Annotated in this window: 56 protein-coding genes and 2 pseudogenes (2 of these 58 running past the window's edge); 11 read left to right on the forward strand and 47 right to left on the reverse strand. The window is 38.3% G+C overall.

Going from position 1 to position 57,671, the window contains the following annotated elements; translation table 11 throughout:
* Window positions 1–808 carry the 5' portion of a galactokinase gene (locus tag AC6CHV_RS06780; RefSeq protein ID WP_498078411.1) on the reverse strand. The gene continues 356 nt to the left of window position 1, outside the view, so the window shows 808 of its 1,164 coding nt (coding positions 1–808); it begins with the start codon at window positions 806–808; its stop codon lies beyond the left edge, outside the window.
* 153 nt (window positions 809–961) lie between these two features.
* On the reverse strand, window positions 962–1,786 hold the full coding sequence (locus AC6CHV_RS06785) for a TSUP family transporter (RefSeq protein ID WP_498078523.1): 825 nt from the start codon (window positions 1,784–1,786) through the stop codon (window positions 962–964).
* Window positions 1,787–1,968: 182 nt separating this feature from the next.
* Between AC6CHV_RS06785 and AC6CHV_RS06790 the strand changes: the two genes are divergently transcribed.
* Window positions 1,969–2,853, forward strand: a complete 885-nt coding sequence (locus tag AC6CHV_RS06790; RefSeq protein WP_498078412.1) for a LysR substrate-binding domain-containing protein — start codon at window positions 1,969–1,971, stop codon at window positions 2,851–2,853.
* Window positions 2,854–2,964: 111 nt separating this feature from the next.
* Here AC6CHV_RS06790 and mgrA read toward each other — a convergent pair.
* The 3 genes and pseudogenes from mgrA to AC6CHV_RS06805 all read right to left on the reverse strand — a co-directional run bounded on the left by mgrA (window position 2,965) and on the right by AC6CHV_RS06805 (window position 6,400).
* Window positions 2,965–3,961, reverse strand: a pseudogene (gene mgrA, locus AC6CHV_RS06795) (L-glyceraldehyde 3-phosphate reductase).
* Between the two features lie 85 nt (window positions 3,962–4,046).
* Window positions 4,047–5,543, reverse strand: coding sequence for a methyl-accepting chemotaxis protein (locus AC6CHV_RS06800; RefSeq protein ID WP_498078413.1), 1,497 nt, complete (start codon window positions 5,541–5,543; stop codon window positions 4,047–4,049).
* 113 nt (window positions 5,544–5,656) lie between these two features.
* A complete protein-coding gene (locus AC6CHV_RS06805; RefSeq protein WP_498078414.1) occupies window positions 5,657–6,400 on the reverse strand; it encodes a DUF4230 domain-containing protein in 744 nt (247 codons plus the stop codon).
* 454 nt (window positions 6,401–6,854) lie between these two features.
* On the opposite strand from AC6CHV_RS06805, the gene AC6CHV_RS06810 reads away from it, so the two are divergent.
* Both AC6CHV_RS06810 and AC6CHV_RS06815 read left to right on the forward strand, forming a co-directional pair.
* Window positions 6,855–6,986: a hypothetical protein gene (locus tag AC6CHV_RS06810; RefSeq protein WP_440272722.1), complete on the forward strand. Its 132-nt coding sequence runs from the start codon at window positions 6,855–6,857 to the stop codon at window positions 6,984–6,986.
* Between the two features lie 33 nt (window positions 6,987–7,019).
* Entirely contained in the window at window positions 7,020–7,178 is a 159-nt protein-coding gene (locus AC6CHV_RS06815) for a Fur-regulated basic protein FbpA (RefSeq protein WP_121445792.1), read from the forward strand.
* A 187-nt stretch (window positions 7,179–7,365) separates the two neighbouring features.
* On the opposite strand, the gene prfB is transcribed toward AC6CHV_RS06815, so the two are convergent.
* From prfB to AC6CHV_RS06840, 5 genes are all read right to left on the reverse strand, one after another.
* A protein-coding gene (gene prfB, locus AC6CHV_RS06820) for a peptide chain release factor 2 (RefSeq protein WP_498078415.1) occupies window positions 7,366–8,467 on the reverse strand; the annotation gives its coding sequence in 2 pieces (ribosomal slippage) (window positions 7,366–8,394 and window positions 8,396–8,467; 1,101 coding nt in all).
* A 321-nt stretch (window positions 8,468–8,788) separates the two neighbouring features.
* Window positions 8,789–11,299, reverse strand: coding sequence for a preprotein translocase subunit SecA (secA, locus tag AC6CHV_RS06825; RefSeq protein WP_341333590.1), 2,511 nt, complete (start codon window positions 11,297–11,299; stop codon window positions 8,789–8,791).
* Window positions 11,300–11,485: 186 nt separating this feature from the next.
* Window positions 11,486–12,553, reverse strand: coding sequence for a diguanylate cyclase (locus AC6CHV_RS06830; protein ID WP_498078416.1), 1,068 nt, complete (start codon window positions 12,551–12,553; stop codon window positions 11,486–11,488).
* A gap of 543 nt (window positions 12,554–13,096) precedes the next feature.
* The gene (gene hpf, locus AC6CHV_RS06835) at window positions 13,097–13,654 is read right to left on the reverse strand and encodes a ribosome hibernation-promoting factor, HPF/YfiA family (protein WP_121445788.1); all 558 of its coding nucleotides are present in this window, start codon (window positions 13,652–13,654) and stop codon (window positions 13,097–13,099) included.
* A gap of 461 nt (window positions 13,655–14,115) precedes the next feature.
* The gene (locus AC6CHV_RS06840; RefSeq protein WP_341332952.1) at window positions 14,116–14,475 is read right to left on the reverse strand and encodes a winged helix-turn-helix transcriptional regulator; all 360 of its coding nucleotides are present in this window, start codon (window positions 14,473–14,475) and stop codon (window positions 14,116–14,118) included.
* 167 nt (window positions 14,476–14,642) lie between these two features.
* On the opposite strand from AC6CHV_RS06840, the gene fdhA reads away from it, so the two are divergent.
* Complete coding sequence (gene fdhA, locus AC6CHV_RS06845) at window positions 14,643–15,860, forward strand: formaldehyde dehydrogenase, glutathione-independent (RefSeq protein WP_498078417.1); 1,218 nt, start codon at window positions 14,643–14,645, stop codon at window positions 15,858–15,860.
* Between the two features lie 27 nt (window positions 15,861–15,887).
* A complete protein-coding gene (locus tag AC6CHV_RS06850) occupies window positions 15,888–16,307 on the forward strand; it encodes a heme-binding protein (RefSeq protein ID WP_498078418.1) in 420 nt (139 codons plus the stop codon).
* Between the two features lie 105 nt (window positions 16,308–16,412).
* Here the strand turns inward: AC6CHV_RS06850 and fliT are convergent, their stop codons facing one another.
* From fliT to flaG, 4 genes are all read right to left on the reverse strand, one after another.
* The gene (fliT, locus tag AC6CHV_RS06855; protein ID WP_498078419.1) at window positions 16,413–16,763 is read right to left on the reverse strand and encodes a flagellar protein FliT; all 351 of its coding nucleotides are present in this window, start codon (window positions 16,761–16,763) and stop codon (window positions 16,413–16,415) included.
* Complete coding sequence (gene fliS, locus AC6CHV_RS06860; protein ID WP_440272716.1) at window positions 16,763–17,164, reverse strand: flagellar export chaperone FliS; 402 nt, start codon at window positions 17,162–17,164, stop codon at window positions 16,763–16,765. Before fliS ends, fliT begins: the two co-directional genes overlap by 1 nt.
* A gap of 172 nt (window positions 17,165–17,336) precedes the next feature.
* A complete protein-coding gene (locus AC6CHV_RS06865) occupies window positions 17,337–18,911 on the reverse strand; it encodes a flagellar hook-associated protein 2 (RefSeq protein WP_498078420.1) in 1,575 nt (524 codons plus the stop codon).
* Between the two features lie 15 nt (window positions 18,912–18,926).
* Complete coding sequence (flaG, locus tag AC6CHV_RS06870) at window positions 18,927–19,289, reverse strand: flagellar protein FlaG (RefSeq protein WP_498078421.1); 363 nt, start codon at window positions 19,287–19,289, stop codon at window positions 18,927–18,929.
* Window positions 19,290–19,440: 151 nt separating this feature from the next.
* Between flaG and AC6CHV_RS06875 the strand changes: the two genes are divergently transcribed.
* Window positions 19,441–20,295 (forward strand): DNA endonuclease, encoded by an 855-nt coding sequence (locus tag AC6CHV_RS06875; RefSeq protein ID WP_498078422.1) that lies wholly within the window; start codon window positions 19,441–19,443, stop codon window positions 20,293–20,295.
* Between the two features lie 190 nt (window positions 20,296–20,485).
* Here the strand turns inward: AC6CHV_RS06875 and AC6CHV_RS06880 are convergent, their stop codons facing one another.
* From AC6CHV_RS06880 to AC6CHV_RS07005, 26 genes and pseudogenes are all read right to left on the reverse strand, one after another.
* The gene (locus AC6CHV_RS06880) at window positions 20,486–20,647 is read right to left on the reverse strand and encodes a hypothetical protein (RefSeq protein ID WP_498078423.1); all 162 of its coding nucleotides are present in this window, start codon (window positions 20,645–20,647) and stop codon (window positions 20,486–20,488) included.
* 45 nt (window positions 20,648–20,692) lie between these two features.
* Window positions 20,693–20,806, reverse strand: a pseudogene (locus tag AC6CHV_RS06885) (flagellin); the annotation flags it as partial.
* Window positions 20,807–21,148: 342 nt separating this feature from the next.
* Complete coding sequence (locus AC6CHV_RS06890; protein WP_498078424.1) at window positions 21,149–22,462, reverse strand: flagellin N-terminal helical domain-containing protein; 1,314 nt, start codon at window positions 22,460–22,462, stop codon at window positions 21,149–21,151.
* Window positions 22,463–22,661: 199 nt separating this feature from the next.
* A complete protein-coding gene (gene csrA / locus AC6CHV_RS06895; protein ID WP_498078425.1) occupies window positions 22,662–22,895 on the reverse strand; it encodes a carbon storage regulator CsrA in 234 nt (77 codons plus the stop codon).
* Window positions 22,896–22,906: 11 nt separating this feature from the next.
* Window positions 22,907–23,350, reverse strand: a complete 444-nt coding sequence (gene fliW, locus AC6CHV_RS06900; RefSeq protein WP_498078426.1) for a flagellar assembly protein FliW — start codon at window positions 23,348–23,350, stop codon at window positions 22,907–22,909.
* A 17-nt stretch (window positions 23,351–23,367) separates the two neighbouring features.
* A complete protein-coding gene (locus AC6CHV_RS06905; RefSeq protein WP_498078427.1) occupies window positions 23,368–23,958 on the reverse strand; it encodes a DUF6470 family protein in 591 nt (196 codons plus the stop codon).
* Between the two features lie 42 nt (window positions 23,959–24,000).
* Entirely contained in the window at window positions 24,001–24,879 is an 879-nt protein-coding gene (flgL, locus tag AC6CHV_RS06910; protein WP_498078428.1) for a flagellar hook-associated protein FlgL, read from the reverse strand.
* Window positions 24,880–24,888: 9 nt separating this feature from the next.
* Window positions 24,889–26,439: a flagellar hook-associated protein FlgK gene (gene flgK, locus AC6CHV_RS06915; protein WP_498078429.1), complete on the reverse strand. Its 1,551-nt coding sequence runs from the start codon at window positions 26,437–26,439 to the stop codon at window positions 24,889–24,891.
* 142 nt (window positions 26,440–26,581) lie between these two features.
* A complete protein-coding gene (locus tag AC6CHV_RS06920) occupies window positions 26,582–27,064 on the reverse strand; it encodes a flagellar export chaperone FlgN (RefSeq protein WP_498078430.1) in 483 nt (160 codons plus the stop codon).
* Window positions 27,065–27,084: 20 nt separating this feature from the next.
* On the reverse strand, window positions 27,085–27,345 hold the full coding sequence (gene flgM / locus AC6CHV_RS06925; RefSeq protein ID WP_498078431.1) for a flagellar biosynthesis anti-sigma factor FlgM: 261 nt from the start codon (window positions 27,343–27,345) through the stop codon (window positions 27,085–27,087).
* A gap of 72 nt (window positions 27,346–27,417) precedes the next feature.
* On the reverse strand, window positions 27,418–27,825 hold the full coding sequence (locus tag AC6CHV_RS06930; protein ID WP_341332967.1) for a TIGR03826 family flagellar region protein: 408 nt from the start codon (window positions 27,823–27,825) through the stop codon (window positions 27,418–27,420).
* 139 nt (window positions 27,826–27,964) lie between these two features.
* Window positions 27,965–28,270, reverse strand: a complete 306-nt coding sequence (locus AC6CHV_RS06935; RefSeq protein ID WP_498078432.1) for a hypothetical protein — start codon at window positions 28,268–28,270, stop codon at window positions 27,965–27,967.
* Window positions 28,267–28,503 carry a hypothetical protein gene (locus AC6CHV_RS06940; RefSeq protein ID WP_498078433.1) on the reverse strand — a complete coding sequence of 79 codons (237 nt, stop codon included), beginning with the start codon at window positions 28,501–28,503 and terminating at the stop codon, window positions 28,267–28,269. Before AC6CHV_RS06940 ends, AC6CHV_RS06935 begins: the two co-directional genes overlap by 4 nt.
* Before the next feature lie 63 nt (window positions 28,504–28,566).
* Window positions 28,567–29,271 (reverse strand): phosphoribosyltransferase family protein, encoded by a 705-nt coding sequence (locus tag AC6CHV_RS06945; RefSeq protein WP_498078434.1) that lies wholly within the window; start codon window positions 29,269–29,271, stop codon window positions 28,567–28,569.
* 3 nt (window positions 29,272–29,274) lie between these two features.
* The gene (locus tag AC6CHV_RS06950; RefSeq protein ID WP_341332969.1) at window positions 29,275–29,556 is read right to left on the reverse strand and encodes a late competence development ComFB family protein; all 282 of its coding nucleotides are present in this window, start codon (window positions 29,554–29,556) and stop codon (window positions 29,275–29,277) included.
* Between the two features lie 187 nt (window positions 29,557–29,743).
* The gene (srtD, locus tag AC6CHV_RS06955; RefSeq protein WP_498078435.1) at window positions 29,744–30,331 is read right to left on the reverse strand and encodes a class D sortase, LPxTATN-specific; all 588 of its coding nucleotides are present in this window, start codon (window positions 30,329–30,331) and stop codon (window positions 29,744–29,746) included.
* 66 nt (window positions 30,332–30,397) lie between these two features.
* The gene (locus AC6CHV_RS06960; protein WP_498078436.1) at window positions 30,398–31,888 is read right to left on the reverse strand and encodes a helicase-related protein; all 1,491 of its coding nucleotides are present in this window, start codon (window positions 31,886–31,888) and stop codon (window positions 30,398–30,400) included.
* Window positions 31,889–31,941: 53 nt separating this feature from the next.
* Window positions 31,942–32,784, reverse strand: a complete 843-nt coding sequence (locus AC6CHV_RS06965; protein WP_498078437.1) for a DegV family protein — start codon at window positions 32,782–32,784, stop codon at window positions 31,942–31,944.
* Window positions 32,785–32,932: 148 nt separating this feature from the next.
* A complete protein-coding gene (locus AC6CHV_RS06970) occupies window positions 32,933–33,775 on the reverse strand; it encodes a hypothetical protein (protein ID WP_498078438.1) in 843 nt (280 codons plus the stop codon).
* Between the two features lie 69 nt (window positions 33,776–33,844).
* The gene (locus AC6CHV_RS06975) at window positions 33,845–34,747 is read right to left on the reverse strand and encodes a hypothetical protein (RefSeq protein ID WP_498078439.1); all 903 of its coding nucleotides are present in this window, start codon (window positions 34,745–34,747) and stop codon (window positions 33,845–33,847) included.
* A gap of 88 nt (window positions 34,748–34,835) precedes the next feature.
* On the reverse strand, window positions 34,836–35,912 hold the full coding sequence (locus AC6CHV_RS06980; protein WP_498078440.1) for a hypothetical protein: 1,077 nt from the start codon (window positions 35,910–35,912) through the stop codon (window positions 34,836–34,838).
* A 97-nt stretch (window positions 35,913–36,009) separates the two neighbouring features.
* The gene (locus AC6CHV_RS06985) at window positions 36,010–36,552 is read right to left on the reverse strand and encodes a signal peptidase I (RefSeq protein WP_498078441.1); all 543 of its coding nucleotides are present in this window, start codon (window positions 36,550–36,552) and stop codon (window positions 36,010–36,012) included.
* A 218-nt stretch (window positions 36,553–36,770) separates the two neighbouring features.
* Window positions 36,771–37,721, reverse strand: coding sequence for a hypothetical protein (locus AC6CHV_RS06990; RefSeq protein ID WP_498078442.1), 951 nt, complete (start codon window positions 37,719–37,721; stop codon window positions 36,771–36,773).
* 122 nt (window positions 37,722–37,843) lie between these two features.
* Entirely contained in the window at window positions 37,844–38,533 is a 690-nt protein-coding gene (locus AC6CHV_RS06995; protein WP_121445764.1) for a response regulator transcription factor, read from the reverse strand.
* A gap of 191 nt (window positions 38,534–38,724) precedes the next feature.
* Complete coding sequence (locus tag AC6CHV_RS07000) at window positions 38,725–39,864, reverse strand: histidine kinase (protein WP_121445763.1); 1,140 nt, start codon at window positions 39,862–39,864, stop codon at window positions 38,725–38,727.
* 442 nt (window positions 39,865–40,306) lie between these two features.
* The gene (locus tag AC6CHV_RS07005) at window positions 40,307–42,190 is read right to left on the reverse strand and encodes a sulfatase-like hydrolase/transferase (RefSeq protein WP_498078443.1); all 1,884 of its coding nucleotides are present in this window, start codon (window positions 42,188–42,190) and stop codon (window positions 40,307–40,309) included.
* 338 nt (window positions 42,191–42,528) lie between these two features.
* On the opposite strand from AC6CHV_RS07005, the gene AC6CHV_RS07010 reads away from it, so the two are divergent.
* From AC6CHV_RS07010 to AC6CHV_RS07030, 5 genes are all read left to right on the forward strand, one after another.
* A complete protein-coding gene (locus tag AC6CHV_RS07010) occupies window positions 42,529–43,161 on the forward strand; it encodes a YigZ family protein (protein ID WP_121445761.1) in 633 nt (210 codons plus the stop codon).
* A gap of 13 nt (window positions 43,162–43,174) precedes the next feature.
* Complete coding sequence (locus AC6CHV_RS07015; RefSeq protein ID WP_121445760.1) at window positions 43,175–44,194, forward strand: LCP family glycopolymer transferase; 1,020 nt, start codon at window positions 43,175–43,177, stop codon at window positions 44,192–44,194.
* Window positions 44,195–44,408: 214 nt separating this feature from the next.
* Window positions 44,409–47,126 carry an SH3 domain-containing protein gene (locus AC6CHV_RS07020; RefSeq protein WP_498078444.1) on the forward strand — a complete coding sequence of 906 codons (2,718 nt, stop codon included), beginning with the start codon at window positions 44,409–44,411 and terminating at the stop codon, window positions 47,124–47,126.
* A gap of 135 nt (window positions 47,127–47,261) precedes the next feature.
* Window positions 47,262–47,951, forward strand: a complete 690-nt coding sequence (locus AC6CHV_RS07025; protein WP_498078445.1) for an SH3 domain-containing protein — start codon at window positions 47,262–47,264, stop codon at window positions 47,949–47,951.
* Window positions 47,952–49,478, forward strand: a complete 1,527-nt coding sequence (locus AC6CHV_RS07030; protein WP_498078446.1) for a SpoIID/LytB domain-containing protein — start codon at window positions 47,952–47,954, stop codon at window positions 49,476–49,478.
* Window positions 49,479–49,514: 36 nt separating this feature from the next.
* Here AC6CHV_RS07030 and AC6CHV_RS07035 read toward each other — a convergent pair whose 3' ends face one another.
* The 7 genes in view from AC6CHV_RS07035 to AC6CHV_RS07065 are tightly spaced (at most 12 nt apart) and all read right to left on the reverse strand, a layout consistent with a single transcriptional unit that may run on beyond the window.
* The gene (locus AC6CHV_RS07035) at window positions 49,515–50,732 is read right to left on the reverse strand and encodes a glycosyltransferase (RefSeq protein ID WP_498078447.1); all 1,218 of its coding nucleotides are present in this window, start codon (window positions 50,730–50,732) and stop codon (window positions 49,515–49,517) included.
* Window positions 50,733–50,738: 6 nt separating this feature from the next.
* The gene (gene galU / locus AC6CHV_RS07040; protein ID WP_498078448.1) at window positions 50,739–51,608 is read right to left on the reverse strand and encodes a UTP--glucose-1-phosphate uridylyltransferase GalU; all 870 of its coding nucleotides are present in this window, start codon (window positions 51,606–51,608) and stop codon (window positions 50,739–50,741) included.
* Window positions 51,609–51,614: 6 nt separating this feature from the next.
* Window positions 51,615–52,682 (reverse strand): glycosyltransferase, encoded by a 1,068-nt coding sequence (locus tag AC6CHV_RS07045; RefSeq protein WP_498078449.1) that lies wholly within the window; start codon window positions 52,680–52,682, stop codon window positions 51,615–51,617.
* Window positions 52,679–53,788: a glycosyltransferase gene (locus AC6CHV_RS07050; protein ID WP_498078450.1), complete on the reverse strand. Its 1,110-nt coding sequence runs from the start codon at window positions 53,786–53,788 to the stop codon at window positions 52,679–52,681. The genes AC6CHV_RS07045 and AC6CHV_RS07050 overlap by 4 nt, the downstream gene beginning before the upstream one ends.
* A 1-nt stretch (window position 53,789) precedes the next feature.
* Entirely contained in the window at window positions 53,790–55,163 is a 1,374-nt protein-coding gene (locus AC6CHV_RS07055; RefSeq protein WP_498078451.1) for an oligosaccharide repeat unit polymerase, read from the reverse strand.
* 12 nt (window positions 55,164–55,175) lie between these two features.
* The gene (gene wecB / locus AC6CHV_RS07060) at window positions 55,176–56,231 is read right to left on the reverse strand and encodes a non-hydrolyzing UDP-N-acetylglucosamine 2-epimerase (RefSeq protein ID WP_498078452.1); all 1,056 of its coding nucleotides are present in this window, start codon (window positions 56,229–56,231) and stop codon (window positions 55,176–55,178) included.
* A 5-nt stretch (window positions 56,232–56,236) separates the two neighbouring features.
* Window positions 56,237–57,671: the 3' portion of an asparagine synthase-related protein gene (locus AC6CHV_RS07065; protein WP_498078453.1), read on the reverse strand. Its footprint extends 149 nt past the window's final position; the window shows 1,435 of its 1,584 coding nt (coding positions 150–1,584); its start codon lies off the right edge, out of view — the gene reads right to left on this strand; its stop codon occupies window positions 56,237–56,239.

A 57,671-nucleotide genomic window follows, 5' to 3' on the forward strand; every position in this document is an offset into this window, starting at 1 on the left:
GCTTTTGTAAGGTTTCGTTTTCGATTAGATACTTATACTGTTCAAATTTTTCGCTTGTGATATTACCAAGCGCTTGAACATCCAGCTCCTTTTGAAGTTGAGAAAGTGCCTGTTCACACTCACTGCGACGCTCATTGTATTTAGAATCCGCTAGCTCACGGCGCTTGTTTGTGTTCATAATTAAAATGAGATGATCATCCAACTCAATTGGTGCGTATTCATACCTTAATGTATCACAATCTAGTAAAATTCCTGCATTCTTTTTACCCATTCCGATTGCAAATTGATCCATGATCCCACTGTTCACACCAATAAACTTATTTTCTACAAGTTGACCGATTTTTACAAGTTCAACACGATCAATTTCAAGATTAAATAATTTTTCGAACATCACACCTGACACAAGCTCGATAGATGCCGATGAGGATAAACCGGCACCATTTGGGATATTGCCATAAAAAAGCACGTCAACACCAGTTGCTATGTCATAGCCTTTTTCACGTAAGTAACGGAGCATTCCCTTCGGATAATTCGCCCAATCATGGGCTATAGTATAGTCAAGGTCGCTTAAGTCAAACTCGATTACCCCGAGGTCTTCAAAGTTCATCGAGTACATTCTGATTTTGTCATCGTCACGTTTTCTAGCAAGCGCATACGTTCCTTTTGTGATTGAAGCCGGAAAAACATGGCCGCCATTGTAGTCGGTATGCTCACCAATGAGATTAATACGCCCAGGCGCGAAGAAGCTTCTGTAATCGGTTTCGTTAAATACTTCTATAAATCTATTTGAAAGTTGTTCGTGATCCATAGTGGATTTGCCTCCAATACTTTGGTTTCTATCTACATTGTAGAGCCATTAGTAAAAAAGGTCAATGAATTTTAGTTAAAGTTTTACTAAACATTAATTGCAGTTTTCTGGGTCCATAAAAAAAAGAACCAAAGAGATCTCCCCCTTTGGTTCTTAATGAAAATACATTCGAAATCCTATGATTATTAATAGAAAAGATAGCATTTGCATGATGACTCGACTTGGAATTTTTTGCGAGAGCAAGACGCCTAGCTGCGAACCAATGATAATCCCGGCTCCACCAAATGCAACGATCAGCCAATCGATATTCCCATGCCAGACCTGAAGAAAAACACCCACAGAAGAATATAAACATAAAGAAAAGATTGAGGTTGCGGTTGCGATATGGGTTGGAACACGAAAGATGTATACCAAAATTGGGACAAGCATCCAGCCTCCACCAATCCCCAGATAGCTTGAGAGAATTCCCATGAAAAAACCGAGTGGAATGAGCCATTTACCCTGTAATCTAGTATTATCTTGAAGATTAGAGGTGACTTTATCTTCTGTTTCCCCCGCTGCTGCGGTTTCTTTTTTTGCTTCCTTCGTCATATTCTTCTTTTTTAGCAAATTTGTATTTTTCACGACTAAAAAGAAGCCCAAAAAGACAAGTACACTAGCAAAGAAAAAATAAAAATACGTAGAAGAATAGGCTTGAAGAAGTTGCACACCGATAAAAGTCCCTGGGAACGCCCCTATACCTAACATGATTCCAGTTCGGTAATCAATCCGTTTCTGTTTTGCAAATCCAAAAACACCAGACAATGAGTTAATGAGTACAATGACTAGTCCTGTTCCTGCAGCAAGAACGGGATCAACATGAAAGAGAAGCAAGAGTGCCGGTACAAATAGAAAACCTCCACCTGCCCCAACAATCGCCCCATAACCACCAGCAAATATCCCGATTGCCACAAGTAAAACACCTGTTACGATATCCATCATTACGTTCCCCCTATGTATGACTCTCTATTAACCTATCAAACCTTTAAGTTGTAGTAAAATAACAATGTATAATAGGTCATAACAAAACGTAATACTGCTCACGATATAGAATAATACGAACTCATTCTTATATAATGAAAGTAATGAATATGGAAATTACGTATGAAAGGAGGGATACCATGAACATTGAAAATCTTAAACTCTTTTGCCTCGTGGTAGAAGAGGGAAGTATTACAAACGCTGCACGGATAAGTTATATCTCTCAACCAGCTGTCACGAAAAAGATTAGCCAGCTTGAAAATGAATATGGCACTTTGCTGTTTGAGAGAAATGGCGGGAGACTTGAACTAACAAAGGCTGGGGAAGTCCTTTATCCTTATGCGAAAGAAGTTATTGAAAATATCAAAAGGTCTTTCGATGCTGTTCAAAAAATGACTGGCAATGAGGAAGTCAATTTACATATAGGCGCAAGCTTAACGATTGGTGAATATCTATTACCTCAAATACTTGGCATGATCAAAAAAGGATATCCGCATATCACATTCAGTCTTACAATCGGGAATACCCCAAATATGATTGCAATGCTTGAAAACAATGAAATTGATATCGCTCTTGTGGAAAGTCAAATAGAAAATCCAAACCTAAAAATTGAAAAATTCGCTGAAGATGAGCTTATTTTAGTCACTTCGAATGACCATCATTGGAAGAATCGAAAAACAATTACGATAGATGAATTAGTAGAGGAAAAAATGATTTGGCGGGAGCCTGAATCTGGTTCACGTCTAATCGTTGAAAATTACCTTCGTGATTATGGGATCCTTGAGGAAATTGAGAGCGAAATGGAGCTAGGGAGTATTCAATCTATCAAAAGCGCCGTAGAAGCAGACCTAGGAATCAGCATTCTCCCAAGGATTACTGTTTTAAAAGAATTAGAACTAGGAACATTATGTCAGATTAACGTGGCCAATTTTTCTCTCACACGTTCACTATGGATGGTTCAAAAACCACATCGTTTTCCCAAAATAGGATTGCAACATTTTGTAGACTTTATCCGGAATTACTAAATATACTTGTTTGGGGTTACCTTGGTAACCAAAGGGACGGTTCAATATAAAAGAGGAGTAACCTATCACTCACAGGCTACTCCCCTTTTATTATGCGCTGTACTAGTATAACTAGTTTTGCGTCAAAATATCCTCAATTTTGGTTAATTCCTCTTGAGTGAAGGAAAGATTTCGTAAAGCCGAAACATTGTCCTCGAGTTGACTCACTTTACTTGCACCAACCAGCGCTGATGTGACACGACCTTCACGGAGAACCCATGCCAATGCCATTTGCGCAAGACTTTGTCCTCTTTCTATAGCAAGAGCGTTTAACTGTTGGATTTTCCCTAAAACATTCTCTGTGATTTGATCTTTTTTAAGGAATGTATTTTGCTTAGCAGCCCTTGAATCAGTTGGAATGCCGCCAAGATATTTATTCGTTAATAATCCTTGTGCCATCGGGGAGAACACAATCGATCCCACACCATTTTCGGCCAACACATCCTGCAAGCCGTCCTCAATCCAGCGGTCAAACATCGAATATCTTGGTTGATGAATAAGGAGTGGTGTACCTAACTCTTTCAGTATACGAATGGCTTCTTGTGTTTGAGTCGGGTTATAATTTGAAATTCCCACATATAGCGCTTTTCCTTGTCGTACGATCTGATCAAGAGCACCCATCGTTTCTTCAAGTGGTGTATGAGGGTCAGGGCGGTGTGAGTAAAAAAACATCAACATACTCAAGGCCCATCCGTTTTAGACTTTGATCAAGGCTTGAAATCAAATACTTTCTTGAACCCCAGTCCCCATATGGACCTTCCCACATCTGGTAGCCAGCCTTTGTGGAAATAACCAATTCATCACGATACGGGGCAAAATCTACCTTCATCATTTTTCCAAACATTTCTTCAGCACTGCCTGGTGGTGGACCATAATTATTCGCTAAATCAAAATGAGTAATCCCAAGGTCAAATGCCTTTCTTAAGATGTTTCGTCCATTCTCATAAGAATCGACTCCCCCGAAGTTGTGCCATAACCCTAATGAAATCGCTGGCAAAAGTAAACCTGACTTGCCAACCCGATTATACTTCATCCCATCATAACGCCCTTCACTTGCCACATAAACCATTTGTATCCTCCTTTGGGACAGAGGGACAGGTCCCTCGTCCCACTTATTAATGATTGTGGGACAGTGGACCTGTCCCCTTGACCCACTATTTTTCTTTAAAAATCTCCATCAATTCGGCTGTTGCGTCGTCTGTGTTTTGGACATAGGAGACGAGGTGTTGCATTTGGCCGTTCTGGTTTTCGATGGATGCGGTAATTTCCTCTAGTGATGCTGTTGTTTCTTCAATGATTGCAGCGAATTCACTGACTGAAGTTTCAATGGAAACCGATGACTGGCTGATTTGGTTTGAGATTTTTTCGAAATGCTTAACAGCATCGTTCAGTTCGGACACTGTATCATCGATAACTGTGAAAACGCCTTTTGCATCCTTTGTAAGTTGAACACTTTCGTCCATTTTTATCGCATTTTCTGCCATATGCTTCTGCGTTAATGTTGTGCTCTCGTTTACTTCTTTTAAATTCTCAGAAATGAGGTTTGCCGTATTTGATGTCACCTCTGAAAGCTTCCGTATTTCAGATGCAACTACCGCAAAACCTCTACCACTATCACCTGCTCTGGCCGCTTCAATCGAAGCGTTAAGCGCTAATAAATTCGTTTGTGACGCAATTTCCTGAATTCGATCCGTAAACCCGTTTGTTTCATTGATTTTTTCAACTAATAAATTCATTGTTTCAGACATTGAATGGACAGATACTTGAAAGTCTGTAATTTTTGAGAGTAAAAGATCAATGGATTTATTTCCATTGTCAGCTGCTAAATTCGTATTCTCGGTCTGATTACTAAGGTGGTTCGAACCTTTTACAAGTTCCTGGACAATTCGATTCAGATCTTCAATGGATTCAGTAATGGTTGTCGCTGCCTCATTTTGCGTGTTCATTCCGGATGAGATTTCTGTAACTGCGATTGTCATCTCGTTAAAGGAGTGCATTTGCTCCTCACCTTGGCGACGGATGTTTGTGATGTTCTCGCTGATCACCTGTGAGTTTTCCTCAAGCTGAGCCGCATGGTGCCGTCTCATCTCAAGTAGGTGCTCGGTGTGCTTATGCGTTGTCTGAATATCCTGAGTCAACCTTCCAGTAACAATACTCTGGAAAATCAGAGTCGCAATAATCACAGCAAAAATCAAATAATAAATCACAATTTCCTTTGAGGTGTAGTTGAACTCATGTCCACTTGTAAGAAAAAATAAAACCGTTAATGCAATGGCACAAACCACGCCAAAGATTAGCGTTTTCCGTTTATTATAGATTGCAACCGTTGTTAATAGGTATAACGGTAAAAGGACAATTGGCGCCGATTGTGAGCTAGACATAATCACAAAGATAACCACCGAAATCCCTACGACCGAAATATAAGGTGTTTGTGTTAATAGGAGTTTCTTGTAAATCAGTAAGCATAAGATAGCAAGAAAGATCGCACCGCCAATTCCGATTGTGAGAATCATTTGAAGTGGCTGCCGAATCGAAACCTCAACAATAATTGCTAGAATGATAGAAATAAGTGAAACAATGCCGACCAATTTGTTTTTTCGGATAAGATCCTCTCGTTTTAACTCCTCAATAGATAAAACCGTTTCGTTCATAAGGTTGTCCCCCATTATTGATATCACCCTCTATTTTACCGTTTTTTAGGAGGTTTGAATATAGTAATTATGGGAAAGTGGGATTCAAACCAACTTGTATTGAGAGTGACATATTATTTAAAGGTTAGGTTCACTGTATAGTCTAGATTGTTAAAAAAGCTAGTCAAAACGTTTTCTGCGTTTCTTTCGGCGGTTTCTAATAGTCCCATCTCGATTGCCTCTTTCCGAATATCATCCTGGGCTTCAGCCACTAAATCAAAGCCTTCATCCCATTTCACCTCACCACGGAATATTCCTTCGTCTGAATATGTGATTAACTTTTCCATCTGTATTGCTGGATCTTGGATTAGCTCAGCATGTGGGAGAACAATATCTAGCACTTTTTCTTTTTCATTTACTTTTAAATCATCCTTAGTAATTCCTTTTAAATCAACACCAGCAATCACGGTGCCCGGAACAATTAAAAATATCTCTCTCTTTGTTCCTGGAAGATTAATTGATATATCATTTCCAAACAACTTATTATCCTCTTGCTTGATAACTGCTTTCACAGAGGCTTCAGCTGTTGCGAGTGTAGCGAGTTCTTTGATATCTTCAACAAATAACGTACTTTCTTTCTTAAACGTACTTCCAGATAGAAGCCAAACACTCCCTACTGAAACCGCAACGAGAAGGACAGCAACTAGGAGAATCCTTGCTCCTAGAGCTCGAAATAGAAACTTAAATAGCGTCCCAGACATGTTGCGATTTCTTCTTCTCTGGCCGACCACCGCGGTGGCCGCACTTTCTTCATTTGCTGTTTTAAGTTCTTTTAAAATAGCTTCCAACTGCGCTATTGTTTCATCCTTTTTCCTCATAGAATCCAACCCCTTAAATGATAGTTTACTAGTTTTTTAAATAGGCAGATGAAAGGCTACACCTAACAGGGGTGTAGCCAAAGATATATGTGATATTAAAATGCAGTTCTTTCGTCATATTCTGAGTCATTTCTACTATTTTTGACAGTTTTCACTTATGGTTATTTTATCACAGGTCATTTTTAACTGTCACTCATTGATTGATACAAATAAGATTGAAAGTATTTAGGTGATGTTGGGCTTATTTTTATAGAAATGACAAGGGGTATGAATCATTACAAGTTTTTCTTTTATTAACGAAATTTAACAATTCATTTAAGAGTTGTGAATTGCAGATGAATCGACAAATTTTAAAGGTATGATTGTATATAATGACAAGAGTTGGAGGTTAGGAGTCAAAATTTGTTTTGTGCCTTTCTATGAATTGGAAAAGGACAAATGGTGGAGGTAATTTATGATGACTGTCGTTAACTTACTTGGTACATATATCTTGGGTGCCGTTATGATTATTTGGCTTTTGAATATCGTTTTTAAACAGATAAGTAAATATCATACTCGAATCAATGAAAATAAACACAATGAATGACTTACATATTTTTTACTAGATAGAGGTGTTAAAATGGGAAATCTACTGCGAAAAGCTAGTCAGTCAAAAAAGAAGGTTTTAATTAATAAGTTGATAAAACAAGGAATTTATAAAAAAAATGAAAAGCATCTTTATGAATTGACTTTAAGAGAGCTTGAAAATGAGTATAAATTAATATACGACCGTGAATGACCTTCGTTCCTTTTACATGATCAGTGGCGCATCGAACCTGCTTATGGCCGATAAATCGAATTTATGGCCGTTAGCATAAGGGTTATGGACGATAATTTTCATTTATGGCCGTTATTTTATTTTTATGGCTGATAGCAAATTTCCGCTCAAAAAAAGAGACAGCCACAAGGCTGCCCCTCTCCACTTATTAATTCAATTTCGATCTCAAATATGCATCAATAAACAAGTCAATCTCGCCGTCCATTACACTTCCAGTATTACCAACCTCTACATTTGTGCGGTGGTCTTTTACCATGGAATATGGGTGGAAGACATAGGAGCGGATTTGGCTGCCCCAGCCGATTTCTTTTTGTTCACCGCGGATTTCGTCTAGTTCGGCTTGTTGTTTTTCAATCTCAAGCTGGTATAACTTAGACTTCAACATTTTCATTGCTTGTTCGCGGTTTTTGATTTGTGAACGCTCAGTTTGACACGTTACAACCGTATTTGTTGGGAGATGAGTGATCCGAACAGCTGAGTCGGTGGTGTTGATGTGCTGACCACCCGCTCCACTCGCACGGTACGTATCGATTTTTAAATCTTCACTTCGCACGTCAATTTCGATATCATCGTTAAACTCTGGCATTACTTCACATGACACGAATGATGTGTGACGACGGCCTGATGAGTCGAACGGTGAAATACGAACTAAGCGGTGTACTCCTTTTTCAGCCTTCAAATAGCCGTAGGCATTGTGTCCTTTGATTAAAAGAGTCACACTCTTAATACCAGCTTCGTCACCTGGAAGATAGTCCATTGTTTCCACCTTGAAGCCTTTTTTCTCGGCCCAACGAGTGTACATACGAAGAAGCATGGAGCCCCAGTCCTGTGATTCGGTACCACCTGCACCTGGGTGAAGCTCTAGAATTGCATTATTTTTATCATAAGGCTCGCTTAACAGGAGCTGTAATTCGAAATCACTTAAGCTTTTAGACAATTGTTGAATTTCTTCGTCTAGCTCGGCTTGCAAATCTGCATCAGGCTCTTCCTTCACAAGTTGATAGGTGAGCTCCAGATTCTCATATGAATCGTTTAAATTCACAAATTCATTGACTTGATCCTTTAATGCATTTGCTTCGTTGATGACAGTTTGGGCAGCATTCTGGTCATTCCAGAAGTCGGGCATTGACATAATTTCGTCAAGCTCGGTGATGCGCGCTTGTTTGGCCTCTAAGTCAAAGAGACCCCCTAAAACCCGCTAATTTCTTAGCCATTTTATCAAGTTCGTGCTTAATTTCTACTAATTCCATAATTTTTCCTCCAAGATGTAATCATTTAGTCAAATTCGCCTTGGCGTATTTGCGCCCAGATTTTTTCGAGCCTGCTCGAAAAATTACCTTTGAAAATCTGTGGCATCCGCCAGAGGCTATAACTTTATTCAGTGGGGATTTTAATCCCCTACTGAAAAAGTTATATCATGATTCCTACTTCATTATCTTACTCATTTTTTTAGGTTTAGTCTCTGATTTTTTTCGAAACAAAAGGTGAGAGTTGGCTCTCACCTTTTTCATTATTGATATCTGGGACAAGGGACCTGTCCCTCTGTCCCAATTTGGGAAGTCTCTATATCTTTATTGACCGTGACAGTTTTTGAATTTTTTGCCGCTTCCGCAGTAGCATGGGTCGTTACGGCCGATGTCAACGGATTTTTGTACTGGGCGTTTTTTTGGCTTTTCTTCGCCGCCCTCTTTTGGTTGAACAGCATGGCCTTTCGCCACTTCTTCACGCTGAAGGTTGCTGCGGATTTGCGCCTTCATTACAAACTTCGCAACATCGTCTTCAATGGAAGCAATCATGTTTTCGAACATTGCAAAGCCTTCGAAGTTGTATTCGCGAAGTGGGTCGTTTTGACCGTACGCACGTAAATGGATACCTTGGCGAAGCTGATCCATTTGGTCAATGTGATCCATCCACTTACTGTCAACAGCACGAAGCACGACAACACGCTCGAATTCACGCATTTGCTCAGGCTCAATTTGCTCTTCTTTTTCATCATAGCGTACTTTAACCTTTTCAAAAATGAGCTCGGACATTTCTTCAGGTTCTTTTCCACGAAGGTCGTCAATTGAAATGTCACCTTCATTTAGAAGATTCGCATTCACATGATCAACGATTCCTTTGTAGTTCCAGTCTTCTTCTACTTCATCCTTTGGTGTATGAGCGTGAATGACACGATCAAGCGAAGACTTAATCATATTTTCGACAACATCACGAAGGTTCTCAGAATCAAGAACTTCATAACGCTGTTTATAAATAACCTCACGTTGCTGACGAAGAACATCGTCATATTGTAAAAGTTGTTTACGTGCATCAAAGTTGTTGCCCTCAACGCGTTTTTGCGCAGATTCAACCGCTCTGGAGACCATCTTACTTTGAATTGGCTGGGAATCATCCATGCCAAGGCGCTCCATCATATTTTTCATATTGTCGGAACCGAAACGGCGCATAAGTTCATCTTCCATTGAAAGATAGAACTGTGTTACCCCTGGGTCCCCTTGACGACCTGCACGTCCACGAAGCTGGTTATCAATACGACGGCTCTCGTGTCGCTCAGTACCAATTACCGCAAGTCCACCAAGTTCCTTAACACCCTCGCCAAGCTTGATGTCCGTACCACGACCAGCCATGTTTGTCGCGATGGTTACCGCGCCTTGTTGACCAGCTTGCTCAATGATTTCAGCTTCACGAGCGTGGTTTTTCGCGTTCAAGATATTATGCTTAACGCCTTTTTTCAATAAGTACTTCGAAATAATTTCAGATGTTTCAATCGCAACCGTACCAACTAAGACAGGTTGTCCCTTCGCATGGCGCTCTGCAATATCCTCAGCAACCGCGCGGAACTTGCCCTCGATGGATTTATAAATTAAATCAGGACGGTCATCACGGGCAATCGGACGATTCGTTGGAATCACAACAACATTCATATTGTAAATATTGCGGAATTCTTCTTCCTCAGTCTTTGCCGTACCCGTCATACCAGAAAGTTTCTCATACATACGGAAGTAGTTCTGGAATGTAATCGTTGCTAGCGTCATGCTTTCGTTTTGAATTTCGACGCCTTCTTTCGCCTCAATTGCTTGGTGAAGGCCTTCGCTATAACGACGTCCCTTCATGAGACGACCTGTGAATTGGTCAACGATGACGATTTGATCTTCCTCAACTACATAGTCAATGTCACGGTGCATACTCGCATTCGCTTTTAACGCTTGGTTGATGTGATGAATCAACGCTACATTCGAAATATCAAATAGGTTTTCAATACCGAAGACACGCTCAGCCTTTGAAATTCCTTCTTCAGTGAGTTGAACACCTTTTGTTTTTTCATCATAGGTGTAGTCTTCTTCTTTTTTAAGAGTTGTCACAAATCCGTTCGCTTGAACGTAGAGTGCTGTTGATTTTTGAGCAGAACCGGAAATGATTAACGGTGTACGCGCCTCATCGATTAAGATTGAGTCAACTTCGTCAATAACGGCAAAATAAAGCGGACGTTGCACCATTTGTTCCTTATAAAGGACCATGTTATCACGTAAATAGTCGAAACCAAATTCATTGTTCGTACCATACGTAATATCAGCACGGTATGCTTCAATTTTTTCATCACGGGACATGGAGTTAAGGTTTAACCCAACACTTAGACCTAAAAACTCATAAAGTTGACCCATCTCGTGCGCATCACGGCTTGCAAGGTATTCGTTGACAGTGACAACGTGAACGCCTTTTCCAGTGATCGCATTTAAATAAACAGGCATAGTGGAAGTTAATGTTTTACCTTCCCCTGTTTTCATCTCAGAAATATTTCCTTCATGAAGGGAAATCCCCCCCATTAACTGAACGCGGTATGGGTGCAGACCCAACACACGCTTTGCACCTTCACGAACAACAGCGAAAGCTTCAACTAGTAAATCATCAAGTTTTTCACCTTTTTGGTATCGTTCCTTGAACTCTTCGGTTTTGTTGCGAAGGGCTTCATCAGAAAGCTTCTCCATCTCAGGATGAAGGGCCTCAATTTTATCTGCAAGTGTTTCCAAGCGCTTGATTGTGCGTTTGTTTGGATCAAAAACTTTGTTTAAAATTCCAAGCATCATGTACGCTCCTCTATCGTAAGTTTCATTCATTACGGGATTATGTATATCATCCATTTTACCACTAAAAGGGACAAGGGTAAAATATTATCGAGTTTCGTGATGTGAGGGGATTCGACAAAATCGAGATGCACGAGGTGCTTAGTGCAAGCCAAATCAAAAAGTACCCCGCACTTAACGAGATACTTATATCGCATAACTGATTTGATTCCGGCCATTTTGCTTAGACGCATAGAGGGAGTTGTCCGCCTTTTCAATGGCGTGATAAAGGTGATCCGGGTCTTTCAGTTCAGAAACACCGATTGATACGGTAATAGATAGCTTTTTGTTATCTGCCCAAAACGGCGTTGACTCAATCCCGCTACGAATATCAGAAACGATATTCATCAGCTTTTCTTTTGATTCTGCCTCTAATAGTAAAATAAATTCCTCCCCACCATATCTTCCAAGTATCGATTTATAGGGGTGAACTTTTTTATACAAGGTTTGTGCGACATTTTTCAAAACAGAATCGCCATTTAAGTGGCCGAACGTGTCATTAACTTTTTTAAAATGATCGATATCAATCATTACAATGTATTTTTTACGTTGGTTTGAGACTTTCTTAACGCGACTTTCGAAACAGCGCATATTGTATAGGCCTGTAAGAGGATCACGTTCTGCATAAAATCGAAGCTTTCGTTTCAACTCAATTTCTTGATTAAGTAGGTTAATGAAAAAATATAGGATAAATGCTGATACCTGTAGGGCAATCATCCGAACAAGATGGATTTCACTGAAAATCTCTAATCCATTTGGTACGAGAAAGATAATCGGGACATCCGAGATGAGCCAGCTGGCTATGATTAAAATGAACAGGGTATACGGCTTTGGCATGACTCGATCTTTTCTATGAAAAAGAAGAGCCAGCAACACAGGTAATACCATACCAAATACCACGCCTGGCATAGCTCCCACGCCACCCATGCCAAGCCTCCAGCTAACCGTTATGATTAGGATAGGAATCGCATGTTTCCACCCCAGCAAAAGTGAAAAAACCACCAATGGCACAAGGCGGAGATCGAACTGATAGCCTTCAAAACGGATCGGCAAATAGAACAGAAAAATAACACAAGTCGCGGTAAGAATAAGAATACTCGCTGAGAAAAGATACTTGTGAATGGATTTTCGGTTGGATACTAATAGACTAATACACATATATAGAAATAAGATAATTGCAATATTTGAAAGAGTAGGTTGTAGGATAGTTGTCATTTAGATCCCTGCTTTAAAATCATTTAGTAAGGGTTGTCCCTCAATTTTATTATCAATGTTGTGGGAGTATTTGGCCATGGGGGATTTACCCTATTTTTTAGTATGGTAGGAATGTCCTTTACATAAAGGCTCTGTTAATTAATAGTGTTGATTTCCGCTGCAGGTACTCGCTTTCCGCGGGCGGTCCGGAAGCCTCCTTAACGAATGTGGAGGCGGCTTGCACAGCAACGAGAAAATTGGAAACTCCGACAAAGAGGCGTATTTTGCCTCTGAAGGAGGAGTTGAAATTTCTCGAGTTTCTAGCCGCTGCAACTGGACAAGTCGCTATGCTCCTGCGGGGTCTCCCTTGGACACGCTTTTCCCGCAGGACGTTGAATTTGCTTCCTTGAAACTACACCGCACGAAGAAAATGCCAGCATTTTCGAGGATCTCGTACCTTCCACTCCAATCAACAAAATATAAGGTTCAACATCGACATTTAACACAGCCTACATAAAAGAGGCACAGTCTGAATTCAGACTGTGCACTCGTAAGTTAGTTTTATTAGTTAGGTTCAATGATTCCGTATTTACCATCTTTACGACGATACACGACATTGGTTGTATTGGTTTCCGCATTTGTGAAAACAAAGAAATTGTGGCCAAGCATATTCATTTGAAGAATCGCTTCTTCACTATCCATCGGTTTCAAATCAAAACGCTTGGTACGAACTAATTCGTAATCCTCGTCCTCGATATCCTGAACCGCAGTAGCAGTAGCTGCCCCGCCATTCTCAAACAGAGTGCGAGTAGAGCCTTTCTCACGAAGCTTACGGTTGACTTTTGTTTTATGCTTGCGGATTTGGCGTTCAAGCTTATCAGTCACAAGGTCAATCGCTGCATACATATCCTCATTAGACTCCTCCGCACGAAGCACAAGCTGTGTCATCGGAATCGTAACCTCTATTTTATGGTCCTTCGCATTATTTACTTTTAAGTTAACATTTACTTTTGCATCTGGAGTGCCATCGAAATAGCGTTCAAGCTTTCCTACCTTTTTCTCAACATACTCTCGCAATGCTGGAGTTACCTCAATGTTTTCACCACGAACGTTGTAATTCATACATGAACTCCTCCTTTTAACTCTAATGCATTGGACACAGCCAAGACCCTTTTTAGGGTAACCAACCTGTGTAACAATATAACCCTTTTTAAATTAAGGTTATATTAACTAATTCTACACACCCCTCCCCAATTCCTGCTTTTTTGTAAAATAAATATGGAGAAATTGTGAAATTGTAAACAATGTTTACACAAACAAAGCTATCCCCGTGGGTCACGGATGCGCCTTGGTTGGGTCACAGGGACAGGTCCCTTGTCCCACCAGAAAATGGATAAAATCGTCCCCGTTATCCTTTTTTCCTGCTAGTAATGTGAATTTGTAAACATTATGTGTAGGTGTAAAAATATATGCATGTCTAAGGTGAGTTATGAATGGAACTTGTGTGGTTTCTTAGATGGGATTGCTTGAAGAATTCTTCAGTAGTAGTATGTCCAACTATTTATTTTTTACCAGCGTTTACCTTAATTAGTAAACGATTTGATATTTTGTTTTCCCCAATCGTACATCATGAAAACAATCGGCATTAGGCTTTGACCTAAATCTGTCAATGAATATTCCACTCTCGGAGGAACTTCGGGATATACTTTCCGATGAACAATGCCATCTTCCTCCAACTCTCGAACCTGGGTCGTTAACACCTTATGCGTTATTTTCGGAAATAATCGTTTAATTTCACTAAAACGTAATGGACCACCAGTTGCTAAATAGTAAATAATCGTAATTTTCCATTTGCCGCTAATAATGGATAATGTCAATTCCTTTTCACAATTAAATTCACCATTCTCAAGTTTCTTTCTGACTTCCCTCCGTAAATCATCCATTAAATACTTCTCCTCCTCACTGGCTCAAAAGTATCCTTAAGGTAATCTTCTCACAAAAAAGTGCGTTCTTCCAAACAAAAGATTTATTTTTTAGACTAGATGTAAGGTAGAGAATATTCAAATTCAAGGGAATTAACTCTATCAAAAGGAGATTGGGGGAAGGAAAAATGGCAGGAAACAGAGCTGTAGTATACAAAGGTCCTGGACGTGTAGCGATTGAAGATATTAGCTACCCAGATTTGATTCTTAGAGACGGACCGGGAGTAAATCCTTTAAATGTTGGTCGTAAGTGTGACCATGGGGTCATTATAAAAGTTGTTACCACTAATATTTGCGGAAGTGATCAGCATATGGTTCGTGGTCGGACGACGGCTCCATCGGGGCTTGTTCTCGGACATGAAATTACGGGTGAAGTCATTGAGGTAGGACGCGATGTCGAATTTATTAAAAAAGGAGATCTTGTCTCCGTACCTTTTAATATTGCGTGTGGTCGTTGCCGTAGTTGTAAAGAACAGAACACACATATTTGTGAAAATGTGAACCCAGACCGTCCAGGCTCCGCTTATGGATATGTCGACATGGGAGGCTGGGTCGGTGGGCAATCCGAGTATGTAATGGTTCCTTATGCAGACTTCCAGTTGCTGAAGTTTCCAGATAAAGATCAAGCCTTAGAAAAAATCCTTGATTTAACGATGCTATCTGATATTTTCCCAACAGGCTATCATGGTGCGGTGAGTGCTGGCGTAAAGCCTGGTTCTACTGTATATGTTGCGGGAGCTGGCCCCGTTGGATTAGCTGCAGCGCATTCTGCTCAACTTCTAGGCGCTTCGGTTGTAATTGTTGGTGACTTAAACAAGGAGCGTCTTGCACAAGCGAGAAGTTTCGGCTGTGAAACTGTAAACCTTAGAGAGCATCCAGACCTCGGCGAGCAAATCGAACAAATCTTAGGTGTGCCAGAGGTAGATTGTGCCATTGACTGTGTCGGTTTTGAAGCCCACGGGCATGGTGCTGGCGCTGGTGAAGCGCCTGCTGCTGTTTTGAACTCCATTATGGAAGTAACCCGTGCCGGAGGTCGACTTGGTATTCCAGGATTATATGTTACAGGTGACCCAGGTGCAGTAGACGAGGATGCGAAAATCGGTACGTTAAAAGTTCGACTGGGACTTGGATGGGCGAAAGCACATACTTTCGTAACGGGCCAAACTCCAGTAATGAAATATCACCGTGACTTAATGATGGCGATCCTTAGTGGAAAAGCACAAATTGCCAAAGCGGTAAATGCAACACTGATTTCCTTGGATCAAGCACCAGCTGCATATGCAGAATTTGATCAAGGTGCTTCCAAGAAATTTGTCATTGACCCTCATGGAATGTTGAATAAATAAGTATTTTAAAATAAGGAGGCTATTATTATGGGTAAAATCACATTAGATTTAGCTAAAAAAATCATTGCAGGTGCGGAAGAAGAAGCCAATAAAATCGGCGTTTCCATGGTGATTTCAGTCGTGGATGAGGGTGGAAATCTGATTGCGATTCACCGGATGGATGATGCTTGGTTAGCGAGCATTGACATAGCCCAAAACAAGGCTTGGACATCAGTTGCATTAAAAATGCCGTCAGCAAACTTAGCAGATGCAACGGTTCCTGCAGCAGAACTTTATGGATTGAATACAACAAACAATGGACGCCTTGTCGTGTTCGGCGGTGGGATCCCACTTGAGATTGACGGAAAAGTTGTAGGAGCTGTCGGAGTAAGCGGTAGTTCAGTTCCTCATGATGTTCAAGTGGCGGAGGCTGCTGTAAAAGCGTTTAATAATTCGGTAAATCTGTAATAAATTGGTGGGACATAGGGACAGGTCCCGCGTCCCACTATTATTGCTATTCTCATTTTGAGTAAATTACGTCAAAGAAAAAAGCCACCTTTTCCAGATGGCAAACTATTTCTTCTTATCAAAGAACATTCCGTCAGAAGGTGCAGATTGATAAGGATTGACGTATTTGGTTGTTGTTACTTTTCGCTTTTTTTGATTGGCGATATCCATTTGGATCTCTTTTTTTAGACGATCTAGTTTACTATCTATAAATACATTCATTTGAACAATTTCAGCACCAAGTTTCCCCTCTTCCTCGGTGAAAGGGGGTTTTACTTTTGATATTAGCTGCTCCCTTTCATCAAGGAGACCCGTAATTTTTTCAATGACCTCATCACGTTTTTCCTGTGGAACAGGTTCCAACAAGATGCCATGTAATTCCTTTGTAATGCGGTACAGACTATTTACCGGATTCACTAGATTTGTCCACCTTGACCGTGTTGACGTTGACGATTAAGTTGAATAACTTCCTTCCATGTGTCACGGAATTCTGTTACAAGTCCCTCTACCTCAGCCAAAATCTCAAGGTCATTCTTAAGATTTACTTCCATTAGGCGGCGATTCATATAGTCATACATCGCCATCATGTTTTTGGATACTTCCACATCCATGTTTAACGTGACCATGAACTCACGGATAATGTTTTGCGCCTTTTGCAAATTTGTGTTTTTTGCTTCAATATTATTTTCTTCAATCGCTTTGTGAGCGAGTTTAATGAATTTCAAACAACCATTGTAGAGCATTAACGTAAGCTCACCTGGTGATGCAGTTGTAACTGAGTTTGATTGATATGCTTGATACGGATTTCCAATTGCCATTTACGTTACACTCCTTTTATCCCACTCTTAACGGGCAGTATATCCCCCACCTCAAAACTTTGGAATCCAATAAAGATGAGTAGTGGGAGATAACGGCCCATAAAGGTCCTATTGGTTCAACTAACAATCTGTGTGGGTTGAAAATCACCCTCACTGATGAAGTTTCACTTTGTTATCCACTGAAAAAGTTCTGCATGAGGTATGCGGATTGTTGATTCGCACGTTGAATTGCTTTTTCCATCGCTGTAAATTGACGCCAGTAGCGATCTTCGATTTGCATGAGACGGTCTTCGAATCGGTTGATTTGGCTATCTATATTTGTTAAATTTCTACCAATCGTAAACTGCTGGTTTGTCATGGTAGATTTCCCTGCCCTAGATTCAATATTTGTAATCGTTCCTTTAATTGAATCTCTTAGGCGTCTAGCAATCCCTTTGTCTTCATAGGATGCACCATCACTAGAAAACATTTTATAGATTGCATTTGGGTCTTCTGCCAGCTTTTGCTTCAATTTATCAGGATTGTCGATCAGTAACTTTCCTCTATCCAAATAGTTAGATGAAGTTTTAATGCCAATCTCAGCTAATTGACTAAATCCTTCTTTAAGGCCAGAGATAGGTGAGTAAAAGTCCATTCGCATTTGGTTAAGGCCACTGGATAAAATAGAATCGTTCCTCAACAAACCACTTTGAGCCATCTCGTCCCATTTTTCAGCTTGCTTATCGCTCATTCCTTCGCGTTCTTCATCGGATAACGGATGATAATCACGGTATCGAGTTTCACCGAGTTTACTATTAATTTTTTCAATGACTTCATTGTACTTATCAACGAATTTAACGATTTTATCGAAGGCATCTTCGGTATTTTGAGAAACTGAAATCGTCTCTTCGCCAGTAGTAACTGCATTGAATTTCAATGTAAGGTCGTTTATTGTATATTCATTTTTAGTTGGCTCAACCGTCAAGACTCCATTATAGGTGAATTTCGCATTGGTACCGCCAGTTTCATTTTTTGTCCAATTACCAGTTACAGGATCCTGATTACCCGCTTTTATTTGTAATGTATTCGCTAAGAAGCTGGCCGTAGTACCGTTGTACCCAATCTCTGCTCCTAAAAATTCGGTATTATCTTCTGTTTTATTAAAATCACCAGTAACTGTACGTTCAAGGACCACCTTATCAGAGGTACTATCATAGAATGCACGTACTCCTAAATCGGAATCTGTAATTTTTTTTAAAACAGTATTTAGTGTATCTTTACTAGGATCAATTTCAAACGTTACAGGTGCTTTTCTTGTGCCATCCTCATTATATGTGACGATTGTAAAATCACTAAAATCATTACCGCCTGCAAAGGATTGTGTATTTAATGCCTTATTGGGGTCAATTTTTGTACCTGCGGCAGAAATACCAGTTTGACTAACTCGTGTTGCGGCTGTTGCTAGCCGGTCAACTTTAATTTTATAATTCCCATTCGATGCTGTAGTATTTGCAGTTGCTGTAACAGCGCTTGGATTCGAACTAGTTGCTGTTTTCGTTTGATAAGTTCGTTGTAATGTCATATCGAACGCCAGCGTATCCAGTTCTGCCAACAATTTATTCATATCGCGATATTGATCACGTTGCCACTCATAGATTTGTTTTTGTTGATTGAGCTTGTTTAAAGGAATACGCTCAGCCTTCATTAAATCAGTAACAATCTGATCAATATCCATTCCACTTGCCAATCCACCAATTCTCATATTCATGGGGGCTCACCACCTTTAAATCTTTTTATCTACCACAAAACCAAGAAATTCAGTCATTGCAGCATAAATATCTAGTATTTTCTTAGAAGGGATTTCACGTACCACCTCATGTGTATCATTGTTCACAATTGTCACATAGTATTCGTTTAATTGCTCGTGAAGCTCAAACTTCAAGGAAGTATTATTTGGTTCTAAAAATTTATTAAGGCTATCAATGACCTGTTGGACATTATCTTTTGAGTTTATTTGGGACGAAAGGGCTGGTTCCGTGTCACTCAGGGTAGTCCCTTTGAATTCAGATTCATATGACTTATTAGATTGAGAATAGTCTGTGTTGAAGTTCATCGTTGTACTAGAAGAGATTTTATCGATCGACATTTAATTTCCTCCTAAACGAACGGGCCTTTATTAGTTATATCGGTATGATAAAAAAAATATTAAGCTAACTTCATTATGTTCTACATTATTTTAATTTACCTCTTATACAAGGAACGTACGTTTGGTATAATATGTACAGGGAGGGGATACGATGGATTTTTACAATCTTACAGATATTCAACAAAATGTACTAATTGGAAGTATTATTGGAGATGGTGAAATAACAAAGTTGTATAAAGGCTCCAGAAGTAAAAATAATAGTTACCGTGAACATTTTGGTATCAAACAAATAGACTATCGAAAATGGAAGATGTCATATATTCCTGATTTATTGTACATCACACCTAAGAGCAATACATTAAGGTCAAAATCACTGCCTCTATTTACTGAATTATATCCACATTTCTACAATCCTTCTGGAGAAAAAGTTATACCAATTGAATTATTATCTAAGTGTACACTTTTACACTTTTTAGCTATTATTTACATGGACGATGGAACTCTCTCAATTACCTCAAGAATAAACCACAATAAAAAGATTATATATTTAACTCCAAATGTTTTTCTGTATTTGCAAAACTTTCAACTTAACCAATTACAAATACTTAATAACCATATTGAAAAAACCTTTCAAATAAAATTTGCAATTAACAAACGCAGAGATGGATATGGGCACATCTTAAGGCTCACTTCAACAGACAATACATACAATTTTCTAAAAAGAATATCCCCAATCACCGCTACTTGCCAAAGTATGTACTATAAAACTAATTGGGAGTGGCGGCTTCAACAAGAAACAGAAATCTATCAAAAAAAATATCCAGGTTATAAAGTTCTTTCCTCCAATAGTGATAGAAATAAGAATTATACAGAAACTGAAATTCAAAAAATAGTTCAATTGAAATTGAATGGAGAAAAAGACAGGGTTATAGCAGAATGTTTAAATAGATCTTATTGGTCAATAGTTTACAAATTAAAAGAATTAAGAAAAGATGGCCGCCTTTAATGGTAGCCATCTTTAATGAAAATATATTAACGAAGAAGTTGTAAAACTCCTTGTGGTTGTTGGTTCGCTTGCTTTGCGACTGTATCTTTCGATGACAGAATAGACTATATCTTCATCCATAATCTTTATGGAGCTGGGCACTTCGAACAGCATTTGCTGCCCTACGAGATTCATAGCCATAGCTCTCGCCTTAGACCGTTTTCCCTAGTCGTTGAACCTTCTCCAGAGTTTCCTCACAGGAGCTTGGCTGCTGATTATCCATTGTTTCATCCTCATCATTTTCTAACCTTTTCGCTGACCGTTTCCAGTTACGTTGTGGTTGATGAAGCTTTAGGAAGTTCCAGCAATTCACCCAGTTATCCTCTAGCTTGTTACCAAGCTAGACGCCCTTCAATCATTATCTCAAGAGTTGTAATACTCCTTGAGGCATTTGATTAGATTGAGCCAACATTGCTTGTGCTGCTTGAGAAAGAATAGAATTCTTAGTTTGGTTCATCATTTCTTTCGCCATCGTGCGAACATTTGCTTTCACAAATGACTAGACTATATCTTCACCCTCTATAGGGGTCGGGCACTTCGGATTCACAATGCTGATGACCATTGCTTCACCTATGGATTTCATCATCATAGCTGCATTTCGCCTTAGATGGTCTATCCTAGTCGTTGAACCTTCTCCACTCTTTCGAGACAGGAGCTTGGCTGCTGATTGCCCAATCTTTTCTTTTTTCAGACCATCACGCTTGTTGTTTCCAACTACGTTGTGGTTAGAAAAGCTCTAAGGGTTTTCCAGCAATTCACCCGATCATAATCACTAGCCGTTACCAGCTAGGACGACTGTACTTGTTACTGCCCCTTAAGCAGCTAAAGTATAATCAACGTCACGGATACGAGATTCCGCAGCAGTTAAGTTTTCAGAAGATGTGTTCAAGTTATTAATTGAATGCTCAAGACGGTTTTGGAAAGCACCTAGTTTAGAACGTTCCGCTGAAACTTTTGTGATAGCATCATTTACAGCAGTAATTGCACTTTCAGCACCTTTTTGTGAAGAAACATCAATATCTTTGATACCAAGGCTTTCTGTATCCATTTTGTTGATATCAACTTTCATCGTTTGATTTTCATTAGCACCAATGTGCATGTTTAGAGCATTATTTGTTGTCTTGATTTTGGTACCCGTTGTATCTGCAACTAGAGCTGTATCCACTGTCATATTGAATTGGATACCGCCTGCTTCAAATTCATTATCAGTAATTTTCAAGTTAGCTGCTGAATCGTAAGTTGTAGTTCCAGCAGTATTAGTGATAGCGAAATCTGATGCACTAGCATACTCTGCATTTAAGTTAAATGTCATTGAACCTTCTTGATAGTTTGCACCTGAAGCAATTGTAAATTTGATATTTGCATCATTAGCATTAGATAAAACAACATCAGCTGTATTGTCTTTTCCCGCTGCAGAAGCTACAATAGCTCCATTTTCATCTTTAAGAGCAAAGTCAAATTTACCACCAGCAGCCTCAGTTACTTCTAAAGTGTAATCCCCAAGTGCTAATCCAGAAATATTTCCACTTGTCATAGTAAACTCAGTACCATCACTTAAAATTCCAGTTGTATTTGTTTCTACATCTACACCAATTGTTGCAGCATTTGCAGTTTTCACTGTATAAGTGTCAGCTGCTAGTTCTGAATCTACCACTTCTAAAGGTTTAAATTTTAATGTATTTGTTCCATCAATGTTTGCTGATGTACCAACACTACCGTTTAATAATTTCTTAGTATTAAACTCAGTATCAGTTGAAATACGATTTACTTCATCCTTTAACTGACTGATTTCTTTTTGAATTTCTTTACGGTCAGAATCAGTATTTGTATCGTTAGAAGATTGAACTGATAATTCACGCATACGTTGAAGAATGCTTTCTGTTTCGTTTAAAGCTCCTTCTGCTGTTTGAATTAAAGATGTTGCATCTTGTGCATTCTTAGAAGCCATATCCAATCCACGAATTTGACCACGCATTTTTTCAGAGATTGCAAGACCTGCTGCATCATCTGCTGCATTGTTTATACGAAGACCTGAAGACAATTTCTCCATTGATTTTGATTGAGCTGTTGAAGCACTATTCAATTGACGATAAGTATTCAACGCCGCAATATTATGATTAATTCTCATTTCTTTTTCCTCCTTGAATGTTTGTAATCCCACATCCTTGTGGAATTTAATATATTTACAAATAGTACAAAAGTCGGCCGCCTTTTGTACTTATTTGTTTTACATCCTTTATATCGACATGTTTTGTAATTGTTTAATAGATTTTTATATTTATTTCTACAAAATTTTGCAAATAAAAATACCCGCTATTGTTTATAGATTAACGGGTAGTCTTTAAATTGATATTCAGCTGTTTTAATAAATCAATGGAAGTTTGGGAGGCTTGGTTGTTTTCACTTTGTATGTCGAGATAGATTTCCTTCCGGTGAATTTCAATATGTTTTGGTGCTTCTATTCCAATTTTTATTTGTTCTCCACTCACAGATAATATTGTAATTTCAATATCATCACCGATTTTTATTGATTCATTGATCTTTCTAGTTAATACAAGCATACTCCCACCTCCTATTTAGCCGATACTTTTCCTTTTTCAAAAATCGAATGCTTTGTTTGATATGAAGTATTTGTTAAAATTACTTGCTTAGCTAATTGTTTTTTTGAATTTAGAACAACAGGAGCTTGCATGTTCGCTGTTGTATTTTCAAATGGATCTTGAACGGTTAGTATTACATAAACCGTAACATCTTTTTCTGATTCGAGTTGGAGCTGTTCAACCACTTGATCGTCAATTGTAAAATCATATTCTTTTAAAAAGAGAAATGGGTTAGTAACAACGAAGGCTAGTCCAGCATTACTAACAGATTGCATAATTGAAATACCTGTATCCTCACCAAAGGGTAAAAAGATAAATTTCTTTTCTTCTAAAAATCCAGGTATTCCATTAGCAAACGTAATTATATCTTTTTCTTCTATATGTATCTCACCATGATATTTCGTATCAATTTTCATTTCTTCCCAACCTTTTTTTAAATCTGTTGCTCGTAGTTTACACCGATATATTTTAAATTAGCAAAATCAACTTTCAATGATTGTTTTTGGTCCAAAGTAATATTTACTTTTCCAGGAGTGTATTCGTGAATTGGTTTGTTAATCCCGACATTAATAATTGGTTTTTTAACATCCACTTCAATGTCTACCTCGGCTGGAACATAATTAGTCTTAACACTAAAGTGAGATGGTATCCATCCTACGTTAAACTGGAGCTCTGGTCCTTCGCTATTTCTTTTGGCAATTTGTGCGATTGGATTTCCACCATTCTCTATTGTCATGAGTTCTTGGCCTTCTTGTGCTCGTCTTGCAATTCCTTCGAGTGAATCTTGGTACCCTTTGTCGGCTGCCTCCGCGATACGACGAGAAATATGCTTTAAATCCATATCTGCCCATGCTTCAGTTTGATCAATTGTCAGCTTTCCCGGTGTAGTTTCTATCTTCACCTCGGCCTTTGGCTGTTCGATTGATAAATCCGCTTTAGGTTGCTTGATCTCTTGTACTGGTTTTATAGTTCGCATACCTATTTTTGCATTCTGTGATTCTAATCGTATTTGTGCTAACTCCATAGTTTCACCTCTAATAAAAAAGCTATCTCCTAAAAAGATAGCTTAACGTAAAAAGTCCATAAGTGTTGGCTGCATAATTTTTGCGCCTACTCCAAGAGCTGCACGGTGTACTGCTTCCGCTGTTGTTAAGTTAATAATCACTTTTTCCATTTCAGCATCTTCATTTTCAGAGATAATCTTAGTTGCAATCACTTCTTGCGAACCTAGTCGTTCATCAATGAGTTCTATGCGGTTATATCTTGCTCCTAAATCTGCACGATTTGCTACGACATTGGATACATGAGAATCTATTGTATCTAGATATTTTCCTACATCTCCGTCAGAGTTAAGATCATTAATTATATTATCAAGTTCGGTAAAGATATCATTTGTATTACTGCCTTGTAAAAGGTCCTTAGCTTTTACATTCACATTCATGTGTATCCCTTTAGAAACTTCGAGCAATACATCTGCATTTGACATTGAAATAGTAGTAGTAGCTAAATCAACCGGTGCTTCTGTTGTATTTGTACCATTGAAAATAAACTTATTCCCAACCTTCGTATTCGCAATCGTTGCAATATGCTCTTTTAATTGCTCAATCTCAACTGCGATATTAGCCTTTTCATCAGGTCCATTCGTTCCTGTACTCGCCTGCACAGTCAACTCCCTTACCCGCTGAAGTGCCTGCGTCATTTTATCCATCGCATCATCGGCTGACTCCATCCAAGTGTAAGCTTCAGATAGATTGCGCTGATATTGCTCAATTTCCTTAAGGTCTGTACGATAACGCATTCCCTTGATTGCCACTACTGGATCATCAGAAGGCTTTGTGATTTTCTTTTGTGTATTTAATTGGTCCTGGTATTTTCCAAGTCTTTCATAGCTGTTGCTTAGATTTCGTAACATGTTATTTGTCAGCATCGATTGTGTTATGCGCATTTTTTACACCTACCTTCCACCAGTTCCTAGGCCGTTAATGACTCGATCAAGCATTTCGTCGAGTACTGTAATCATTCTTGCAGACCCGTTGTAGGCATGCTGAAATTTGATCAAGTTCGTCATTTCTTCATCTAATGAGACCGCACTAACAGATTGACGGCGGTTCTCTACAGAATCCTTCAGTACTGCCGCATTATCCGCCATACGGATTGCTTCCTGAGAGTCTACTCCCATTGATCCAATAAGAGATTCGTAGAACGATTGAATACTACCTGCCTTAATTTCTGAACCTGGTATATTACTAAAATCAGTGTTCTTTACATTTGCTAGATTTGTAGCATTCAAGCCATTCCCTGATTCCCCAGGTGCATTTGAAGCAGCGATATTACTTAAATTGTCTATGTTAGAAGAAACGCTTATTGTTGCTGCTGCGTTTTTATATCCATTGTTAAACGGTTCAAAGAAGTCGCCACCTGAATTACTTTCATCTGTTGAAGTCTTCAACGTATACCCTTGACTATGCACAGCATTGAACTGTGTGACAAACGAATATGCCATTTTATCCAAGTCATCTAGCATTTTGTTGTAAATGCCTTTTTCCTCGCCGTTTTCCATATACCCGTATGCTTCAACTAATGCCTTCATTTCTCCGCTACGAATAAATGGAACAGCTTGTCCATCTAATTGAAATCCTGTAACAGGACCCGTTGGTTGATCATTTACTCCATCACCATCTGAATCGATTGCTGGTACGACTGAGAGCTTTTTAAAATTACTTCCATCTATCAGTTTCGTCTCAGTCCCGTTTTCACCAACGATTGAAATATCTAAGATTCCTTCGGCAACTGGTAATGAATCACCACCGCTGCTTCTTGGTGGATGAACCTTAATTTCAACATACTTCGAAAGCTCATCAATTAACCGATCACGTTCGTCGTATAAATCATTTGGCAAATATCCAACCGGTTCAATCTCGGAGATTTGCTTATTAATCTTACTAATTTGGTCAGAAAGCGAGTTTACTGTTTTCACAGTTACACTGATTTGCTTGCCAAAATCGTCCTTTATCGCAGTTAATGAGTTTGATAGATAGTTGAACGTGTTTGCCACCATTTCACCACGCTGGCGCACAACCGAACGTGCACCTTGGTCTTCTGGGTTAGCGGCTAAATCCTGCAGAGATTGCCAAAACTGGTTCAATGTGTTTGCAAGACCCGTTTCCGTTGGCTCGTTCATTATTTCTTCCATCTTTCCTAAGGCACTTGCGCGTGTTCCCCAGTAACTGGTTTTCGTTTGCTCACCCCGGAATTGTGCGTCTATAAAGCTCTCACGCACACGTTGAATCGTACCAGCCTCAACACCTGTTCCAAGCTGACCTGGAAATTTGGGTGCATTTAGACCAGGAGATGGATATGGAGTTGTCTGGGTGAAGTTGACCCGCTGTCTTGTGTAGCCAGGTGTGCTCGCATTCGCAATATTATGTCCAGTTGTATATAATGCACTCTGCTGGGTCATCATGCCACGGCGTGCTGTTTCTAGTCCATGAAAGGTTGATACCATTTTTCCATCCTCCAATAAATCAAATGCGCCTTGGCGTATTTGCGCCCAGATTTTTTCGAGCTTGCTCGAAAAGTTTCCTTTAAAAATCTGTGGCATCCGCCGAAGGCCTTTACTTATTCTCGGTAAGCCACCACTGAATAGTTTAAGCTTTCGAATCAAACATCGACCGTGTTTGCTTTTTCTCTTTTGTACCCGCTGGGTTTCCGTAAGTAGCGGTTTGTTCCTGTGGCAGTAACATGTCCAACGACATGTTCACATACTGCAGTGACTGGTGTGTGAGCTGCTGATTTAGCTCATTAACTGCTTTTAATTCTTGAGTTACTTTAAGAAGGTCCTCATGTAATTCCATCAACTCCGAACGAATTGGGTCTTCAGCAACTTCGATACATTTTGATAATGTCTTCTCTTGAACTCGTGGTCCAAGCCATTTATCAACAATGGTCATCCGTTCATTTTCCATTTGCCTGATCGCTAAAATGTATTTTTGTTCTTCTTTCATTTGTTCGTTGAGGGCATCGATGTCGCCTTTTTTCAGAATTTCTGTTTTTCGCTCGGACAGCTTCAATAGGTTTTGATGTAAAATAAGTATCTTTTTGAGTGTTGAGACTAAGTTTTCAGCTGACATAATGACCCTCCTTTTTTACATTACTTTTTAAAATAAAAATCGTAAACGCTCTTCGCAACGTCCTCTACGTTCACTTTATATGTACCGCTTTGTATTTGTTGCTTTAGGGCTTCAACCTTTTGCTGGCGTTCAACGGTTATAGGTGATGTTTCTTGTAACTGTTTTGCAGCAGAAGAAATCTCGACTTTGTCTGTCTGAGTTGATTTTTCTGTAGCAGCAACCTTGTTCATCTGTTTCTTATATGGATTCATTCCGACTGGTCCGAACTGGTTAATTTTCATTGTAAAACCTCGCTTTCTATCCGAACTTTATTTCTTTTTAATAATATCGGCAGCGACATGAAAAAGTTTAGATTATTTATCAACAAAATACGTTCTTTTTTCACGATTTCGTAGTTCCTGGATTCGTTTCTGCTCTTTTTCGAAAGTTGATAATTCACTGCGAAGTTCATTTACACATTCATCACATAAATTTCCTTCCCTAATTATAGTACGACATTTTTGACAAGGATATCCAAGGTTTGGAAATTGCGCCAGACGCAATCTGCCTGTCTTAATAAATTTGATGATTAATTCCTCATCAACACCCGTGCCCTCTGAGGTCTCAAAAATGGTAGCTGTCCGATTTTCTTTTTTTCTAATGAACGTATAAACGGTTTCGAATGCGATTTCTTCTTCTTTATAGCATGTTTCACAAACATCACGTAGATTCGTTTTCACAAAAACACTGCCACAATTTGGGCAATTCGCTAGTTCTGCCATTTTAACTCTCTCCTCGATCACCTTTTTTCTATCTATTATATCGGTGGTTTTAAAGGAGTTTATAGTGAAAGTTTTTTGAAATGAAATAACTCATATAAAGTAGTATTTGAAAAATTTATTGTGGGTGGTTTCTTGTAGTTTATGTAAGGGGCTTTTGACGTGGGTGTTGTACTAAGAATATTTCAACTTGACCGGATCTAATGCGATAAAATACTTTATAAGGTTCGGATCTTCCTACTGACAATAACACCATTCTAAGTTCAACAGGCAAACCATCTATTAATACAATTTTGCCTGGTATATAGAAGGTAAAATCCTGTTCATTAAAGTAACTGTTTATATTGTCTTTTAGGATCATTCCTATCTTAGGTAAGTCCATCGATATTCGCCAATTATCTAGCTCAATTAAAGATTGAGCTGCTGAATTTCTCCAACGAATTTTCAACTTTTCCCCTCCAACAATCTAGTAACTTCTTCACTTGATAATATTGGATTGTCTTCATTTAAGGCTTTCAATAATTGTTTTTTTTCTTCTTCATTAGTTACATGGTAAACATTAGAATTAGTGACTTCTTCTACTTCAAATAACAAAAATTTTCGTTTCCCAACTTCCAAATAATAATCCCCTGAAGATATAGCCTTTTTTAATTCTTGATCTTCAATTTTAAGTGGCTTCATTAGTATCACTCCTTACTTTTTGTTAATTTGATTATAACATTTTCTTCTTATCAATAATATTCCTTACCCCCTCATCAAAGTCAAAGCGGAGACCGATTTCGCCCCGGCCTCTAGCAACACTTTCCCCGCATGCCTCAGCGTCGATCCCGTTGTATAAATATCATCCACTAACAAAATTTCTTTACCCTGAACCTCTCCAGTCACACGGAATACATTTTCGGCAAGAATTCGCTCGGAACGGCTCTTTTTCGATTGCTTCTCAAGGTGAGTCCTCGCAAGCATTTCATGTACCTGCACATCTAACAATGCTGCTAGCGCCTTGGCCTGGTTAAATCCACGTTCATACAATCGCTCGTCACTTAATGGAATGGGAACAACAAGATGGGAAGAATTAAAATGAGTGTGGAAAGCTTTTTTAAGAGGGGTTTTAAAGATGGAAGAAATTACATAATCACCGCGGAATTTATAGAGGGAGATCACATCTTTTGCAAAGTCATTATAGAGGTAAATCGACCGGTTCTTTGTGAGGACACCCTGCCAACGAGAATCCTGGTCCCACCGAACGCAGTCATAGCAGAGGTTTCCTTCGCGATATTCATCTGCCACACCCAAAAAAGGTCGTCCGCAACATTCACAAAGTTCACCTTCTATGATTTCGAATTTCTCACTACAAGTAGAACAAAGTGGATCAGGTTCTACTAGAGAAAACAAGGATGCCCATGAATCCACTTCTTCAAAATATTGATGACAAAGTATACATGTAGACATCGGTTAGTTCCTTTGAAAATTAGCGCATTGAGGATTTTTGGCTACGATGTTCACGGCTTCTGCGATTTTCACATAGATATTAGCCATCATTTGTTTATTAAAATATTGAGCACGAACATACGCCATACCACTATCTTTCGAGACATAACGCGGCTGTATATTATTAAGCGTGAGGGCAAATACATCATTTTTACACTGTTCACATTTACAAGGCAGGTTAAATTCAGACCAATTATCATTAATCGCTTCAGCTACTAATGGCTCCATTGCATTAAAAACCTTCATATGAACCTCTCCATTCTCTTTATCTTTTTTCATTATTACATGATAAACATAAATTGGAAATGATTTTGTCCTCCTCCATTAATTTGACATCACTTTGTAATATTCCTTTTAAACGCTTGAAAAACTATACTTTGGACCTATCCAAAAACCCCTATGCCAGATTCCGTCCGGCTTAGGGGTCACAAGGTCAATTCACCATTTTTCCATAGAAAATAAAGCGGTGTGGCGCGTTTCCAATGTATCCGAATGGATAACAGGTTGTCACTACAAGCTCCTCATTTGGGGCCGTTGATTTTATGATGGTCCGGTCGTCCGCATCCACGATTTTTGTGTCCACAATTTCATAGGTAAAATCACCGTATGGCATTTTCACAACAAAAGTGTCACCGATCTCAAGCTCATCAAATCGTCTAAAAGTTGTATCGCGGTGACCGGATAGAACGATTTGATCATTTTGCGTAGGTAGCGCGGTGCCGAGATAATGCCCCACACCCTTTGCCAGCTCATCCTCATCCGTTCCCTCGATAATTGGCATTTTCTCACCAAGCTTTGGAACGTCTAAAACTCCCATTGTCTCGCCTTTTTCAAAAGTTGGAATTACCATATCCTTCTTTGCTTCTTCCTCTACAGGATTCGTTGAAATAAGTTCCTCCGCCTGAACCAATGCTTCTTTTTGTGCTTGATTTGAATCCCAAATTTGAAAAACCGAGTAACCTGTCAATGATACTCCACCGATGATTAACAAAAGCGCAAACGTATAAACAACCTTTTTCACTGGAAACCACCACCATATTCGTTCTTTGTCCGTTACCTTTAATCATAATCAAAATGGGCTGCAAAATCAATCAATGAAGCCGTTTTGGAGAGCCTCTTTATTCATTTTTTCGATATGCTGTTTCGCCTTCACCATTTCCATTGTTCTTCCAAAATGAAAAAATAATATCTGACCGGTTGGAAATTGAGCGCTGCGGCCAACCCGGCCTGAAATTTGTACTAAGGCACTCTCCGTAAAAATTCGATCCTCTGCGCCCAGGACGGCCACATCAATATTCGGAACAGTTACTCCTCTTTCTAAAATGGTCGTTGTGACTAGAATTGGGATTTCGCCAGTACGAAATCGAGCTACCTTTTCTTTACGATCGGGGGCCTCGGCATGGACACCTTGTATTCGTGGTTCGATAGACTGCAAAACTTGGACGATGCTTTCCAGATATGTAATACGTGGGACAAACAAAAAAGCCTGTTTCCCCTTTTCAAGATGTTCCTTAATCCAAGCCATCAGATTCCCTGGCAATCTCTTCTTTTTTAGTCTTTTCTCCCAGTTCCCGCACCATACATACTCAGGCACAGGCAATGGTTGACGATGGTACCTCGCAGGAATCGTGACAGCTTTTCTTTTCCCGGCTGAAATTTCTTTTTTCCATGTTTTATTTGGAGTGGCGGTAAGGTAGATGGTGGACGAGATATCCTTTTTAGCTTGGTTGACAGCATATTGAAGCATCGGTTCCACGGAATACGGGAAGGCGTCCACTTCATCGATGATGATCATGTCGAAGGCTTTGTAAAAGCGAAGCAATTGGTGGGTTGTGGAGAGTGTAATGGGGGCTGTTTTGTTACGATCCTCACTTCCTCCATACAAGGCGATGACATCAACTTTTGGGAATGCGGCTTTTATTCGGGGAGCAAGCTCAATAACAACATCGGTGCGTGGTGTGGCGATGCAAACCTTTTTATCTGCTAGAAGTGCAGTTTGAATTCCTTCAAATAATATTTCCGTTTTCCCTGCTCCACAGACGGCCCAAATCAGAAGCTGATCATTTGTCTGAACAGCCCGTATAAGTTCAGTTGAAGCTTTTTGTTGTCCAGCTGAGAGTGTTCCTTCCCATACAAGTGGTTTATCTGGGCTTTCTATCGTCGGACTTGGCCCCGCCCAACTTACCATAACTGTACATTCACTCATCCGCCCCATATTAATGCACTTCCGGCAATACGTACATTCCTGATAACAGCGCGCACATTCAAACGACGCAAAAAGCTTTTGGTCCGAATTCCCACAGCGAACACAGGAATACCCTTCTTTTGTTTTTTTGATGCACTTTCGATAATGTACAAAACCATTCACATAATGTTGTTGTATGTCTTCAAGAGAAAATGGAATTTCTTCGAGTAGGAGTTGCTTGCCGTAGAGTAGTTGTTGGAGTTCTGGAGAGTAGTCATAAGAGGGATTTTGTGGTAGGGAGTGGCCAGATTCATGATCTGAATTTCGCTTGACTCCAGGCTTGTCCGATAAATGTTCGGGGATTAATAGTTCATTTTCTAGTAAAAATCTCATAAGGTTCCTCCAATTTTTTTAAAAAACAGCGCCGCAAAGTACGGCGCAATCTTTTATTTCATATACCATCCTAACCCAATTGCACCTTCACCAAGATGGGTTCCAATTACCGGTCCAAAATAGCTTAGTAAAAATTCAACATGTGGATATTTCTTTTCAAGCTCAGCCTTTAATTCCATTGCTTCCTCTTCGATATTTGCATGAATCAATGCTGCACGCATTGGCACACCCTTACTCGCATCTTCATCAAATAATTCAAACACACGATTTAGTGCTTTTTTACGAGTGCGAATTTTTTCAAAAGGTACAATCAATTTATCATCAAAGTGAAGGATCGGCTTCACTTGAAGCAAGCTTCCTACAAAAGCCGCAGCCCCGCTCAAACGGCCGCCACGCTGAAGATTCGTCAGATCATCCACCATAAAATAGGCGCGAACAGTTTTTTTAATTTCTTGAAGACGTTCCATAATTTCGGCCGCATCTTTACCTTCATTCGCCATTTCTGCAGCTTCCAACGCGTAAAAGCCCTGTACCATACAGCTGATTTCAGAGTCAAATGAGTAGACCTTTACACCTTCTACCATCTCGCCCGCTGTCACGGAACCTTGGTAAGTTCCACTTATTCCGCTTGAAAGATGAATACTGATGATTGCATCATTTTCTTTTCCAAGCGTTTCAAAAAGCTCTACAAACTCACCAATTGGCGGCTGTGATGTTGTTGGCAATTCCTTACGCGCCTTAAGTTCATCGTAGAACGCCTCCGCAGTAATGTCGACTTCTTCACGATAGCTTTCTTCACCAAATACGACACTTAGCGGAATCATATGTATATTAAGTTTTTCTCGAAGTTCCAGTGGTATGTAAGCTGTACTATCAGTTACAATCGCCATTTTCATATCTTTTACCTTCCTGTCTGAGTTTCTTTATAATTTCCATTCTAAATGAAATAGACGGGTATGTCACTTCCTGAAAGCATAAAAATAACGGGTTACGATGTCGTTTCCCGTCTTTTACCTCTTTATATTCATATTGTTCCAGTACCTACTAGTTAACATCCTCATTTGCCTCATCTTTTGTTTTAGTTTCTTCAAGCTGTTCATCTTCAATCTTTTCTACCTTTTCTAGGCTCGTTTGAAGTTCCGTTTTTTGCCGTTTAAGTGATTCAATTTCTTCAAGCAGTTTTAATCTTTCTTTGTTTTCTTCATCAAGCTGTTTCTGTTGAGATTCAAGCTTTTCTAGTAAATCCGGAGCAAGAGTTTTAACGATAACGTCACTCGATTCTTCCTCCCAATTCACACCCTTAGCTAAAAAAGCAATCAGGTTTGCTAGGTCTTCAATTGCTTTAGGATCATCAACCTTGTCTAATTTCGAATTGTTTCTTTCAATTTCATCATCAATTCGACCTAACAAATAATCAATGTCTAGCTCAATATCCTTTGCTGCGATAACTTGACCATCAAAATTCTTTGCAGTGAGTTTTCCTTTAACAGTTGTTTTTTTTCCAGAGAACTTCATCGTTAAAAGCTCTAAAAATTGATAGGCGTTAATGTTGGCTTCGAGCGGAATATAGTAGGTTCCATTTTTTTCAGCCTTGATTGGATTGATATGTAAAATGTATTCGGCCAAATCTCCTTCAATCGAAAAACCGACATCGGGTCGATAACCATAATCACTATCACGGACCACCTCAACTACTAAACTACCATCCTTTTTCTTAATCACTTCTACATGCTTAATCAGATCTTCCGCTGAAGCAGTCGAAACATTGATTACATCTTGATATTGGGTGGTAAAGTATGAGAATGTAGGAGTATTTGCTTGTAAAATGGCGGAGATTAATATGCCCGCTGATAAAAATCCAGTTGCTCTTAGAATCGTTTTTTTCAATCAAGTCACCTCCCGGTTATGGTGATACATAGACTGACAACATTATGTCAGCCTATGCCATTTTAAAAATTAGTTTGAAGTAAACCAGTTGTATAGAGCTTGAGATTCGATGGATAGGTATGGTCCAAGAACCTTATCGAATCTTACTACTCCTTCAACAGAAGTATCGATTTTTTCTGCCGGCGTTCTCCATGCATTTGATTCGTTTGCGAAATATTCCTTATCCGTATATACACGGTAATATGGCTTGCCATTAAATGTTTCGCCCACTACTTTTACATTACCAACCTTATCTTCAAATACGCCTGTTCCGTCACCCATGCTTATTTCAATTACTTTATATCCATCTTTATCCACATAAAAGTTAACTTCTTTGTCAGTAGTCGTTCTAGTGGATCCATTTGGTGTCGCTTTAAATGCAACTTCCCCAGTAAAATACGGAGGACCTTCAGGCTCTTCTTCAGGATCAACCTGAGTCGCTGTTACCTCTAATTTCATGTTTCCAGTTTTACCTTGGAATGCAATGTCATTGTCACCATGTGGCCAGCTTGCAAGAATACGGTAGCTTTCAGAGTCATTTTCTGGCTTAAATGTTGTGGAGAAGTCAACCTCTTTCCATTCACCCGCTACATCCTTCTGAAGTAGAAGAGTAATAGGTGTATCTCCAGTCAACAATTCGCCACTTGGCGTGAAGTTCACGCTGTACTCAACAGGAAGCTTCGTATCATTTTTCTTGATTGTAAAGTTGTACACTTCAACTGGCTCCATACCTGGATAGAAATCTTCCCCTAAATTGAACTTTCCGTCCCCAATTGTTTGGCCATCTCTATCCACAACATCCACATTAAAAACCGCAGCCTTTGCTGGGTTATTGTCACTAACGAACTGCTTCGTAAAATAAGCTGTTGTTGCAACAATCGCAATTGCAATAATTAAGAGGGAAGCTAGGCCGAATAAAGCTTTTTTCTTCATTGTGGTTCCTCCTTTTTATGCGTTATAGATCGTCATAATGCACATGTTTTTCTTAATAAAGAACAAAAAGACAAAACTAATCCCTGAATTATTTCTTTTCCACTAACCAATCACTCTCAATTTGCCATTTGCCGTCACCAAGGTTTGTGAAAGTTACATCGATACTCTTTACTCCACCATCAAATCTTAAGCCATTAAATGATGCAGTATCACCGACTACTGGTTTCACAAATGAAAAATTAGAGTACTTGAGATATTGCATATTGTCACCTTTACCCATAGAGTTTAGGTAAATTGGGTTATTGTTTTGTGTTCTAGATGACTGTCCGGCGGTGACTTTTGCTGTAAGCTTTAATGCAAGCTGCTCAAAGTGTGTTTCCTCTTCCACAACTTCATAATACACATAGCGAGATGCCACTTTTTCATCAAGGGCTTTTTGTAAATCTGCTACTTTCGCCTTTAATTCAGTCTTTGTTTTTCCATCTACTAAACCATCAACGTAAGCAGCTAGCTCATTAAGTGAATCTTGCACTGCGTCTGATTGAGCCTTTGTAAAGTTCCCTCTATTAAAAGAAGTGTTATTATGAACTTTATCTAATGCAAGGAACTCTTCGTTTACTGCCTCATACTTTTCTTTTGCTACCTGAGCGCTACTTGCTTCAACTTGTGTTGCAATAACCTCTAAGCGGATGTTTCCACTTTTACCCTCAAAATCAATATCATTATCACTGTGTGGCCAATCAACTAAAATACGGTAGTTTTCTACGTCAGCTTCTGGTTTAAATGCAATTGAATGATCTAGCGATACCCATTCGCCATCAAGTTGACGCTGTAATGTAAAGGTAACTGGAGAATTTGCATTTGCAGGGAACAATTCACCAGTTGGAGTTAACTTCACTTGATACTCTACTGGTACTTCAGTACCTTTCTTATTCACTTCAAAACTATAGGCTTCTATTGTTTCCATTCCTGGATAAAGCTCATCTAACTGAAATTGCTCATCACCAATCGCCTGTCCATTATGCTTTGCTTCAACCTTAAAGCTAGCAGCTGTTGCCATATTCTTGTCACTTTTAAAACTGAGCGAGTAGTAAGCAATCGTACCAACAACTGCAATACAAACTACTAACAATGAAACTAATCCAATAATACTCTTTTTCTTCATGGTATCCTCCCGTTTCTACTAATGTATTAAACTGCTAAAAATAGTTAAATGACACCTCCTTCATCAAGTAAGTTATGAGTAATAACGGTGGAATGCATTATGTATGACTAGTTTCTTCTCGCTGTGCTGTTAGCATCTTTTTGATCATTCCAAGCGTTACTATCAACAAAATTAAAAGAGAGATTATGATAATACCAGTAGGGGTTTGTAAGATTTGGGCCAAATGCCCAGCCTTAGGTATCGTAAAAGCTAAAACGCCTACAATTTGGTCTGAGGACACAAAGTTTTGATCCACCACATTATTGGCATCACCTTTTGTTTGATAAAGGGTTTCCCCGTCCTTTTTTACCAAATCAACGATCCGATGTGTTACGAGTGTCTGTTGGTTCATTTGATACGTGATGACGTCCTCTACTTGGAGTTTACTAGGATCCTTCCCCTTGACGATAATCATATCTCCAGGGTGTATTTCCGGCTCCATACTACCTGTCATCACGGTCATGATTTTAAAACCAAGGATGGAGGGAACTTGTCCAATCTGATTTTTTGATTGAAAGGTCGACACCAGCACTAAAACACTTAACAGAACGAATAAAGCAAATAATACATTTCCACTCCATCTTAATGTCTTCTTAAGCATATTTTCACTCCTTTTTAAAAAAGGGCATCTCCGTGCTTGTTCTTTTAAGAGAACAACCTGTATATACCATAACGTATTCATTCTTTGATTTCAAGCATTTTTTAACAGATATTTCTTTAATAAGAACGATTTACTATGAAGTTAGATTAATAGTTTCTCCTTCCTGAGCAAATAAAAAAAGGCTAACCTCATCACATGAGGAAAGCCTTCCAACTATTTTATATTACCTTTTCAGATTCTAGCACTTTCATTATTCGCTTCAACAAAAACTCTAGTTCGCCATTTGTTTGGAACGTAAACGGATATCCATAATTTGATTTAAGTTGGCCGTCTTCCTCTTTTTTCGGGAAGCGTCTTAAAGCCGTATTTTTCAGTGGTTTCGCCTGCACTTCTTCAAACAAGTTGGCTTTTTCAACTAACCAAGGATGTACAGTAATTGTTGGATTAATATTATCCAATAAATAAACAAAACCTGTTTTGAAATCTTCAAATTGGAATTCAGCCGCTTTTTTTGAAAGGTTCGTAAAGGTAAAATGGGCATTTTCAAATGTTTGTTGAAATCTGTCCAAGGGAACATGTCGCTCTTTTGTCTTTTCCGGAGAAACATGTGATCTCTTTTCAACAACTGGTTGCTGTTTCTTTTCTTCTTTCAATTCCTTTAGTTGTTCTTCTATTTCCCTTAACTGTTGCTGTGTTTCTTTAATGTAATCGTCCATCCATTGTTTCATCACGTCAAAGTCTTGGATTCGTTGGGAAGGTAATTTGTATGCAGGTGCTGTAAAGGTATGGCTTACATAGACTTCCGCATACCATACCCCTAAGTCAAAAATGGTCCGATGTGCTTCTTTTGCTACTTCTTGGTCTATCTCAACCACTTGATGAACCGCAATATTGCCATTCTTTCTAATATATTCTAGCTTTTTATATACGTCGTCAGAAATAATATCATGACTATATAACTTTCTAATCTTTTGTACCTGTGTGAGTGCAAATCCTTCGTTCATATTCTCTTGCTCCAGAATCATCGTAACAATTAATTCTCCGAATAAGCGCGCTTGAGTTAAAGCCACCTGTGGTTGTTCCCATAATAGAGCTTCTACCCTTAACGCTGCTTCTTCTAATTGGCTTGAGAACTCTCCTAAAAAATGAAATACACTATTCTTCTTCATTTTATTATCACTTCCTATTTACTTATAGCTAAATTTTACTATAAACATCACACCATTCCCATAAAAAACAAAAAGCCAAGCTCCATCACAAGAGCTCAGCCTTCTACTTTATTCGTATTCTATTATTTAACCTCAACCCAGCCATTTTTAATTGCAACTACAACGGCTTGAGTACGGTCATTTACGTTCATTTTTTGTAGAATATTACTTACGTGGTTTTTAACCGTTTTTTCACTGATATATAGGTCGTCACCAATACCGCGGTTGCTACGTCCATCCGTTAATAACTGGAGAACCTCACATTCTCTTCTCGTTAATAGATGCAATGGACGGCGAACCTCTACCGCTGCATGAGAATGCGCTGAAACGGATTGACCACTTGCAACTGCAAGTCGACGGAATTCTTTTACTAGGTTATGCGTTACTCTTGGATGCAAGTAAGATCCACCCTCTGCGACAACTTTAACCGCTTCGACTAGAGAATCCGCATCCATTTCTTTTAATAAATAACCAGTTGCTCCAGTTTTAAGGGCATGCGTCACATAGCTTTCATCATCGTGGATGGATAAAATAATGACCTTCGTATCAGGGTAAGTGTCAATCAATTGTTTCGTCGCTTCAATCCCATTCAAGTTCGGCATATTGATATCCATGATGACAACATCAGGCTTATGCTTCTCAATGAGTGCTAGTGCCTGTTCCCCATCGTCACCCTCTGCTACGACTTGAAAGGTTGGTTCAAAATCTAGTATTCGTTTTACACCTTCGCGAAATAATTGGTGATCATCAATAATAACTATGCTTGTTTTCATAAATAACGCCTCCCCCTTTCATTTTACAATCGAGGCAATTTCGGTCAATACTCCTAAAGCAGTATTAACAGACAATATTAGTAAGATTATTCTTGTTTTTCCTATATAAATAAGCAGCTAATAGTAGTTGGACCATTTCTTGTAACGTATCATGAATTACCGAAATTTTCTCACGGATTGAAAAGGGAAAATCAAACTTCAATCGGTACTTGTATCATTACAATTGTACCAGCACCAACACTTGAATCAATGGTAAGATTTCCATCTAGTAAATCTACTCGTTCTCTCATCCCAATTAAGCCGAACGAGTCTTTTTTCTTTTCGCGAATATCAAAGCCTTTTCCATTGTCTTTTACGATAACCGTTACATGATTTCTACTTATCTCAAGCTTAACTGCGATTTCACGAGCCTCCGCATGTTTTAGTGCATTTTGGACAGCTTCCTGAACCATACGGAATAGAGCTACCTCAAATTTTGAAGGTATTCTCTGCTCCGAACCAATAAATGTAAAAGAAATCGTAGTGTCTCCATTATATTCTTCGATCGTGGATAGGTACTTTTTGAGGGTAGGAACTAATCCAAGATCATCCAATGCCATCGGACGTAAGTCATAAATAATCCGACGAACCTCATACAGCGCCGACCGAACCATTTTACGCAAATCATGAATTTCCTTCACGCCTTGCTCAGGGCTTTCGCGGTAGACCTTATCGATAATTTGGGAACGCAACATCACATTCGCTAGCATCTGGGCTGGTCCATCATGAATCTCACGAGAAAGCTTACGACGTTCTTCTTCCTGCGCTTCAATGATCTTAAGTCCGAATGCCTGCTTTTGCTTGGCATCCTCTAAAATCTCGCCAACCATTTTAAAATCACTATTTAAATAATTGAGAACAACGGAAATTTGACCGACAAGATGATCCGCACGCTCAATTGTTTCATTTAGGCCTACTAGACGTCTTTCAAGCTCATCACGACGCTCGCGCAGCTGCTTTTCTTCTTGCCTTACAACAGTCAATTGCATCTGCAGGTCATGAGCCTTTTCATATGCATTGCGTATTTCCTCTTCTGAATACTTATTAAAATGGCTACTAACCTCAGAGAGCCGTTTCCTAGCAAAACGAGTATGGATTTCTAGCTTATCCACTTCATCAATAATCGTCCCAACACGTTCTTTAATTTCTTTTAACTCGTCCGTTAAACTGATAAATTCTTGGCGTGATTGCTCACCAATCCGAAAAATCTCTTCTTTACTATGATCAACGGTATGAACCATTTTTTCCAATATTGAATCCAGAACTTTACTATCAAGCCCCTTGGTGGCCATCTCTCCACCTCCATCTAAATTATATACGGATTTGTTTTTTACAGCGTTTCATAACAGTTACATTTGTATTACATTCAGCCTATGCCAAAAACAAACCATTGATGTAGAAATTATGTCTTTTTATAATAGAAGTATGGGCAAAAAAATATAGAAAAGTTTGATAAGTGTCGAATTCTGTCACACTACCAAGACTATTTTCGCATGATTCCCAGATAGGAGATATTACGTATTGCTTCATACCTATTATACAGTAAAAGGGTATGGCAAACATAAAATAAATATTCAATAAATACGTATATTTACCACGGATTACACCGAAAAGGGAACACTGGAATTTCGTTCAACTGCAATCAAAAAAGAATGTGGAAAAATAAAAAGCATGATCAAGTCTTTCCTTCAAAAGGTATAGTCTTGATCATGCATTTTGTGAATCGTGTTGAAACTATTGTGGTATTAAATCCTTAAATACCCTTCCAATTTGATTATTTTCTAATAGGAATTTCGAGATTTCAATATCCTCATACAATTTCTCATAACCTGCTCGGCATGCTTCAACATCTATTTGTTCATTAGTTTCGTTATTTATGCACGTTCCGCGTTCATATACTCCATCATGTGAAGCAATATAATCAAATTTATTAGAGTAATAACTGTATTTTGTTGTCTCATATGCAAACCCTGCAAATCCCTCTTTCTTTTCCTCAAGTGGTACACCAAATTGAATGAGCGGTTTTTCGATACCTATTAAAGTCGTAATTGTTGGTGCAATGTCCATTTGACTTGCCACCACTTCGTTCACAACCCCTTCCTCTTGGCCAGGGTAATGCATAATTAATGGAATTTGGAAACGAGTTTTCTCATCAAAGGTAATATCAAGTAATCTCTCTATCCCCTCCGTATCATTAGGCAATAGTCCATAGTGGTCTCCATAAACAACAAATATTGTCTCATCCCAAAGGTTTGCTTGTTTAAGACCATCGATAAACATACCAAGAGCACGATCAAAATAGTGTACACTTTGAAGATAATTTCCTGTATTCGAATTATTGAACTGTCCAGGTAAGTCTAATAATTGGTATTCTTCAGGTAGCTCAAAAGGTCTATGAACTGATAGACTGACAATAAAACTATAGAAAGGTTTTTCTTCTTCTTGATAGATTTCAAGCATTTGATTGAATATACTTTCATCGGATATTCCTAGTCCTAGTATTTCATCAGCATTAATCTTTGGATGGTTCATATGGTAAAACTGCTCATATCCCTGATTTTCATATGCATTTTGTCTATTCCAAAACTCTGGTGTGTTTCCGTGCGTAGCACTTGTAGAGTAACCTTCTTTTCTTAGTACACTCCCGAGCGAAAGGTAATCGTTAGTTGGGAATGTCTTGTATATGCCTTTTGATGCTATAGGATAAATCGAATTATTGGCTACGAACTCAGCATCTGAAGTATTTCCTCTCCCTATTTGCAGGTAAGTATTAGGATAGTAATAGCTTTCTTCTACTAATTTATTTAAATTGGGGGTAATTTCCTTACCGCTCACCTTGAGGTTAATAGGAAAATTATTTAATGATTCAGCTTGTACAATAATGACGTTTTTACCATTATATTTCCCAAAACTAGTTGAGTTCTTTTGAACTTCTTGATTACGCAAGAACCTCTCTTGAAGTTTGATCATCATCTCTTGATTTTGTGCGGATACTTCAACCACTCTTTTTTGGTCAAGTATTGTCTGTGTCGTATCAAAAATATGTGATGGAATAACCCCAGTCAATGCCACTTTGTACTGATCCGAATATGATGTTTTTAGAGGTACAAAAGCTGTAATTAGAATGCATACGGTACCTAATACGAACAGACTAAATGAACCAATCAAATTAGTTTGCTTAGGTATCCTTTTAAAAACAAGCACAGAAAGTACAATTAATACCGGAATGTCTAGCCAATAAAAAACGTCCGAGATATAAAGTAGTGAAATAATTGAATCAAATATATCCCCAACCTGGTCGGCCTGTCCCAATAAATCAATATTGAGGATAGCATCATAATAACGTTCATATACCACATCCGCATATAGTAAGAAAGAAAAAAGAGTATAAATAAGCAATGAAACAACAGCGGATACCTTAGATTTATTTATGAAAAATATTGCAGTAATCCAGAGCCCAAGGCCTCCAGAAGCTAATAAAATGAATTTTTTATGTGGACTTACATCTAATTCGTGGACAAAATAAAGTGTTTTTAGTGCCCAGAAAATAGTAATAAAACCCAAAAATAAAATAGGCAAGCCCCATTTTTTTACTATTCCTCTATAGATATCAATCATCCCCTCATTCTTAAAATGGCACCTTGCTGAATTTTGATCAAGGTTTAGGCCTACATAAATTAATACCTGGTGTATTAAAATCAACACCAGGAAAGTTAGACCTTTGCTAAACAAAGTAAATTATACACCGATTTGTTTGTTTTTTACAGGTTTCATAACAGTTACATTTGTATTACATCTAGCCGATGCAGAAAACAAACCATTGATGTAAAAATTATGTCGTTTTATAATAGAAGAATGGTCAAAAAAATACAGAAAACCTCGGTAAGTGCCGAATTCTGTCGCACTGCCTTTACCAAACCTGTTTTTACAGGGTGCCAGATAGGAGGTATCACGTAATGCTTCATTCCTATTATACAGTAAAAGGGTATGGCGAGCATGAAATAAATATTCAAAAGTCACGCTTTATTGCATATATTGACCGTGCAACAACCGAACAGGAAGCTCAGGAATTTATCCAAAAAATAAAAAAGCAAAACTGGGATGCAACCCATAATTGTTCAGCTTATCTCATTGGAGAAAACGATCAAATTCAAAAAGCAAACGATGACGGCGAACCAAGTGGAACTGCAGGTGTGCCAATACTCGAAGTTTTAAAGAAAAAACATTTAAAAGATACAGTTGTTGTCATAACTAGGTATTTTGGAGGAATAAAATTAGGTGCAGGGGGACTTATCCGCGCATACGGAAAGTCAACTTCAGAAGGCCTCCAAGCAACAGGAATCGTTGAGCGTAAGCTAATGAGAGTTATGCATACAAAAATCGACTACACCTGGCTAGGCAAGGTTGAAAATGAACTGCGCTCTTCCGTATACCAAATTAAAGAAATTAAGTATATTGACGCAGTAGAAATCGAAACCTATGTAGAAGAAAAACAAACACCACAATTCACTGAATGGATGATTGAACTTACAAATGGACAAGCGCTAGTTTCGGAAGGAATTGTGGAGTATTTAGAGGAAGAGATATGAAAAGGGGAAGCCAATGAGTAATTCTAATTCAAGAATAAAGAGAAGAAAAAAGAAACGAAAGCTTAAAGGAATTTTTCGAAGAATCCTTTTTCTTCTATTACTAATTCTATTGGTCGTAGCTGGCTATTTTGGATATTTATTTTACAAAGCAAACAATGTAGCAAACCAAACCTATGAAGAAATCGACCGTAGTAAAATACCAAACCATAGACAAGAAAAAATAAAAGTGAAAGAGGACCCGTTTACAGTGCTTCTAATCGGTGTTGATGATACCGAAGGAGGACTTGGCCGTTCAGATGTTCTTATGTTAGTCACAGTCAACCCAAAAACAAAAGATATCTCTTTAATCAGTATTCCGAGAGACTCAAGGACATATATACCTGAGCTAGGAAGAAAAGACAAGATTAATCATTCGTATAGTAATGGTGGTGTGACTTCTACGATTGAAACAGTTACTGAAATGTTGGATATACCGATTGATTATTATGTAACAACCAATTTCCAAGGTTTTGAAGATGTAGTAGATTCACTTGGAGGAATCACAGTTGATGTACCGTTTACCTTTAAAGCTCAACTTACCGGATCTTTAAAATGGAAAACATATTATGAAGGAAAAATGGAACTTAACGGAAACGAAGCACTAGCATACGTTCGGATGAGAAAATCTGACCCTCTAGGAGATTTTGGTAGAAATGAAAGACAAAAAGAAGCAGTTAAGGAAATCGTGAAAAAAGCTACTTCTCTCACCTCGTTTACGAAGATTGACAACGTACTTGATGACATAGGCTCAAATGTAAAAACAAATATTCCGTCTCGTGAATTTTTAAGCTTTATTCAATTATACGCAAGCCTAAAGGATACAGAGATACAATCGATCAAGCTCGAAGGATATGATCAAACTATTAATAGTATTTACTACTTTATCCCATATGAAGAGTCGATTGCCCAGGTCCACGAGGAAGTGGATAGTATCTTAAACGGTACAAAGCACGACATAAATTCAACAGCTGAAGAAAGTTTCGACTCACAATAAATGATAGATAGTTCACCAATAAACAGCTAGGGGTTCCCTAGCTGTTTATTTTTATTCAAAAGCCCCGTCCCCATACACTTGCATGCCAAAAGCCCCATTGACAAATCAGCGATTAAATTCTTTTTATTACAAAAATGAGTATTTTCATTGGAATTTCTTACTAATTTGTATATTATTATTCATATACAAAATTCTACATAATTGGAGTGATTACGTGAAAAAGTTTGTAGCTTCGACAATTCTCGCAGCTAGTATTTTGACACCCACCATTGTGGCTGCCGAAGCAAACTACCCTATTAATGTGTTTGCAGAAAAAAAGGTAGAAATCCGTAAAGGGGCAACAAACACATATGAGGCTATAGCAACAATTAATAATGGTAAAGAAGTAAAGGTTATCGATGAGTTTACTAATACCTTTGGCGAGAAGTGGTATCGAATTGATTTAGGAAAAAATAAAATTGGCTGGGGGCCAGCAACCCAGTTTTCCACAAAATCCACTGTAACCTTTCAAAATGCCCCGCTTAGAAAAGGCGCAACAAACTCATATAAGATTGTGGAACAATTAAAAAAAGGCCAAACAGTTAAAGTACTTTCTTCTTTTACCAATACCTATGGTGAAGATTGGAAGAGAGTTGACGCAAATGGAAAAATCGGTTGGGTACTTGGAAATCAATTATCCACAAAAGCAGTAGCTGAAAAACCTGCTGTAAAGCCCACTCCACCAGCCTCCAAAGACAAGGTTTCTTCTATTCCAATAAGAAGAGGAGCGACATCATCCTATGAGATTGTTGGATATGTTAACACGAAGCAAAATATTACAGTACTGAGTCATTTTACGAATGCATCAGGTGAGTTATGGTATAGAACATCATCTGGCGGCAAGCTGGGATGGGTATTAGCTAATGATTTACAAAAAGCCAAAACAAAAATAACGATGAACGTATTAAATACCACAAATGTTAGAAAAGGGGCAACCTCATCGTATGCAGTAGTTGGATCAATTAAAGCTAAACAAAACGTTGTGGTCATCGACTCCTTCAAAAATACATTCGGTGAAATATGGTATCGTGTTGATTTAAACTCTGTTTTAGGGTGGGTACCAGAAACAGCTTTTAATAGTAAAGCCGTAAAACCTAAACCAGTGGTTCCGAAACCTGAACCAAAACCAGATCCAGATCCGGCTCCTCCTAAGGAAACACCAAAGCCAAAGCCAGAACCGGAACCGGCACCAACTAAACCAGTTGAAATCAAATCTATGTATACCATCACTTCTTCAGTCCCGTTAAAGAAAGGTGCTACAAATAGCTACGATACGGTTTTATTACTTACTAAAAATCAAAAAGTAAAAGTCATTGATACATTTGTCAATGCCTCAAAGGAAACATGGTATCGACTTGAAATCTCTAAAACCGAATTAGGGTGGGTAAGGTCCGATTTCTTACAACAAAATAAATTGCTGAACAAGAAGATTTTTATTAAGGAAAATAACACACCTATACGTTCAAATGCGTCTACAGAAGCAGCTACTCTTTCAACCTTACAAAAAGGGAAAGAACAGATTGCAATTGATGTAATGAAAGACTCAAATGGTCAGACTTGGTTCAAAGTTTTCATTAACAATAAAATAGGTTGGATAGCTGGAAATGATATCTCTGAAACTCCAACTCTATCTTATGTGAATAAAAAGGTGCGCGTCGCTACTAATAATACCTACCTTTACAGAGGTGCGACATTTGCTTATGAAATAAAAGAAACTCTCAAATACAATACAGAATTAAACGTACTTGCTGAGTTTATAAATGCTAATAATGAAAAATGGTATCAAGTTGCGTCACCATCAAAACGGACAGGTTGGGTTCCTTCCTGGGAGATTGTAGAATCCATACAGGATATTAAATATGTATATGCAAATAAGCAATCGAGCTTAAGAAAAGGTGCAGCAACAAACTATGCCGTTGCAAAAAAACTACAACCTAATGATCAATTAATCTATTTACGTACCTTAAATAATTGGCTGAACGTAGAAACAAAAGATGGTGTTAGAGGATGGATTCTGAAAAATGATATTTCAGAAAGTTCATTAACAAAATTAGTTTCACCAACCTACAAAAAAATAGATGGGCAAAACCATGTGGTGTGGACAAAGCCATATAATTTTAATTTGACCTATCAGGTTTTGGATAACAATCAATTAAAACTTGTCGGTGATATGACGCAAATTGAACTACCTAGTGGAAAAATGACAGGTATAAAGAGCTTCAGGACAATTAAAGAAAAATCTCAATCTCAGTCTCTAATAATAGAGTTCCAGCCAGGTTACACGTTCACTCTTAGAAACTACGCAGATAAAGTAACAATAAAAGTAGTAGAAACTGGACTAAAAGGGAAAAAAATTGTTATTGATCCGGGACATGGTGGACAAGATCCAGGTGCCATTGGATATTCTGGGTTAAAAGAAAAAATTGTAAACCTAGAAACTGCTACCCTTTTAAAGAAAGAGCTTGAAAAAGCTGGTGCTGTTGTTCTTTTAACAAGAAGTACAGACCATTTTCTTGAACTGTTTGAACGTACAGATATTGCAAATAATTCCTATTATGATGCCTTTATTAGTATTCATGCTAATTCGTTCAGTAGTACAAGTAAAGGGACAGAAACGTTCTTTAATTCTAACCAAAATTTCAATGGACCTAAAAGTGAAACACTAAGTAATTCCATTCAAAAACATTTAGTTAATCAATTAGGAACTTCTAATCGAGGTGTCAAAGATAATTCTCTATATGTAAACCGTATGAATGCACTACCTAGTATTTTAGTAGAGCTTGCTTTCCTATCAAATCCAAAAGAGGAAGCACTAATGAAAACAAAAGAATTCCGTCAAAAGGCTGCTATTGGTATCGCAAAAGGATTAGAGGAGTATTTTTCTAGTTTTTAAAGGATTTTACTATTTTCACATTATCAAAGATATGGTAACCTTAGTTTTGTAGTTTTCGGTCGGGATTCGCTATATCTTGTCTTATTTTGACAGGATATAGCGTTTCTTAAATTTCAATTACATGGGGGTAATAAAGTGAAAAAAAGCAAAAAATTAATTGTAGCTAGTACATTAGCCATTGGTATTGGATCAACAGCAGCTTTCGCACCAGCTTCAATTAGTGCTGCTAGTGACGTTATTATTGCAAGTGTGGATTGGGTTAATTCTCAAATCAATCCTATGAAAAAAGACATTGACGCTCTTGAAGCAAAAGTAAACAGTATGCAAAAAGAAATTAATACATTGAAAAAACAAGTAGCTGACGGAAATACAGGCAACACTGGCGGAAACGAAGATAACAATGCCACTATGCCTAGCACTGTATATGTTGCGAAAAGCTCTGTTACAATTCACTCAGGTGCAACAAGAGACTATCGTGTCGTAGCAACTAAAACAAAAGGAAGTTCATTAAAAGTGATTGACCAACATAAGTCTGCTAGTGGTCTTTGGTATCGTGTTGTATTAGGAACAAACTCATTTGGATGGATCTATTCAGGAGATATCTCAACTACACAAGTTAAACAACCGACTAGTGTTGTGACTACAGCAGCTGTTCAACTTCGTCGTGGAGCAGCAACTTCATACAAAGTCTATGAAACTGTTAAAAAAGGGACAACGCTTAAATATATCTCTACATTCACAAATAACGGCCAAGTTTGGTACAACGTTGAAACTTCTAAAGGAACTCGAGGTTGGATTATCGGCACTTACGGAGAGGTGAGATAATTGAAAAAAGTACTTGGTGTACTAGTTTCACTCTCACTTTTACTAGCTATTCCAATTACCACTAATGCGATGGAACGTGTAACCTATCCAAAGGAAGTTGACGTTAGTGTCTATACTGGAAAAGCAGGGACACCTTTCCAAATCAAATTAGATGGAATTTACCAGATTGTATATGGTAATAAAACAGCGGTTCTACCTAACAATGCTTCTCTTACTGTAACCAAAAATGGTACATCATATACAGTTAATGACGGTTGGGGAACTACTTATACCGGTGGTACACTACGAATTGAAGAATTAAAAAAAGGTCAGAAAGTAGCTTCCTTTACTGCCAACACTCATGTAAGAAGAGGGGCAACCGATTCAGAAACTTCATATGAAGTGGCAAAAAAAGGCACAAGTGCAGAGTATCTGGATACTTTTAAGAATAGCTTAGGTGAAACCTGGTTTAGAGTTAAAACGGCTAATTACACAGGTTGGGTGAAAAAAAACACAACCTTAGAGATATTAACAAGTGAACTCCCCCTTTTCACGGTAAACGGTAAAAAATACCGCGGTGGATTCACGCTTAATGGTGCAGACGGAAAAGTAATCAACCGACTAGATATGGAAGATTACCTAAAAGGTGTGGTACCAAATGAAATGCCGGCTTCTTGGGCAAATAATGGTGGATATGAAGCATTAAAAGCTCAAGCAATTAGTGCCCGTAGTTATGCAGCAAACTCCATGCAGCTATCTAATACGCCTGCAAGCCAAGTGTACGGTGGCTATAGCTCAGAAGATTCACGTTCAAATAAAGCAGTTGAAGAAACAGCAGGATTACTCGTTAAACAAAATGGTAAACCAGTTCAAACTTTTTATCATTCAACAAGTGGTGGTAGAACTGCAAATGTTGGTGATGTTTGGACATATCCTCATTCTTACTTACTTAGTGTTGAGGACAAATTCGAACACACTACAGCACCTGCATGGTTACAAAATTGGAATTATACAATTTCAACTTCAACACTCCTTAGCCAATTTGGTGTTGATAAAAACGCTGAGCTTTATGAGTTCATTGCACATCCAAAAGGGGCAAATGGAGAGATTGGGTCAGTCACAATTAAAACGAGTGCTGGAGAAGTCACAAAGAGCGGAAATGAAAATGATATTAGAAGACTTTTCCCAACTGGTGACGAAAAATACTATGGCTACCTCCTTTCCAACTGGTTTACAGCAACAGTAAACCAACAAATTAAAAACCTATTTGTTCAACAAACAGCTGGTCCAGTTAAGCTCGCGGCTGTAAAAGGACAAAAGGTTCGAACAACAGGTGGCACGATTACATTATCATCTGATAATGCCAAAGTTCAAACAAGCAGTGGCCTAGTATCAACTCAAGCTGTTGAATCAGTCACCTTAAAAGGCAAAGGGTGGGGACACCGAATCGGTATGAGTCAGTACGGTGCATATGCTTATTCAAAACAAGGTTGGACAGCAGAACAAATACTCACTCACTATTTCTCTAACACAACAGTATCTAAGTAAGAAAAAAAGCGACGGCAATTTAATATTGCGTCGCTTTTATTTTTGCAAATGTAGTAATAAATTATCCACGATACTCTTCCAAGAGTATTCTTTTTCCGCAAGCTCTCTTCCGTTAGTAGACATAACCTGGTACTCTTCATCATTTCTACTCATTAAATCAACTACTCCATTTGCAATGCCTTCTGGATCTTCTGGTGGTGCAATTCGTCCACAATTGTGGTCTAACAGGATTTTTGCACTCTCTCCACTCCCGCAGTATAACACTGGAGTCCCGGTTGAAATTGCAGGGAAGATTTTCGATGGTCTTGCTCCTTGGAACAGTTCAATATTGCGTAATGAAACAATACTATAGTCTGAAACTGAAAAAATGTCAGGCATCCGACTGACTGGAACAGAGCCGTAGAAAGTTACATTGGTAAGGTTTAAATCTTCCTTCAACTTTACCAATTTCTCTTTTTCCTGACCATCTCCTACAAAAAGAAAATGAGCGTTGGGCTCCTTATCCTTTAAAAGTGCTGCAGCCTCTAAAATTGAATCTAACCCTTGCGCGTATCCCATTGTTCCAGCATACGTAAACACCTTTTTACCTTCCAACCCAATCTCTTGTATGAGTTCTTGATTTGGTGGTAAGGGTTTAAACGATTCTGTATTCACACCATTTGGCAAAAGGAAGACATCACTTTCTTTTTTTCCCTTTTTAATCATGTACTCCTGAATACCTTCAGTTGCAGTAGCAATTTTCCAAGACTTCTTGTATAGGAAAAGTTCCAACTTGGTTGCCATTTTTATAAAGAATTTATTTTTTAGAATTCCTAATTCTACTGCTGATTCCGGCCAAATATCAGCCACATTAAAAACAAATTTTGCTCTTTTTAACTTTGCACCTAGATAACCGGTAATCCCCAAAAATAAAGGCGGAGAATTACATATAATAACATCTGTTGGTTTAGACTTAAAAATGGAGTAAAAAGCACTAAATGTAAAAGAAAAATACGAAGCGAGTCTTTTCCAGAAGGATCCTTTTGGTGATGGGTATATCCAAGATCGATGAACTGGGACACCATCATATTCTTCATATAAATAAAACATGCCTTTGTACTCATCTGGAATGATACCGTGTGGGTGATGAGGAAATGCTGTTAATACTTCGACTTGATGACCACGTCTAATAAGTTCTTTACTTACCTCATATACCCTGATTTGAGGCGCACCCGTTTCTGGTGGAAAGTGCTGACAAAGGTAGATGACTCTCATGATTTATTACTCCAATTCCTTTAGTTTCTCTTTCAAATATGTTTCTAGTTTATCCTTTAGGTCGTCTCTTTTTAACCCGAAATCGATTGAGGCCTGTAGAAATCCAAATTTATCCCCCACATCATATCGATTTCCCTTAATAATATAGGAATAAACGTCCTCTATACTTATCAGCCGATCGATTGCTTCGGTTAATTGAATTTCTCCTTTTTTATCAGGACCTAATCCCTCTAACATATCAAAAATGGCAGGTGATAAAATATAACGACCAATAATAGCTTGTGTGGACGGTGCATCCTCGATAGCAGGTTTTTCAACTAAATGACGAATATTATACAATTCCCCATCTAGTTCTGTATAATCGACAATGCCATACTTATCAACCTCAGTACGTGAAACTTCTCGAACCCCTAGAATGCTTGACTGTTTTTTCTCATACTGTTTAATCATTTGGCTTAATGCAGGAACCTCACTATCGATTACATCGTCCCCTAAAAGTACGGCAAACGGTTCATTTCCAATAAACTTTTTAGCACATAAGACTGCATGCCCTAGTCCTAATGGTTCTTTTTGTCGCACATAGTGGATATCTACCATATTTGAAATGTTTTCTACCATCTCTAACAGTTCATTCTTACCATTCCTTTGAAGCAAAACTTCAAGTTCGACCGATTTATCAAAGTGATCTTCGATCGCTCTTTTATTTCTGCCAGTGACAATTATGATATCCTCGATTCCTGAATTTACAGCCTCTTCGATTATATATTGTATAGTAGGCTTATCGACAATTGGTAGCATTTCTTTAGGTTGTGCTTTTGTTGCAGGTAAGAATCTAGTTCCCAAACCAGCCGCTGGTATGACTGCCTTTTTAATCATCTAGAATCATTCCTTCACGATTTGATTATATAACGAAATCATTCCATTCGCGTTATCTGTCCAGTTATAGTTTTCCTCTACATGCTGGATACCGTTAGTTCCCATCTCTGCTCTTTTTGAATCGTCTTTAATGAGTGAAACAAAAGCTTCGGCAAGCTTTGATGGATTTCGCTTTGGTACAATGATACCCGTTTCACCATCTTTCACAACCTCAGGTAGTCCTCCAACATCTGATACAACCACAGGAACACCGCATGCCATTGCCTCAACAACCGCGACTCCGAAACTTTCACGTTCAGTCGAAGGTACTGCAAAAATATCAATTTGGTTGATATAATTCGGTACCTCATCATTTGGGACTTTTCCAGTAAATGTTACAACATCTTTAAGATTTAAATGCTGTACCAAATCCTCGTACTCCGCACGTTGAGGCCCCTCCCCAACAATCAAAAGTCGTGTATTGGTGTAAGTAGAATGCACCTTGGAAAATGCCTCAATTAAATCTCCTATACCATAATTATCAGAAAGTGCTTTAACTGTACCTATTGTTAAAGTATCCTCAACAGCCTGAGTATCAAGCGGCTTGAACTTTGTTAAATCTACTCCAAACGGAGTAATTTCAATCGGTTTATCCGTATATTTTTTCGTTTCTTCTCCCATTACTTTACTAGTTGAGCATACAACATTTGCCTGGCGAAGCGTATATTCTAGTATCTTTCGATTGACTGTATTTTTTTGAGGAAATTGATAAACATCAGTTCCCCATACCGAAACGAAAAATGGATGATACTGAGTCAATGCTCCGATAAAGCCATAGCTTGATGCGTAATGGGCATGTAAAATATCAGGTTTATACGTCTTCAATATCTTTTTAAGGGCGATTACACTCATAATATAAGACAGCTTTCCTGGTAAAAGCTTCGGAAGAACTTCTGTGTTAATCTCTTTTGCGTTCTTCTCCGAGTAATGATCCTTAAAAGTAACAACAGTTACATCAATTCCCTGTTGTTTGTAATAGGTTGCCCACTTATGGGTATGAATTGATTTACTTGGGGCTAAAACTAGAACTTTCATAGTTCCTCCTTAAGCAAAACTCTCTTAACCTTCTCCACCCTTGCTTCCCAAGAATGTTTTTCTAAAAATGTGGAATCGACTGCATCCTTATATATATCAAAGGACTCTATCATGTTATTGATAGCTTTTGCCATAGAGTCTTTATTATCTTCACAAATTACACCAAAGCTATCCGTTTCAATAAAACGTTTTTGGGCGGTACAGTCTGTAGCAATAACTGGAAGTCCGCTAGAAAGATACTCAACAAGTTTAACCGGTACAGAAAAGTCATTATATTCACTTCTAAACCGTGGGATAAAGGCAAAATCCATTTCTCCATAGACTACATCTAATTCTTTCCCGCTCACATGGCGTATTTCTACAGGGAGTTCACGAATCCTTTGTTTTTTCGTATCTGACAACCCATTAAATTCATTCTCCCTGCAAACAATCGTTAAATCCATCTTATGGCTCTCTCTGTTTACTATTTCAAGTGCATCAAGTAATAAATAAAGCCCATAATCCTCATTTTGAATAGCTCCGACATAAATACCTTTATACGGAACGATAGGATGTCTGCTTTCAATTTCTTTCTTCTTACCACCTGGCGGCAATTCATCTTTATTCCGATTAATGGCGACATATTTCCCCATTTCCGTACTTGGTAGAAAAATTGTATCCACATATTTTTCGAGAAACCTTTCTTCCATTCGATAGATGGATTGCATGATGAATCTTTTCGCACCCTTTAATGGATACAATTCATCAAACTTCCAATAGACGTCACGATAAAAGATTCCAACGGGAACTTGTTTTGATTGTAAATAACGTAATACCTGTCGATCAATGAACGGCTTCTTTGGACGATGGCCATTATCTGTTAACCATATGGGGATCGTTTGGTTTTCCATATAACAAAACCAAAGGTCATCTAATTTACCGCCAGTCACTAATTCGTTAAATTGCTTCTCTCTATCATCCGATTGTCCGGATATCAGAATGATTTCAACCTCTTCTTTTTGACCCCATTTTCTAAATGCTTGTAACATCTCATGAGGGCGGAGCTTGGACCCGCTGTCTACCTTATCCGCCAATTGGAATGGATAATAAATTAGAACCTTCTTCATCTTAATTCTCCCTCAGTCTTTTAAAGTAAGCCGTTAAATCAATCCGTACTCGAATAAATAATAGAATTCCTACAAATAAGAATGTTAGCAAGAACCAAATCGGGTTAAACAAGAAATCCGTAAATCCGCCAACCAATGTTCTTGGAATATTAATTGTAAAATAGATAAAGAGGCTTAAAAACACTGGATTTTTTGGAAGTCTGATAAAACAAATATAAAGCACTTGAACGAGTGCAGCTATATATATAGTACCAGCAACAATCCCAATATAGCCAAAATTCGCATAGGCTTCTGCTACATAGAGCGTGTTAAGTACTCCTGCAATTCCCGCTGCGACATTTTCCGGGTAGGCCAATTCCATCACCACTCGGGCTGACCGTACTTGATTCATATCAAAAAGCCCAATAATACTAGATGGTAAACTAGCCCCATTTAAAAACGGAACCGAGTTCCCAAAGAAATCTAAGTGTAAAAACATAGGAGCTATTTGAGATAAAATAATTCTTCCTATTGGTCCTGTTGAGTAGGATAAATAGCTACTAATGTTGCTCTGGCCAAAAATGAAGACATACATAAACAATAATAACAATACACCGGTCGACCCAACGAAAATGAACTTCGCAGCGTTGAACTTTGTCTTACCTATGTAGATCCGAACTAAGATAAACATAATCAAATAGAACAAAACTGGAGACTTTGCTAAATCATATACATTGATGAGTATTGCGCTAAAAAACAGAGCTAAAAATAATAACCTCCATTTTAACTCTCTTGTTTTTACCGAAAATACATAAGCAATAATCGATAATAATGGGGTTAATGCAACCGCAAATATATTACGAATGAGCACATTTCCAGAGAAGTTTCTTCCTGCATCGATTCGTAATTTCGCTAACTCTTCCCCACCCGCTCCCTTTAATAAGCTGAATAAAGGCACTTGGTTGGTTTTTAACATGGTGTACATGACAGCTAGAATACTTATTAAGGATAATGCTGCAAATAAAAAGTAGAACTCTGTTTTACGATTAAAAGCAGATTCAATCGGCTTTTCTAAATACGTTTTGAATTCTTTTGGAGCATCAAAGCCAGCTAGTTTACTTACAAGGAACATCGTTAATGGGAAAAATACCATAGCAAAACAGACAACAATAAACCCGATTAGCCGGTATTCCTGATGGTCGAGCTTATTCATCATATAAAAATGGTCGATACCTAAAACGATTAATAAACTTCCTATAAAGGAAGTTATTAAAAAGGAGTAGTAAAAACTAATCGATATTAGATTAGGAGTAAATAAAGAAAGGCTGCCTGCTGCCTTATAAAAGAAGACAGCAGAAAGAACTAATACAATCAGCCAAATTAAAATGTATAACATCGATTCTCACCTCTATTTTTCAAGAGAGTCAACTATTTTTTCCGCAGAGTTTCCATCTCCAAATAGAGGAGTATAAGATGGACTGACTTCCTTATATACCGCATTAATAATTTTCTCAACATCTGTGCCAACAAGAATATTTGCGTCTTCTGCTAGCGTTTCTACCCACTCAGTTTGTTCACGCACTGTAACACATGGCACTTCCATAAAATAGGCTTCCTTCTGTACACCGCCAGAGTCTGTAATGATTTTCTTCGCATGACTTTCTAGCGTTAGCATATCTAAATAACCTACAGGATCGATAACAACTAAATTGGGAATTTCATCGAGTTTAAAACCATATTCTTTTAATTTATTTTTTGTACGAGGATGGATTGGCCAAACCTTCACTTCTTCGATTCGTTCGAAAGCAGCTAAGATGTTTCCAATTTTCTCACGGTCATCCGTATTTTCTGCACGATGGATCGTAATTAAATGATAGCCTTTATCCTTCAGATTATGAGTCGATAGAATGGTTGACTTGTCCATCGCAATTTTTTTATTATAGACTACTGCATCATACATAACGTCACCCACATTGATCACATTATGACGAATGTTTTCATTATGTAGATTTTCAATGGCAGTTTCGGTTGGACAGAATAAATATTCAGAAACATGATCCGTCATGATTCGATTAATTTCTTCTGGCATTTTTTTATTAAAACTACGTAATCCTGCCTCGATATGAATAACCGGAATATGAAGCTTCACTGCTGCTAGAGCACCAGCAAGCGTTGAGTTTGTGTCCCCATACACTAATAAATAATCAGGCTTTTCAGCAACAAGAATTTCTTCAATTTTCGCTAGCATTTCACCTGTCTGTTTTCCATGATTTCCTGAACCTACTTCAAGGTGAAAATCAGGCTTTGGAATGTGAAGTTCTTCAAAAAAGATATCGGACATATTTGGATCATAGTGCTGCCCTGTATGAATAATTAATTCTGTATGTTTTTTACGCAGTTCACGAGATACGGGTGCTGCTTTAATAAATTGAGGTCTTGCTCCGATGACTGTAATAATCTTCAACGTATTCACCCTTTCAAATTTTTAATATAGTCTTTTACAAGGAAAGAATTAATATTATAAGGGTTCGTAAACCTTGAACCATTGTATGTAAAAGTTATATTTAATAAGTAGTTATAATAACTTCCGTAAATTCCGTACCATTCCATAGGATCTTTATGATACTGTTGGAATACCCTTTTTACATTATATCCTTTTCGTAACACACCGTACAAAGGACCGTATTTGTTCTTCAATGATGAACCAGACTGAATGGATAAAGTAGGTTCATCGAAAAAGTCAGGGTACATTTTATGCAAAGTTAGATTATACAAATACTTCTTATAGCGATATTTAACGGGCATCCTTAAAAAGAAATCGATTAATTCATCGTCCCACAGTGGAATTTCCCATTCTTGTTGGTAGTATTCGTAGGTACGTAAAGAATTAATAATAAATTTTGCCTGTCGTTCCTTCCAATCCCAAAATTCAAACAAGGCACTTGCTTGCTCAGAGTCTTGAAACGGTAAGTCTGAAAAAGAATGCTTTATCTCAGTAATAATTTCTCGATTTACATCTTGGTTAGAAGTGGACCATAAGCGATGATGCTTTCCAAGAATTGATTGAACAACCTCATCAGCAGTAAATTCTTTGTCTACAGTTAATTCAAACGGTATATGATCTCCTGAAATAAAATCACCAGTATGACCTGGTATGAAAACATATTTCTCGTTAGCATCCTTAACAAGATTTGTAACGGCCGGAGCATCTTGTATATGTGTCATTGACGAGTAGTTTGATGAGAATTTTACTAGTTGATCCCATTCCTTTGAATGATACCATTTAAACCAATTCTCTTTCGTATAAGGGAAGATTGTCCAATTAAAACCTAGTATATCAGCAATTTCCTTACTCTTTCTTGCTTCAGGATTTTCAGCTCTTCCGTACGTAAAGCTAGACACATTGGTGTGTCCGTATTCCTTTATTAGTAATGCAATGATACGTGAGTCATAACCACCACTAAGTGGAATCATGACCGACTTATCCTTTACACGTTCATAAAGCTTTGAAAAGGTCCGATGGAATACTTTCTCTAGTTCCAATGTTGCTTCTTCAATAGTTATTTCTTCAGGGCTATGATAAAACCGGAAATACCAGTCCTTTTGTAGGTCATTATCAATTATCTTTAAAAACTGACCAGCTTCTAGTTGATTCACACCTTTTAAAAGCGTTCGATCATTAGCTGTATAGCCCGTTATAATAAACTCATTCACTGAAACTGGGTCAATCTCTTTTGAAAGCCCGGTGCTAACCTTATCGCTTATCGTCCACTCATTACCATTCACAAAATAAAATAAAGGAAGGCTCCTTTTTCGATCCACAGCAGCAAAGGTTTTTTCCTTTGAAAGATAGATGAAAGAAAAGTCCCCTCGTAATTCTTGGAGAATCTCCTTGCCCACTTCA

This window comes from Ferdinandcohnia sp. GQ5 (assembly GCF_059759275.1).

What these genes read in the sequence shown, in the direction of transcription:
- flgL (WP_498078428.1), bottom strand. Translation starts at nt 24,879, where the DNA reads ATGCGCATAACACAATCGATGCTGACAAATAACATGTTACGAAATCTA.
- hpf (WP_121445788.1), bottom strand. Translation starts at nt 13,654, where the DNA reads ATGAATTACAACGTTCGTGGTGAAAACATTGAGGTAACTCCAGCATTG.
- AC6CHV_RS06950 (WP_341332969.1), bottom strand. Translation starts at nt 29,556, where the DNA reads ATGAAGGTTTTTAATGCAATGGAGCCATTAGTAGCTGAAGCGATTAAT.
- AC6CHV_RS06865 (WP_498078420.1), bottom strand. Translation starts at nt 18,911, where the DNA reads ATGAATATGAGAATTGGTGGATTGGCAAGTGGAATGGATATTGATCAG.
- AC6CHV_RS06920 (WP_498078430.1), bottom strand. Translation starts at nt 27,064, where the DNA reads ATGTCAGCTGAAAACTTAGTCTCAACACTCAAAAAGATACTTATTTTA.
- AC6CHV_RS06850 (WP_498078418.1), top strand. Translation starts at nt 15,888, where the DNA reads ATGGGTAAAATCACATTAGATTTAGCTAAAAAAATCATTGCAGGTGCG.
- flaG (WP_498078421.1), bottom strand. Translation starts at nt 19,289, where the DNA reads ATGTCGATCGATAAAATCTCTTCTAGTACAACGATGAACTTCAACACA.
- AC6CHV_RS06840 (WP_341332952.1), bottom strand. Translation starts at nt 14,475, where the DNA reads ATGGATGATTTACGGAGGGAAGTCAGAAAGAAACTTGAGAATGGTGAA.
- AC6CHV_RS06875 (WP_498078422.1), top strand. Translation starts at nt 19,441, where the DNA reads ATGGATTTTTACAATCTTACAGATATTCAACAAAATGTACTAATTGGA.
- AC6CHV_RS07050 (WP_498078450.1), bottom strand. Translation starts at nt 53,788, where the DNA reads ATGAAGAAGGTTCTAATTTATTATCCATTCCAATTGGCGGATAAGGTA.
- fdhA (WP_498078417.1), top strand. Translation starts at nt 14,643, where the DNA reads ATGGCAGGAAACAGAGCTGTAGTATACAAAGGTCCTGGACGTGTAGCG.
- AC6CHV_RS06890 (WP_498078424.1), bottom strand. Translation starts at nt 22,462, where the DNA reads ATGAGAATTAATCATAATATTGCGGCGTTGAATACTTATCGTCAATTG.
- AC6CHV_RS07000 (WP_121445763.1), bottom strand. Translation starts at nt 39,864, where the DNA reads ATGGCCACCAAGGGGCTTGATAGTAAAGTTCTGGATTCAATATTGGAA.
- AC6CHV_RS06815 (WP_121445792.1), top strand. Translation starts at nt 7,020, where the DNA reads ATGGGAAATCTACTGCGAAAAGCTAGTCAGTCAAAAAAGAAGGTTTTA.
- AC6CHV_RS06960 (WP_498078436.1), bottom strand. Translation starts at nt 31,888, where the DNA reads ATGAGATTTTTACTAGAAAATGAACTATTAATCCCCGAACATTTATCG.
- AC6CHV_RS07015 (WP_121445760.1), top strand. Translation starts at nt 43,175, where the DNA reads ATGAGTAATTCTAATTCAAGAATAAAGAGAAGAAAAAAGAAACGAAAG.
- AC6CHV_RS07010 (WP_121445761.1), top strand. Translation starts at nt 42,529, where the DNA reads ATGCTTCATTCCTATTATACAGTAAAAGGGTATGGCGAGCATGAAATA.
- secA (WP_341333590.1), bottom strand. Translation starts at nt 11,299, where the DNA reads ATGCTTGGAATTTTAAACAAAGTTTTTGATCCAAACAAACGCACAATC.
- galU (WP_498078448.1), bottom strand. Translation starts at nt 51,608, where the DNA reads ATGATTAAAAAGGCAGTCATACCAGCGGCTGGTTTGGGAACTAGATTC.
- csrA (WP_498078425.1), bottom strand. Translation starts at nt 22,895, where the DNA reads ATGCTTGTATTAACTAGAAAGATCAATGAATCAATAAAAATCGGTGAT.
- AC6CHV_RS06785 (WP_498078523.1), bottom strand. Translation starts at nt 1,786, where the DNA reads ATGGATATCGTAACAGGTGTTTTACTTGTGGCAATCGGGATATTTGCT.
- AC6CHV_RS07045 (WP_498078449.1), bottom strand. Translation starts at nt 52,682, where the DNA reads ATGAAAGTTCTAGTTTTAGCCCCAAGTAAATCAATTCATACCCATAAG.
- AC6CHV_RS06940 (WP_498078433.1), bottom strand. Translation starts at nt 28,503, where the DNA reads ATGAAGCCACTTAAAATTGAAGATCAAGAATTAAAAAAGGCTATATCT.
- AC6CHV_RS06945 (WP_498078434.1), bottom strand. Translation starts at nt 29,271, where the DNA reads ATGTCTACATGTATACTTTGTCATCAATATTTTGAAGAAGTGGATTCA.
- AC6CHV_RS06980 (WP_498078440.1), bottom strand. Translation starts at nt 35,912, where the DNA reads ATGAAGAAAAAGAGTATTATTGGATTAGTTTCATTGTTAGTAGTTTGT.
- fliS (WP_440272716.1), bottom strand. Translation starts at nt 17,164, where the DNA reads ATGGCAATTGGAAATCCGTATCAAGCATATCAATCAAACTCAGTTACA.
- AC6CHV_RS06830 (WP_498078416.1), bottom strand. Translation starts at nt 12,553, where the DNA reads ATGACAACTATCCTACAACCTACTCTTTCAAATATTGCAATTATCTTA.
- flgK (WP_498078429.1), bottom strand. Translation starts at nt 26,439, where the DNA reads ATGGTATCAACCTTTCATGGACTAGAAACAGCACGCCGTGGCATGATG.
- AC6CHV_RS06905 (WP_498078427.1), bottom strand. Translation starts at nt 23,958, where the DNA reads ATGGAGTTAGCACAAATACGATTAGAATCACAGAATGCAAAAATAGGT.
- AC6CHV_RS06975 (WP_498078439.1), bottom strand. Translation starts at nt 34,747, where the DNA reads ATGAAGAAAAAAGCTTTATTCGGCCTAGCTTCCCTCTTAATTATTGCA.
- AC6CHV_RS06965 (WP_498078437.1), bottom strand. Translation starts at nt 32,784, where the DNA reads ATGAAAATGGCGATTGTAACTGATAGTACAGCTTACATACCACTGGAA.
- AC6CHV_RS06930 (WP_341332967.1), bottom strand. Translation starts at nt 27,825, where the DNA reads ATGGCAGAACTAGCGAATTGCCCAAATTGTGGCAGTGTTTTTGTGAAA.
- flgM (WP_498078431.1), bottom strand. Translation starts at nt 27,345, where the DNA reads ATGAAAATTAACCAGTTCGGACCAGTCGGAATGAATCCATATAAGAAA.
- AC6CHV_RS06800 (WP_498078413.1), bottom strand. Translation starts at nt 5,543, where the DNA reads ATGAACGAAACGGTTTTATCTATTGAGGAGTTAAAACGAGAGGATCTT.
- AC6CHV_RS07055 (WP_498078451.1), bottom strand. Translation starts at nt 55,163, where the DNA reads ATGTTATACATTTTAATTTGGCTGATTGTATTAGTTCTTTCTGCTGTC.
- AC6CHV_RS07005 (WP_498078443.1), bottom strand. Translation starts at nt 42,190, where the DNA reads ATGATTGATATCTATAGAGGAATAGTAAAAAAATGGGGCTTGCCTATT.
- AC6CHV_RS06805 (WP_498078414.1), bottom strand. Translation starts at nt 6,400, where the DNA reads ATGAGGAAAAAGGATGAAACAATAGCGCAGTTGGAAGCTATTTTAAAA.
- AC6CHV_RS06995 (WP_121445764.1), bottom strand. Translation starts at nt 38,533, where the DNA reads ATGAAAACAAGCATAGTTATTATTGATGATCACCAATTATTTCGCGAA.
- AC6CHV_RS06985 (WP_498078441.1), bottom strand. Translation starts at nt 36,552, where the DNA reads ATGCTTAAGAAGACATTAAGATGGAGTGGAAATGTATTATTTGCTTTA.
- AC6CHV_RS07035 (WP_498078447.1), bottom strand. Translation starts at nt 50,732, where the DNA reads ATGAGAGTCATCTACCTTTGTCAGCACTTTCCACCAGAAACGGGTGCG.
- AC6CHV_RS06790 (WP_498078412.1), top strand. Translation starts at nt 1,969, where the DNA reads ATGAACATTGAAAATCTTAAACTCTTTTGCCTCGTGGTAGAAGAGGGA.
- fliW (WP_498078426.1), bottom strand. Translation starts at nt 23,350, where the DNA reads ATGAAAATTGATACGAAATATCATGGTGAGATACATATAGAAGAAAAA.
- AC6CHV_RS06990 (WP_498078442.1), bottom strand. Translation starts at nt 37,721, where the DNA reads ATGAAGAAGAATAGTGTATTTCATTTTTTAGGAGAGTTCTCAAGCCAA.
- AC6CHV_RS06810 (WP_440272722.1), top strand. Translation starts at nt 6,855, where the DNA reads ATGATGACTGTCGTTAACTTACTTGGTACATATATCTTGGGTGCCGTT.